Source organism: Neobacillus sp. B4I6 (assembly GCF_050434045.1).
Taxonomy (GTDB): Bacteria; Bacillota; Bacilli; order Bacillales; family Cytobacillaceae; genus Neobacillus.
Genome location: NZ_JBNPWB010000002.1, coordinates 4,267,529 through 4,325,199, shown reverse-complemented (window position 1 = coordinate 4,325,199; position 57,671 = coordinate 4,267,529). Strand labels below are relative to the sequence as shown.

At 39.2% G+C, this 57,671-nt stretch carries 49 protein-coding genes and 4 pseudogenes (2 of these 53 running past the window's edge); 42 read left to right on the top strand and 11 right to left on the bottom strand.

The annotated features are described in order from the left end of the window. The 4 genes from QF028_RS23625 to QF028_RS23610 all read left to right on the top strand — a co-directional run. A protein-coding gene (locus QF028_RS23625) for a hypothetical protein (RefSeq protein ID WP_429469442.1) crosses the window boundary here: on the top strand, positions 1 to 115 show its 3' portion. 875 nt of this gene lie to the left of the window's left edge; only the last 115 of its 990 coding nucleotides appear in the window; its start codon lies beyond the left edge, outside the window; it ends in the stop codon at positions 113 to 115. 101 nt (positions 116 to 216) lie between these two features. Then, positions 217 to 1,107, top strand: coding sequence for an alpha/beta fold hydrolase (locus QF028_RS23620; RefSeq protein ID WP_429469440.1), 891 nt, complete (start codon positions 217 to 219; stop codon positions 1,105 to 1,107). A gap of 99 nt (positions 1,108 to 1,206) precedes the next feature. Further along, entirely contained in the window at positions 1,207 to 1,998 is a 792-nt protein-coding gene (locus QF028_RS23615) for a 2-keto-4-pentenoate hydratase (RefSeq protein WP_429469438.1), read from the top strand. A 112-nt stretch (positions 1,999 to 2,110) separates the two neighbouring features. Further along, entirely contained in the window at positions 2,111 to 3,412 is a 1,302-nt protein-coding gene (locus QF028_RS23610) for an MFS transporter (RefSeq protein WP_429469436.1), read from the top strand. Between the two features lie 49 nt (positions 3,413 to 3,461). Here QF028_RS23610 and QF028_RS23605 read toward each other — a convergent pair whose 3' ends face one another. Next, positions 3,462 to 4,661: a CynX/NimT family MFS transporter gene (locus tag QF028_RS23605; protein WP_429469434.1), complete on the bottom strand. Its 1,200-nt coding sequence runs from the start codon at positions 4,659 to 4,661 to the stop codon at positions 3,462 to 3,464. A 212-nt stretch (positions 4,662 to 4,873) separates the two neighbouring features. Between QF028_RS23605 and QF028_RS23600 the strand changes: the two genes are divergently transcribed. Then, positions 4,874 to 5,098 carry an IS200/IS605 family accessory protein TnpB-related protein gene (locus QF028_RS23600; RefSeq protein ID WP_429469432.1) on the top strand — a complete coding sequence of 75 codons (225 nt, stop codon included), beginning with the start codon at positions 4,874 to 4,876 and terminating at the stop codon, positions 5,096 to 5,098. 23 nt (positions 5,099 to 5,121) lie between these two features. On the opposite strand, the gene QF028_RS23595 is transcribed toward QF028_RS23600, so the two are convergent. Together QF028_RS23595 and QF028_RS23590 are read right to left on the bottom strand one after the other, a co-directional pair. Beyond that, positions 5,122 to 5,448, bottom strand: a complete 327-nt coding sequence (locus QF028_RS23595; protein ID WP_410889523.1) for a hypothetical protein — start codon at positions 5,446 to 5,448, stop codon at positions 5,122 to 5,124. 340 nt (positions 5,449 to 5,788) lie between these two features. Then, complete coding sequence (locus QF028_RS23590) at positions 5,789 to 6,553, bottom strand: hypothetical protein (protein ID WP_429469430.1); 765 nt, start codon at positions 6,551 to 6,553, stop codon at positions 5,789 to 5,791. A gap of 261 nt (positions 6,554 to 6,814) precedes the next feature. On the opposite strand from QF028_RS23590, the gene QF028_RS23585 reads away from it, so the two are divergent. The 8 genes from QF028_RS23585 to QF028_RS23550 all read left to right on the top strand — a co-directional run bounded on the left by QF028_RS23585 (position 6,815) and on the right by QF028_RS23550 (position 15,713). Further along, positions 6,815 to 7,240, top strand: a complete 426-nt coding sequence (locus tag QF028_RS23585; RefSeq protein WP_215007091.1) for a DMT family transporter — start codon at positions 6,815 to 6,817, stop codon at positions 7,238 to 7,240. A 48-nt stretch (positions 7,241 to 7,288) separates the two neighbouring features. After that, positions 7,289 to 7,984: a Crp/Fnr family transcriptional regulator gene (locus QF028_RS23580; protein WP_429469428.1), complete on the top strand. Its 696-nt coding sequence runs from the start codon at positions 7,289 to 7,291 to the stop codon at positions 7,982 to 7,984. A 34-nt stretch (positions 7,985 to 8,018) separates the two neighbouring features. Beyond that, positions 8,019 to 8,528 (top strand): DMT family transporter, encoded by a 510-nt coding sequence (locus QF028_RS23575; protein WP_215007087.1) that lies wholly within the window; start codon positions 8,019 to 8,021, stop codon positions 8,526 to 8,528. A gap of 330 nt (positions 8,529 to 8,858) precedes the next feature. Beyond that, the gene (locus QF028_RS23570; RefSeq protein ID WP_429469426.1) at positions 8,859 to 10,139 is read left to right on the top strand and encodes a cation:dicarboxylate symporter family transporter; all 1,281 of its coding nucleotides are present in this window, start codon (positions 8,859 to 8,861) and stop codon (positions 10,137 to 10,139) included. Positions 10,140 to 10,165: 26 nt separating this feature from the next. Next, the gene (gene aspA / locus QF028_RS23565) at positions 10,166 to 11,602 is read left to right on the top strand and encodes an aspartate ammonia-lyase (protein WP_429469423.1); all 1,437 of its coding nucleotides are present in this window, start codon (positions 10,166 to 10,168) and stop codon (positions 11,600 to 11,602) included. A 141-nt stretch (positions 11,603 to 11,743) separates the two neighbouring features. Then, positions 11,744 to 13,057 (top strand): sensor histidine kinase, encoded by a 1,314-nt coding sequence (locus tag QF028_RS23560; protein ID WP_429469421.1) that lies wholly within the window; start codon positions 11,744 to 11,746, stop codon positions 13,055 to 13,057. Between the two features lie 5 nt (positions 13,058 to 13,062). Continuing rightward, positions 13,063 to 13,992 carry a response regulator gene (locus QF028_RS23555; RefSeq protein WP_429469419.1) on the top strand — a complete coding sequence of 310 codons (930 nt, stop codon included), beginning with the start codon at positions 13,063 to 13,065 and terminating at the stop codon, positions 13,990 to 13,992. A 371-nt stretch (positions 13,993 to 14,363) separates the two neighbouring features. Next, the gene (locus tag QF028_RS23550) at positions 14,364 to 15,713 is read left to right on the top strand and encodes an NAD-dependent malic enzyme (protein WP_429469417.1); all 1,350 of its coding nucleotides are present in this window, start codon (positions 14,364 to 14,366) and stop codon (positions 15,711 to 15,713) included. A 209-nt stretch (positions 15,714 to 15,922) separates the two neighbouring features. Here the strand turns inward: QF028_RS23550 and guaC are convergent, their stop codons facing one another. After that, positions 15,923 to 16,906 (bottom strand): GMP reductase, encoded by a 984-nt coding sequence (gene guaC / locus QF028_RS23545; RefSeq protein WP_429469414.1) that lies wholly within the window; start codon positions 16,904 to 16,906, stop codon positions 15,923 to 15,925. A 284-nt stretch (positions 16,907 to 17,190) separates the two neighbouring features. Here guaC and QF028_RS23540 point away from each other — a divergent pair, with 284 nt between their 5' ends. The 19 genes and pseudogenes from QF028_RS23540 (at position 17,191) to QF028_RS23450 (ending at position 35,689) form a co-directional block, all read left to right on the top strand. Beyond that, entirely contained in the window at positions 17,191 to 18,654 is a 1,464-nt protein-coding gene (locus QF028_RS23540) for a sensor histidine kinase (protein ID WP_429469411.1), read from the top strand. Then, the gene (locus QF028_RS23535) at positions 18,651 to 19,343 is read left to right on the top strand and encodes a response regulator transcription factor (protein WP_215007068.1); all 693 of its coding nucleotides are present in this window, start codon (positions 18,651 to 18,653) and stop codon (positions 19,341 to 19,343) included. Before QF028_RS23540 ends, QF028_RS23535 begins: the two co-directional genes overlap by 4 nt. A 15-nt stretch (positions 19,344 to 19,358) precedes the next feature. After that, positions 19,359 to 19,880: a hypothetical protein gene (locus QF028_RS23530; RefSeq protein ID WP_429469408.1), complete on the top strand. Its 522-nt coding sequence runs from the start codon at positions 19,359 to 19,361 to the stop codon at positions 19,878 to 19,880. Between the two features lie 94 nt (positions 19,881 to 19,974). After that, positions 19,975 to 20,610, top strand: a complete 636-nt coding sequence (locus QF028_RS23525) for a DUF2306 domain-containing protein (RefSeq protein ID WP_429469406.1) — start codon at positions 19,975 to 19,977, stop codon at positions 20,608 to 20,610. Positions 20,611 to 20,730: 120 nt separating this feature from the next. Further along, positions 20,731 to 21,771, top strand: a complete 1,041-nt coding sequence (locus tag QF028_RS23520; RefSeq protein WP_429469404.1) for a DUF1835 domain-containing protein — start codon at positions 20,731 to 20,733, stop codon at positions 21,769 to 21,771. 218 nt (positions 21,772 to 21,989) lie between these two features. After that, positions 21,990 to 22,804, top strand: a pseudogene (ssuC, locus tag QF028_RS23515) (aliphatic sulfonate ABC transporter permease SsuC). A 250-nt stretch (positions 22,805 to 23,054) separates the two neighbouring features. Continuing rightward, positions 23,055 to 23,538: pseudogene (locus tag QF028_RS23510) on the top strand (ATP-binding cassette domain-containing protein); the annotation flags it as partial. Further along, positions 23,537 to 24,479, top strand: a pseudogene (locus QF028_RS23505) (FAD-binding protein); the annotation flags it as partial. The pseudogenes QF028_RS23510 and QF028_RS23505, both read left to right, overlap by 2 nt. Positions 24,480 to 24,481: 2 nt before the next feature. Beyond that, positions 24,482 to 24,601, top strand: a pseudogene (locus QF028_RS23500) (MFS transporter); the annotation flags it as partial. A gap of 720 nt (positions 24,602 to 25,321) precedes the next feature. Next, complete coding sequence (locus tag QF028_RS23495; protein WP_429469402.1) at positions 25,322 to 27,232, top strand: sigma 54-interacting transcriptional regulator; 1,911 nt, start codon at positions 25,322 to 25,324, stop codon at positions 27,230 to 27,232. A gap of 281 nt (positions 27,233 to 27,513) precedes the next feature. Continuing rightward, positions 27,514 to 28,407, top strand: a complete 894-nt coding sequence (gene dapA, locus QF028_RS23490; RefSeq protein ID WP_429469399.1) for a 4-hydroxy-tetrahydrodipicolinate synthase — start codon at positions 27,514 to 27,516, stop codon at positions 28,405 to 28,407. A gap of 445 nt (positions 28,408 to 28,852) precedes the next feature. Continuing rightward, a complete protein-coding gene (locus QF028_RS23485; protein ID WP_429469396.1) occupies positions 28,853 to 29,752 on the top strand; it encodes a fumarylacetoacetate hydrolase family protein in 900 nt (299 codons plus the stop codon). A gap of 54 nt (positions 29,753 to 29,806) precedes the next feature. Beyond that, positions 29,807 to 30,106, top strand: coding sequence for a UxaA family hydrolase (locus QF028_RS23480; protein ID WP_429469394.1), 300 nt, complete (start codon positions 29,807 to 29,809; stop codon positions 30,104 to 30,106). Next, positions 30,102 to 31,268, top strand: coding sequence for a UxaA family hydrolase (locus QF028_RS23475; RefSeq protein ID WP_429472490.1), 1,167 nt, complete (start codon positions 30,102 to 30,104; stop codon positions 31,266 to 31,268). The genes QF028_RS23480 and QF028_RS23475 overlap by 5 nt, the downstream gene beginning before the upstream one ends. A gap of 23 nt (positions 31,269 to 31,291) precedes the next feature. After that, positions 31,292 to 32,758: an alpha-ketoglutaric semialdehyde dehydrogenase GucD gene (gucD, locus tag QF028_RS23470; RefSeq protein ID WP_429472488.1), complete on the top strand. Its 1,467-nt coding sequence runs from the start codon at positions 31,292 to 31,294 to the stop codon at positions 32,756 to 32,758. Between the two features lie 246 nt (positions 32,759 to 33,004). After that, a complete protein-coding gene (locus QF028_RS23465; protein WP_429469392.1) occupies positions 33,005 to 34,327 on the top strand; it encodes an MFS transporter in 1,323 nt (440 codons plus the stop codon). A 122-nt stretch (positions 34,328 to 34,449) separates the two neighbouring features. After that, positions 34,450 to 34,584 carry a DUF3658 domain-containing protein gene (locus QF028_RS23460; protein ID WP_429469390.1) on the top strand — a complete coding sequence of 45 codons (135 nt, stop codon included), beginning with the start codon at positions 34,450 to 34,452 and terminating at the stop codon, positions 34,582 to 34,584. 284 nt (positions 34,585 to 34,868) lie between these two features. Beyond that, on the top strand, positions 34,869 to 35,069 hold the full coding sequence (locus tag QF028_RS23455) for a Fur-regulated basic protein FbpA (protein ID WP_429469387.1): 201 nt from the start codon (positions 34,869 to 34,871) through the stop codon (positions 35,067 to 35,069). Positions 35,070 to 35,404: 335 nt separating this feature from the next. Further along, on the top strand, positions 35,405 to 35,689 hold the full coding sequence (locus tag QF028_RS23450) for a hypothetical protein (RefSeq protein WP_429469386.1): 285 nt from the start codon (positions 35,405 to 35,407) through the stop codon (positions 35,687 to 35,689). 45 nt (positions 35,690 to 35,734) lie between these two features. Here the strand turns inward: QF028_RS23450 and QF028_RS23445 are convergent, their stop codons facing one another. After that, a complete protein-coding gene (locus QF028_RS23445; RefSeq protein WP_429469384.1) occupies positions 35,735 to 37,267 on the bottom strand; it encodes a multicopper oxidase family protein in 1,533 nt (510 codons plus the stop codon). A 279-nt stretch (positions 37,268 to 37,546) separates the two neighbouring features. On the opposite strand from QF028_RS23445, the gene QF028_RS23440 reads away from it, so the two are divergent. After that, positions 37,547 to 37,849: a hypothetical protein gene (locus QF028_RS23440; RefSeq protein ID WP_429469382.1), complete on the top strand. Its 303-nt coding sequence runs from the start codon at positions 37,547 to 37,549 to the stop codon at positions 37,847 to 37,849. Between the two features lie 206 nt (positions 37,850 to 38,055). Here QF028_RS23440 and QF028_RS23435 read toward each other — a convergent pair whose 3' ends face one another. Continuing rightward, positions 38,056 to 38,967, bottom strand: coding sequence for an EamA family transporter (locus tag QF028_RS23435; RefSeq protein WP_429469379.1), 912 nt, complete (start codon positions 38,965 to 38,967; stop codon positions 38,056 to 38,058). A 225-nt stretch (positions 38,968 to 39,192) separates the two neighbouring features. After that, positions 39,193 to 40,095 carry a DMT family transporter gene (locus QF028_RS23430; protein WP_429469377.1) on the bottom strand — a complete coding sequence of 301 codons (903 nt, stop codon included), beginning with the start codon at positions 40,093 to 40,095 and terminating at the stop codon, positions 39,193 to 39,195. 169 nt (positions 40,096 to 40,264) lie between these two features. On the opposite strand from QF028_RS23430, the gene QF028_RS23425 reads away from it, so the two are divergent. The 4 genes from QF028_RS23425 (at position 40,265) to QF028_RS23410 (ending at position 45,441) form a co-directional block, all read left to right on the top strand. After that, positions 40,265 to 41,167 carry a VanW family protein gene (locus QF028_RS23425; protein WP_429469375.1) on the top strand — a complete coding sequence of 301 codons (903 nt, stop codon included), beginning with the start codon at positions 40,265 to 40,267 and terminating at the stop codon, positions 41,165 to 41,167. Between the two features lie 401 nt (positions 41,168 to 41,568). Then, complete coding sequence (locus QF028_RS23420; RefSeq protein WP_429469372.1) at positions 41,569 to 43,110, top strand: spore germination protein; 1,542 nt, start codon at positions 41,569 to 41,571, stop codon at positions 43,108 to 43,110. A gap of 8 nt (positions 43,111 to 43,118) precedes the next feature. Continuing rightward, entirely contained in the window at positions 43,119 to 44,228 is a 1,110-nt protein-coding gene (locus tag QF028_RS23415; protein WP_429469369.1) for a GerAB/ArcD/ProY family transporter, read from the top strand. Continuing rightward, on the top strand, positions 44,203 to 45,441 hold the full coding sequence (locus QF028_RS23410) for a Ger(x)C family spore germination protein (protein WP_429469367.1): 1,239 nt from the start codon (positions 44,203 to 44,205) through the stop codon (positions 45,439 to 45,441). Before QF028_RS23415 ends, QF028_RS23410 begins: the two co-directional genes overlap by 26 nt. A 230-nt stretch (positions 45,442 to 45,671) precedes the next feature. Here QF028_RS23410 and QF028_RS23405 read toward each other — a convergent pair whose 3' ends face one another. From QF028_RS23405 to xylA, 4 genes are all read right to left on the bottom strand, one after another. Continuing rightward, positions 45,672 to 46,703 carry an aldose epimerase family protein gene (locus QF028_RS23405; protein WP_429472486.1) on the bottom strand — a complete coding sequence of 344 codons (1,032 nt, stop codon included), beginning with the start codon at positions 46,701 to 46,703 and terminating at the stop codon, positions 45,672 to 45,674. 12 nt (positions 46,704 to 46,715) lie between these two features. After that, on the bottom strand, positions 46,716 to 48,218 hold the full coding sequence (xylB, locus tag QF028_RS23400) for a xylulokinase (protein WP_429469364.1): 1,503 nt from the start codon (positions 48,216 to 48,218) through the stop codon (positions 46,716 to 46,718). A gap of 154 nt (positions 48,219 to 48,372) precedes the next feature. Beyond that, a complete protein-coding gene (gene xylE / locus QF028_RS23395; protein ID WP_429472484.1) occupies positions 48,373 to 49,761 on the bottom strand; it encodes a D-xylose transporter XylE in 1,389 nt (462 codons plus the stop codon). A 343-nt stretch (positions 49,762 to 50,104) separates the two neighbouring features. Further along, positions 50,105 to 51,436 carry a xylose isomerase gene (gene xylA, locus QF028_RS23390; protein ID WP_429469361.1) on the bottom strand — a complete coding sequence of 444 codons (1,332 nt, stop codon included), beginning with the start codon at positions 51,434 to 51,436 and terminating at the stop codon, positions 50,105 to 50,107. Between the two features lie 246 nt (positions 51,437 to 51,682). Here xylA and xylR point away from each other — a divergent pair, with 246 nt between their 5' ends. From xylR to QF028_RS23365, 5 genes are all read left to right on the top strand, one after another. Next, positions 51,683 to 52,840: a transcriptional repressor XylR gene (gene xylR / locus QF028_RS23385; RefSeq protein ID WP_429469358.1), complete on the top strand. Its 1,158-nt coding sequence runs from the start codon at positions 51,683 to 51,685 to the stop codon at positions 52,838 to 52,840. A 42-nt stretch (positions 52,841 to 52,882) separates the two neighbouring features. Continuing rightward, positions 52,883 to 53,854: a 2-hydroxyacid dehydrogenase gene (locus tag QF028_RS23380; RefSeq protein ID WP_429469356.1), complete on the top strand. Its 972-nt coding sequence runs from the start codon at positions 52,883 to 52,885 to the stop codon at positions 53,852 to 53,854. A 311-nt stretch (positions 53,855 to 54,165) separates the two neighbouring features. Then, entirely contained in the window at positions 54,166 to 54,882 is a 717-nt protein-coding gene (locus QF028_RS23375; RefSeq protein ID WP_429472482.1) for a CAP domain-containing protein, read from the top strand. 832 nt (positions 54,883 to 55,714) lie between these two features. Then, complete coding sequence (locus QF028_RS23370) at positions 55,715 to 56,257, top strand: hypothetical protein (RefSeq protein ID WP_429469353.1); 543 nt, start codon at positions 55,715 to 55,717, stop codon at positions 56,255 to 56,257. Then, positions 56,257 to 57,671: the 5' portion of a GMC family oxidoreductase N-terminal domain-containing protein gene (locus tag QF028_RS23365; protein ID WP_429469350.1), read on the top strand. 289 nt of this gene lie beyond the right edge of the window; the window shows 1,415 of its 1,704 coding nt (coding positions 1-1,415); its start codon is at positions 56,257 to 56,259; the stop codon falls past the right edge of the window. The genes QF028_RS23370 and QF028_RS23365 overlap by 1 nt, the downstream gene beginning before the upstream one ends.

Genomic DNA, 57,671 nt, shown 5'->3' with positions numbered 1-57,671 from the left:
CTATGAGCCAATTCCGGAATGGGTAACAGGTATGGCGATCGTTCAGTTTAGTCAGCCGGTTGACCAAAATCATCCTGAAAAGGCATCTGAAAACAAAGTAAGCATTTTAGGTTAGCAGCGGGAACCACTCTCGAAATTGAAAGGTTCAACAACATCAGTGATGGAAAAGGTAGAACACCACTATGTAACTATTATTTTTAAAAAGGGGAGATTTAAATGACAATCTGGACAGACTTAGCTGATTTGGAATATAAACTCTATTATGTTAATGCAAACGATATTAAAACGAGAGTACTAGAAGCTGGAACAGGAGAGCCTTTGATTTTGCTTCATGGTACGGGTGGCCATATTGAGGCTTATGCCCGAAATATCCGAGGCTTAAGTGAACATTTCCGTGTGATTTGCATCGATATGGTAGGACATGGCTACACCGCTAAACCAGATCGCCCATACGGAATTGATTATTATAGCGAGCATTTATTGGGTGTTATCCAAGCATTAGGGTTATCAAAGGTATATCTTTCAGGTGAATCATTAGGAGGCTGGGTCGCTGCCTGGTTTGCGGCTGAACATCCAGAGTATGTGAAAGCAATGGTGTTAAATACGCCAGGGAACGTTAATAACAAACCTGAAGTTATGCAAAAGCTGAAGGACTCCACGTTAAAAGCGGTTCTTGAAGCCAACTATGAAAATGTAAAAACAAGACTTCAGTGGTTAATGTATGATAAGAGCCAAGTAAACGATGAACTAATTGAATCTCGTTACAAAATCTATACACAGCCATCTTATCAAGAGGCCGTTCATCATATCGTCTGCCTGCAGGATATTGAAGTTAGAAAGCTGTACAGCTGGGACCCATCTTGGTGCGGTAAAATCAATGTTCCGACATTGTTAGCATGGACAGACCATGATCCAACTTCAACCGTTGAAGAAGCCAAACCAATTCAGGATATGATTCCAAATAGTGAGTTGGTTGTCATCAAAGATGCCGGACACTGGCCGCAATGGGAGAAACCTGAAGAGTTTAACACTGTATTAATAGACTTCTTATTGAAAAATGGAAAAGAAGTTGCTAATCAAAACGACGCATCCTTGGTAACAAAATAATAAGACTAACTTTGAGAGCACTATTGATTGATTCATAGGTTAACATGGTATTGAATCTATGAAATAGTGCTTTATTTTTTTACAAAAGGAGTTTTTACTATGAGCAATCAAGTCATTCATCGTGTTCAACATGTATATGAGCTTTTGCAGCAGGCAGAAGCTGCTAAGAAATCCATTACACCACTTACTGATTTGTATCAAGAATTATCCATTAATGAGGCGTATCAGGTCCAACTTCTCGCAATTAATGAGAAGGTTGGAGATGGCCAGCGTATTGTTGGGAAAAAAATTGGGTTAACCTCTGTTGCCATGCAGCAGCTGTTAGGTGTGGATCAACCAGATTACGGTCACCTATTGGATTCTATGGAAATAAGTAATAACGGGATCATCAGCTTAGATGCCATGTTCCAGCCAAAGGTAGAAGGCGAGATTGCCTTTGTTCTCAGCAAGGATTTGAAAGGTCCATCTGTGACCATCGAGGATGTCCTTGATGCGACAGAGTATATAGCCCCAGCCTTAGAAATCGTCGACAGCCGGATAACCGACTGGAAGATTACCTTAGCAGACACGATTGCCGATAATGCATCAAGCGGATTGTTTGTCATTGGTGATGAGCGATTCTCGTTAACGGTTATCGACTTACCATCGATTGAAATGAAATTGTTTAAAAATGGTGTACTGATCAATACAGGATATGGTTCAGATGTACTAGGCCATCCTGCCAAATGTGTGGCCTGGCTGGCAAATAAGTTATCCGAATACAATGTTGTTTTGAAAGCGGGAGAAGTGATTTTATCAGGGGCATTATCAGCAGCAGTAGTGGCCGAAAAAGGGGATCGGTTCACTGCCGGATTTTCACATATTGGTAAGGTGGAAGTTACATTTAAGTAATGACCTAAAAGGACTTTTTCATTGATGGTGTGGAAAGGTCTTGAAGTCAAACTGGTATCATTCCATGAAAACGAACGAGGGGAAAAGGGAGAAATTTCAAGGAGGTTCTTATATGGAGCAAAAGAAAAGTGCAGTATCAAAAAAAACATGGGTGATCATCTTCCTGTTATTTTTATTAACGGTCATTAGTAATGCAGATAAGGCGATTATTGGGTTTGCCTCAGTATCAATCATTAAGGAATTAGGATTATCTCCAGAGCAATGGGGAGTTGTCGGGAGTATTTTCTTCTTACTATATTCGCTTTCAGCTGTTTTAGGCGGCAGTCTTGCGGATAAAATTGGAGCGAAAAAAGTCATTGCCGGTATGGTCGCAATTTGGTCCATCGTTCAATTCTCAACGATCTTTGTCAGCAGTTTTACTTATTTATTGGTAACTAGAATCATTTTAGGGGCTGGGGAAGGACCTTCCTACGCTTTAGCGATGACAGCCGCCTCAAAGTATCTTCCAAAGGAAAAATTGGGGATTGGTTTAACATTGGTTTCAGTTGGCGGACCGCTTGGTGTCGCCATTTCAGCACCGGTCTTAATGCATCTCATTTTGAGTTATGGATGGCGCTCGGCGTTTATCTCAACTGGAGTAGTAGGCTTTATTTGGATTATCGTGTGGTTATGGATCGCAAAGGATAAAGCGGTTACAGATACTGAGCTTGTTGCAACAAAAGGCAGTACGAAGTTATCCACTATTCAAAACGAAACAAAATTCACCTCTGCCTTGTTTTCGAAAAATTTCATCTTAGTTGCCTTATGTGGTTTTGCCACTTATTGGTCCTTTACGATTGGGCTGAACTGGCTTCCCAATTATTTAGAAAATGTCCGCCACCTCAGCGAAGGTACTTTAAAAATGGTCGTAGCATTGCCTTGGATTATGATTACCCTTTCGCAAATTACCTTTTCAACCATTTCTGACCGACTGTATCATAAGACGAAAAATATGGTAAAGGGACGGATTTTTGTCCTTGGACCAGTAATGTTAGCGGGAGCCGTCAGCTATTTTTTCGGGGCATTGGTCAGCTCTAATCTTCTTGCCATTGTATTATTATCACTTGGGTTAACATTTGGATGTATTACCTTGGTTATGGGACCAGCGATTCTAGTAGATTTGGTTGCACCTAAACATCAAGGTAAAATTCAAGGGTGGTTTATGGCGCTTACTTCATTGGGTGGGATTGTCGGACCCTATGTAACAGGTTATTTCATTGAACATTCAGTAAGTCCAGCCGCTGGATTCCAGTATGCGTTCCAGTTATGCGGGGTAATCCTTCTTGTTTTCGGTGGACTAGTTTGGCTGGCCGTCCGTCCTAAAGAGATTGAAAATTCAGATCTATCAAATGCAAATACATCAAATGTCATGTAAAAATAGTAATCAGCATAAAAAGCGAACAGTGCCTGGCACTGTTCGCTTTTTATACGTATCGATTGCGACCAGCTAACATCCCAAATACCAAAACCACTAAAGAAATAATGATGAGTGCACTAAGTGGAACTGTCCATAAATGGGTCTGATCAAATAAATATCCAATAAAAAAGGGGCCCGCTGCTGCAAGGATATATCCAGTTGATTGTGCCATTCCAGATAACTCTGCAGCCTGACTGGCATTCTTAGTGCGAAGTCCGATAAAGGTTAGTGACAATGGAAAGATTCCTCCCAAAGCCATCCCAATGAAAATAATGCTGGCAATTAAAATGGGATAGGATGAGCTCAACAGTAAACCTCCATAACCAATTATAGAGCATAGGCTTAACAGGAATGCGATCCATTTTTGTGATTGGAAACGTCCTGCAATGACAGGAATGAAGAAACTGAAAGGTAGTCCGACTATTTGGGTGATTGAAAGCAGCCACCCTGCTTTCTCCATACTCATTCCGTGACTATGCAGGATTTCTGGTAACCAAGAAATCGTTACATAAAATAAAAAAGACTGAAACCCCATAAAAATGGCGATTTGCCAAGCAAGTGGTGAACGCCAGATTTGATTAGATTTAGAACCAATCCTTTTTATATCTGTTTGACTTCCATGATTATATTTGAAAAGAAAGGCCCACACCAAGATAGCTAGCACGACCGGAATACCCCAAACAATTAAAGCTCCCTGCCAGCCCAGGTGCATTCCGTCTGCTAAAGGAACACTAACTCCTGACGCTAATGAGGCAAACAATCCCATTGAGGTAGAATAAACACTTGTCATAAGACCGAAGTGCTGTGGGAATTTGTCCTTTGCAATGGCTGGTAAAAGAACATTGCCAACGGCTATACCCACTCCAATAAAAAGAGTCCCAGTAAAAAGGAAAAACGTCATTGGGATGGATCTTAGACCTATACCGATTAATAGAGTGAACAAACCTATAAGCAAAGTCACCTCATTTGTTAATCGATTGGCGAGCTTTGGCACGATGGGTGACATGATGGAAAAAACAAGTAATGGCAAACTCATTAATAAACCTGTACTCCAATGTGCTAGTCCTACATCTTCCTGAATCATTCCAACCAGTGGCCCTAATGAAGTGATCGCGGGGCGCAAATTAAATGCTACAAGTATAATCCCTGTAACGAGCCAAAATATATAGGTCGATTTCGTTTGAGTATATGATTTTAGTAACTCCACTAATAGAACCTCCCACTCTTAAAACAAACTTTTTAAAGTATACCATAGTGAACAGAGAAGGAGTTAAATGTAACAGCGCTACTTCCATATTTTTCAGAAGAAGGACCCCAATTTTACAATCTGGCTAAAAAGGAAGAAAAGAAGGAAGGAAGGAAGGGAAGTTTCACACGACAAGATTAATTTCATTAGACCGAAAAACAAACAATCGAGTCATGGATTTTTTACATAAGGCTAATGCAATAGTGGTGGGGATTGCTCAAGAAAGAACCATTGATACAATCATCAATGGAAAAAATGAGGGTTGGAAGATGGAGGTTGATATGCAAGAGACCACTAAACAAGCCTTCATACAAATCCCATCTGCCACTTTCATAGAAATGATTCGATACAAAGCAGAACGACATGGAATTCAAGTCATTGTCCGAGAAGAAAGCTAGAGAAAAGTTTAGAGGCAAGCACCTTACAAGTTCTTACCTATTAAAACCTCATCCAGAGAAATGACTCTATGATTTAACTCTTCATTCGAATCTAAAACTCCTATTACAATTTGATTGTCTTCTGTTATTGTGGCATATCTGAAATGTTTATCCCCATTAATGGGTAAAGCAGTTACCTGTTTTGCCTCCATCTTGGCAAAGACATTTTCTGTGTACTCAAGTGGTAGAAAATCATCTAATCCTTCTGTTGGTTGACCAACCCATTTAAACAGGAAATCTTTGATTGCAAATTGTTCAATCATCGATAAATTTTTCTTGAATGTTAGCTTATCCACAGTTACTGTTTTCACTTTAATCACTCCTCAAATAGTAAGTAAAGTTTATACTTTCAAATGCCTAACATCAACTGTATTACAGTGACAGAATATTTACATTTTGATTTCGGGTTATTTCAAATAAGGAATGTATATTAATCATTTTTTTAATAATTGCCACTGGATTGCCTTGATGAAGTTCATATTTGCTATAGTTAGTTTCAAATTAAGCTAACAATATATTTTTCTTCCATTTTTAAAATATAAAAAGCCGAAAAAATACAAGTTTTTATTCACCACTTGTACATTTTCGGCTTATTTTCATTTAATAAATATACTGCCATAACCAGCATTTTTTAATTACCTATAATAAATATTATGCTGATTGCTTTTGGTTTCTTCTTGCGCGACTTTCCTTTTTATTTGATTTTGATTTTCCTCTTGATTTTGACACTCTAAATAATAGTACAAATCCCGCACTCAACATTAAAGCCCATACAAGTGCGAATTTATTACCACTTAAATAGATACCTATACTAGGTATCAACAGAAGTACGATGCTTTTCAGGTAATAATTTACTTTAGGACTAATGACGATCAAAACTGATATCATAACAAGCAACGAAGTTTTGATATTATTCCCCATAAAAGAGTGATTAGTGTAATTTACGTAAAAGTAATACCCAAACGATCCTAAAATTGCTAATAAGGAAAGATAAAATCTCATAAACGAACTTTTATAAAATAGAATCCAAACGGCAATAAAATTAATGCCTGCACATATTCCTAGTACAAATAATGTATGATAAAACGTAAAATTACCAATAGGATTTTTCATAAAATTCCAAATGAAATTGAAGTTGTAACAAACAGCTGCTACTACAAATATCTTAAAGACTAGTTTTAATGAGATCATCCTTCCTTTCTTTTTCTTATTTGAGGATCTGGATCTGGATGGCGAATCTACTCTCGCTTCGCCATCTTCATCTACCTTTTTCTTTTTCCATCCCATAATCCATTGTTTAAATCCTCTTTCTTCCGGTTCCTCTTCTGCTTTTTGTCTAGTAGCGTAATCTCTTTCTTTATATTCTTCATCATCAACTTTTTCTAATTGTTGGTTCGAATTTGAATGGAAATCCAATGTCTATTCACCTCAAAAATATTTTTTAATTATTATAAACTTATTTTAGATATAAGTCGTAATTTCTAAGCTCCTTTTTTAATTGAACGTTCCCTTAAGTGTACCACTATTAATTTAGTTTATCAGATCCACTTTTTTCTACGGCTTACAAAAGGGTACATTAATAAAAAAATGAAAATGAGTTGAGGACATATGTCCTATCCAAACTACTTGAATATATCCTTTAATATAGATAAGAAATCTAAATTAGGGGAGAAAAGTATGAAGGGGATTATCTTTGCATTTTTAGGCGGGGCCTTTATTACCCTGCAAGGGATTGCCAATACACGGATTAGTGAAGACATTGGCACGTGGCAAGCAGCAACTATTACCCAGTTTACTGGTTTTATAATGGCTCTCATTATTTTCATGATCGTTCGAGACGGTAAAGGGCAAGGCTTCAAACAAGTGAAGCCGTTATATTTGATTGGGGGCGCCTTTGCAGCGATTGTTATTTTCAGTAATGTCACCTCTATTCAGAGAATCGGTGTGACCCTAAGTATATCGGCGATCCTGATAGCACAGCTTACGCTGACATTTATCATAGACAGTAACGGATGGTTTGGTCTGGAAAAGCAGAAGATGAAGCTGCCACAGTTTATCGGTATTGGGATGATGATCATTGGTGTGGTGATACTAAGGACTTAATAAGTGTCTTTTGGAATGTAGAAGGTGAAAGGCGGAGGGTGAATAAGAGTGAAAGAACTGAATGATCAGGAGCAATTGGACGCGTATATCCAGACATATCAACTAGAATCGATCTTTCATGAACCATTAATTCCCCATTTGTCGCTGTACAGCTTTGAGCAAGGCGAGCTCATTTGTTCCCAGGGTGAAGCATCACAGTATTTGTATGTACTAGTAAAAGGGAAGGTTAAAATCTACACCAGCTCGCCAGAAGGTAATACACTCATTCTTTCTTTTAAGAAGCCGCTTGAAGTGATCGGCGATATTGAGTATGTACGGGGCATTGAAATTATTAACACAGTTGAGGCGGTATCGCCTGTTTGGATGATTGGCATTCACCATCGCTGGTTAAAGAAATATGGAAGTGACCATGCACCGCTCCTGCAATTTTTATTGGATATTATTACGAGGAAATTCCATCTGAAAAACAATTCAATGAGCTTTAATATCATGTATCCCGTTGAGGTGCGCTTGGCTAGTTATCTATTGTCTGTTTCCTTTGATGAATCCGATTCACTTAATAAAAACCAACTTAGCATCAGTATCAAGGATGCAGCTAATTTAATTGGCACGAGCTATCGTCATTTAAATCGGGTCATCACGCAATTATGTGCGGAAGGTCTGATTGAGCGTAATCGAGGTTCCATCCTTGTTAAAGACAGGAATGGATTAAGGGAACTCGCAGGGGATAACATCTACGAATAACTTTGAAAAATATCAACACAGGGGAGAGAAGAGTATGATTCTAGGATTATTATTTGCGATTATTGCCGGTGCGCTGGTAGCTTTGCAAAATATTTTTAACAGTAAGGTCAATGAACGGGCGGGATCTTGGGCAACGACTACTTTAGTATTAGGAATGGGTTTCCTTGCTTCATTGACGTTTGGGCTCCTCTTTGAAGGGGGAAAGTTATTTCACTTGCAAAATATGCAGACTTGGTACTGGTTCAGCGGTCTGATCGGAGTGGGAGTGGTTGTTTGTCTCGTTCAAGGGATCAAGCGGCTGGGACCAACCTATGCCATCGCTATCGCACTGACATCACAGCTCGTGGTTGCTCTATTAGGGGACACATTAGGATGGCTAGGTCTGAATAAAGTTCCATTTACGTTCAATCAATTGATCGGTGTGCTGGTTATCGTTGGTGGGATTATTGTCTTTAAATTTGGCGGAAGCGGTGAGGGTCATAAGGTACCAAAACTCACTTGGCCATTTGCGAAAGGGAATAAAATATCTGAACTTCAAAAGTAATTAAAGAGGGGTACAACAAAACAAACGTTTGAAACAAACCAAAGAAAGAATGAACTTGCAGATAGATCAATTCCATTTGCGAAATGCCCAAAATAAGCCGTTCCTGTACAAGACATAAATCTTGTACAGGAACGGCTTATTTTGTTTGAACATACCATCTCCAAAAAAAGCAAGAAAATATTAATTATTAAAAAAATATTTTTTTATTTTAGACTTTTTGTAGTTTTTTGTGTAATCAAGTAGGTTTGCTAATAGAGTAAAAACATAACCTGCAAAGTGTTCTGATTAAGATACAAAACATGCTTACAACAAATAAGGGGGAGTTTTTCTATGAAAAGATTTGGGTTGGCTACACAAATATTTATTGCACTTATACTCGGGATTATCGTTGGTGTCATTTTTTACGGTAACGAGACAGCGATATCCATTTTAGCTCCTATGGGGGACATTTTTATCCATCTGATTAAGATGATTGTAGTGCCAATTGTCATCGCGGCATTAATCGTATCAATAGCCGGTGTGGGCGACATCAAAAAATTAGGAAAGTTAGGCGGAAAAACTCTACTTTATTTTGAAAGCGTTACAACTTTGGCTATTGCGATTGGATTATTGGCGGCAAATCTATTTCAGCCTGGAGCAGGTGTAGATACGAGCAGTCTTAAGGCAAATGACATTTCAAAGTATGAAGAAACAATGAAAACGACTGGAACTCCGAGTGTAGCAGATACGATTGTACATCTTGTTCCGACAAACGTATTTGAATCTATCACTAAAGGTGATTTACTTCCAATTATTTTCTTTATTGTTTTCTTAGGATTGGGAATTGCAGCAATTGGAGAAAAAGGAAAGCCTGTTCTGACATTTTTTGAAGGTATATTAGAAGCGATGTTTTGGGTAACGAATCTTATTATGAAATTTGCCCCTGTTGGAGTATTTGCACTCATTGGGGTGAACGTTGCAAAATTTGGCGCTGCCTCGTTACTTCCTTTGGGAAAACTGGTGCTGGCTGTTTATGTAACAATGATATTTTTTGTGCTCGTGGTTCTTGGCGTCATTGCGAAAATCTCTGGTACCAGCATTTTTCTTCTCATGAAGGTATTAAAAGACGAGCTTATTCTGGCGTTTACAACCGCAAGCTCTGAAGCTGTTTTACCAAGACTTATGGATAAGATGGAGAAATTGGGCTGCCCAAAAGCAATCACTTCATTTGTAATCCCGACTGGCTATACCTTTAACTTGGATGGCTCATCCATCTATCAGGCTCTTGCTTCACTTTTCGTAGCACAAATGTATGGGATTCATTTATCCATCATGCAGCAAATTACGTTGCTGCTTGTGTTAATGCTTACATCAAAAGGAATGGCTGGTGTTCCTGGTGCGTCGTTTGTGGTCCTTTTAACCACACTTGGTACAATGGGAATTCCTTTAGAAGGCGTTGCTTTCATTGCAGGTATTGATCGTATTCTGGATATGATTAGGACTGCAGTTAACGTACTGGGAAATTCATTGGCGACAATCGTGATGTCAAAATGGGAAGGGCAATTTGACCAAGAAAAAGCAAATCAATATGTGGACTCCTTTAAAGAGTCTAAAGAGTCAAATGTAGCATAATTTTATTGAGCATAGGAGGGAGTACCATGTCAGCTACCAAGGAAAGTACTCAAGTACGAATAGAAAAGGACTTTTTAGGATCAAAAGAAATCCCGGCAGATGCTTATTACGGCATACAAACTCTAAGGGCAGTTGAAAATTTCCCGATTACAGGCTATCGTGTTCACGAACAGTTAATTAAAGCGTTGGCAATTGTCAAAAAAGGCGCTGCTTTAGCCAATATGGATTCAACACGGTTATATGAAGGAATCGGCAAGGTCATTGTTCAGGCTGCAGAGGAAATAATAGTTGGTAAGTGGCATGAACAATTTATCGTGGACCCCATTCAAGGTGGCGCAGGAACATCCATGAATATGAATATGAATGAAATCATTGCTAACCGTGCACTTGAATTACTTGGGAAAGAAAAAGGCGAGTACAAGCATGTGAGTCCGAATAGTCATGTGAATATGTCTCAATCTACAAATGATGCGTTTCCGACCGCGATCCATATTGCTACACTTCAGTTAATGGAAAAGCTATTGGATACGATGCATCAAATGCTGGCCGTTTTCAAACAGAAAGCGCAGCAATTTGATCATGTAATTAAAATGGGACGAACCCATCTTCAGGATGCCGTGCCAATCCGTCTTGGCCAGGAGTTTGAAGCCTACAGCCGTGTCCTAGAGCGCGATATAAAACGGATCCAGCAATCATGTCAGCACTTATATGAAATCAATATGGGGGCAACGGCAGTGGGTACAGGTTTAAATGCAGATCCCCGTTATATCGAAAATGTGGTTAAGCATATAGCCGCTATTTCCGAATTGCCGCTTTTTGGGGCTGAACATCTTGTCGATGCCACTCAAAATACGGATGCTTACACGGAGGTATCGGCCGCACTGAAAGTATGTATGATGAACATGTCCAAAATCGCCAATGATTTAAGGTTAATGGCATCAGGTCCCCGTGCAGGACTTGGGGAAATCACCTTACCAGCTCGTCAGCCTGGTTCATCTATTATGCCGGGGAAGGTGAACCCGGTCATGGCGGAGCTGATCAACCAGGTTGCCTTTCAAGTTATTGGCAATGATCATACCATTTGCCTGGCTTCCGAAGCAGGGCAGCTTGAATTAAATGTAATGGAACCTGTGCTTGTCTTTAACTTGCTTGAATCAATCAGCATCATGAACAATGCATTCCGTACGTTTACGGATTACTGCTTGGCAGGGATTGAAGCAAATACGGAACAGTTAAAAGAATATGTTCAAAAAAGTGTGGGAGTCATTACCGCTGTTAATCCCCATATTGGATATGAAGTAGCAGCGCGTATTGCAAGAGAGGCGATTTTAACAGGTAAACCAGTACGTGAATTATGCTTGCAATATGATGTATTGACAGAGGAAGAGCTTGATCTGATTTTAAACCCTTACGAAATGACAAACCCAGGCATTTCCGGAGCATCGCTTTTGGACAGAGGATAAACTGTATCTTTTAACAACGAAGTTGTCTTTTGTTTTTCAGCATTGTATACTTTTCTAAACCTCATAACGAATTCAATATAGGTGGTATTTGCCTGTGTTGGATTCGTTATTTATGTTTATATCTGTTTAAAATCTTAGGAAGTGAAACGTTTGAAAATTAATCAATTGTTTGAGAGGAATTTATATACTTTCATTTTTGTTATCGTTGCTGTTCCGTTAGCGGGAGAGCTAAAATTTTATCCTTTTCATGATACCTTCCGTGTTAGTTTGGGTACGCCCATTATATTCTTTTCACTATTATTTTTGCGGGGCATTTCACCTATTTTACTAGGTATTGGCACAGCGCTGTCTATTTTTTCCTTTCGGGTAGGATTGGACTGGCTTACACAGGATCATTTCGATTTGTTCGCTTCCGTACAAACACGCTATCCTTCCTCCCTTTATTATTTTGCGTTCGTGTTCCTGTTTTACTTATTAAAAATAAATCAGTTCCACAACCGTCCTTGGATTATAGGAGTATTAGGCATTACCATTGAAATCATAGCCAGTTTAACGGAACTGATGTTTCGGCATGTGGCTGTTGGAGACTATTTGACTTTGTCAAAACTAGCCCAGATCTTTATCATAGCCATTTTCCGAAGCTTTTTTGTGCTTTCCTTCTTTAGTATGATGAAGTTATATGAAGGAAAAATAAGAGAGAGGCAAATTCGTCAAAAGAATCAGTATTTATTAATGTTGTTATCCAATTTGTATGTGGAATCCGTTCAGCTAAAAAAAGTATTGCAAAACGCGGAAAATACTACAATTACATCGTACGATTTATATCGGGACTTAAATAATCATATGAAACAAACAGGAATTTCCTTGGAGGAATTTAGCAAAAGGGCTTTACGGATTGCTGGAGAAGTACATGATATAAAAAAAGACAATCAACGGATTTTTGCAGGACTATTCAAGTTGATTGAAGATGAAAAGTTTTCAGATTACATGGATATACATGAACTTGTCCTGATCATTATGAGAACAAATGAAAAATACGCAAGCTCATTAGGAAAGAAGATTGAATTTCGCTATAAAATTAATGGTGAACATCCGGAATATCATGCCTATCTCGTTTTATCGCTGATCAATAATTTAGTGGCAAATGCGGTAGAAGCTATTAAGGAGAAAGGAACAATAGCTATTTATTTAAAGCTGGTAAATCAGTTTGTATGGTTTCAAGTAGAGGATAATGGTCCCGGAGTTCCCGAAAAGTATAAAAGCTTGATTTTTAAACCAGGGTATACTTTAAAATTTGATCAGGCAGGCACGCCATCAACAGGAATTGGTCTTTCCTATGTACAAGAAATTACCGAAGAACTTGGGGGATGTGTTGATCTCCAAAATACTGTAGAAAATTCGGGAGCACTTTTTACCATAAAAATTCCGATATATAGCCTAGTTGAAAGAGGGTAAACTTTATGAATTTTTATATCGTTGATGATGATGAGGTGCATCGTTCCATGCTGGCACAAATAATCGAGGATGAGGATTTGGGAGATATTATCGGAGAAGCCGAAGATGGCTTCATGCTCGAAAAAAACTTAATGATCCTTAAGTATGTGGATATTCTATTTATCGATTTGTTAATGCCTGTTTGTGATGGACTTGAAACCATTCGCCGCTTAAAAGGGGAATTCTCAGGTAAAATTATTATGATTTCACAAGTGGAATCAAAAGAATTAATAGGTGAAGCCTATACCCTTGGTGTTGAGTATTATATTTCAAAACCAATTAATCGCATTGAAGTGTTAAGCGTTATTCGAAAAGTAATGGAGCGAATCCAGTTAGAAAAGTCGATTTCAGAGATTCAAAAATCATTAAATACCGTGTTTAATTTACAGCAGCCAAAACAGGAAACGGCAAATGTATTGAAGAAAACTAGTATTGTAACAGCTGGAGAGTTTCTCTTATCTGAATTAGGTATCTTAGGTGAAAGCGGCAGCAAAGATTTACTGGATATCCTCCAATATTTAGATCAATATGAACAATATCATACGTTCGAACAATTTCCTCCGCTTAAAGAGATTTTTGTGCAAATTACTTTAAAAAAGCTTGGGACGCCCGCGGCACAAATTGATATCCAGCGGGAAGTAAAAGCCTCTGAACAACGGGTACGAAGAGCGATTTACCAATCGTTAAATCATTTAGCTTCGCTCGGTTTATCAGATTTCTCCAACGCTAAGTTCGAAAATTATGCTTCTAAGTTTTTTGATTTTACGATTGTACGCAAGAAGATGACAGAATTACAAAAGAATCCTAAAGCTACTGCTTCCAGTACACGAATTAATACGAAAAAATTTATTCAAGTTCTTTATTTCGAATCGAAGAGGCTCATTCAAGAGGATTAATTAGCAGAACTCTAAAATGGCCTTTTTTTCTTTTTTATGTGCTTCTGGCTATAGATGAAGGCACCCCAAATTGGAACTTTAAATTATTAACAAATAAAGGTTACCTCTTCCTCCTGCTTACCTGTCATATGTAGAGTGATTCCCAGTTAAATTTATAATATATCAAATATTCGGTAATGAGTATAAATTACCTTTGTTAGTTTTTGTAGTATTTTGTCGTTCGATGTATATCAACTCTTATATTACGAATAGGGAATCATTTATTTAAATGGTCAAAAGAAATTGTATAAAATGTTAACGATCAAAGAGGAAAATGGGAGTCACTTCTTCCCTTGCCCATTCATAGACAAGTAGTTTTGGAGGAATTAGATATGATTAGCAAACAAATTATTCGAACGTTGATGGTAGAAACACCTTCCTTCCCCGGTAATCTCGGGAAAGTAGCAACGACAATTGGTCTTACAGGTGGGGATATAGGGGAAATAGAAACGGTAAAGGTAGGTCCAAATTACACAATACGTAATATTACTGTTCAGGTCGATCATGAGGAGCAGATAGAAGAATTGGCAGACGCTCTCTCCCGGTTAGACGGGGGAATTCGTCTTCATGCTGTTTCAGATGAAGTCCTTCATGCACATGAAGGAGGGAAAATTCATATGAAAAGTAAAGTGAATCTTCAAACATTAGCTGATTTAAGAAGAGTTTATACACCAGGTGTGGCCGATGTTTGCCGAATTATCGAGGCAGAACCGGATAAAGCAAAAATTTATACGAGTATTGGTAATTCGGTAGCGATCGTTACTGACGGAACCGCGATTCTTGGCCTGGGAGACATCGGCCCTGTTGCCGGAATGCCAGTTATGGAGGGGAAGGCTGTTCTCTTCGACCAATTAGCCGGTATTAATGGGATTCCGATTCTTCTTAATACGAAAGACCCGGATGAGATTGTACGGACAGTGAAAAATATTTCTCCGGGTTATAGTGGTATTTTACTCGAAGATATAGGTTCTCCACACTGTTTCGAGGTCGAAGAACGACTTAAGAAGGAGCTGGATATTCCGGTAATGCATGATGATCAGCATGGAACGGCTGTCGTTACCCTGGCTGCCACGATATCAGCGTGTAAAAGTGCCGGTATTGACTTGAAAAATGCACAAGTTGGCCAGATTGGCCTTGGAGCAGCAGGGTTGGCGATTTCTCGAATGCTTATGGCATACGGAGTAAAGGCTGTATTTGGATCAGATTTATCTCCGGATGCGAAGGCGAGGTTAGAGAACTATGGCGGTCATCCAGTTGATAGCATTGAACTATTATTGAGGAACTGTGATATCGTTATCGCCACTACAGGTGTTCCTGGACTGATTCAACAGCAATGGGTACGCCCAGGGCAGGTGATTTTAGCATTATCAAACCCTAAACCGGAAATCGAACCGGAATTAGCCCTGCAGGCGGGAGCTGCATATGCGGCAGATGGCCGCTCTGTTAACAATGTTCTTGGATTTCCTGGTATTTTTCGAGGAGCTTTAAACGCGCAAACTAGTGAAATCACCCATCCTATGCTAGTCGCTGCCGCTGAAGCGATCGCAGCATGTACTAAACTTGGAGATTTGGTTCCGCATCCTTTAGATTTACATGTTCATGAAATGGTGACCGAAGCGGTTGAAAGAGCGGCTGTTCAATCTAATAGGAAAGCAGACGGAGCGGAATACCTGCCAAATTAGGATAAGAGGAAGTCGATCAAAACTAGTTCAATATCATCAAAATTCACTTGCTAAGCGGAAACTATTCAGCCATTGCCCAAAGGGTTCATTGGGAAGGTGAGCTATTTTTCGTAATTCAATGAAATTGTTTAACAACAGATGAAGGACGCTTATGGCGTCCCTTTTCCATTTAAAACCACTAATTGTTTATACAAAACTCTTCAAACCCTTTAATAGACCTTATCCCCATTAAAGATTGAATTCTTAACAACCACATAATCTACATTACGGATGGCTGCTAACTTATTTCCTCCTGCGTAAGAAATAGAGGATTGAAGGTCTTGCTCCATTTCTATCAACGTTTCTTTTAAAGAGCCTTTGTACTCAACAAACATTTTTTTGCCTTCTACATTTTTCTTTTCCCCTTTTTGAAATTCCGATGCTGATCCAAAGTATTCTTTATAACACTTACCATCTTTCTCGATCGTTTCTCCTGGCGACTCTTCGTGTCCTGCAAACAATGAACCAATCATCACCATGGTTGCCCCAAATCTAATGGATTTGGCGATATCACCATGTGTGCGAATCCCTCCGTCAGCAATAATCGGCTTACTTGCTGCCTTTGCACACCAACGCAGCGCAGCTAACTGCCAGCCGCCTGTCCCAAATCCAGTCTTAATCTTGGTGATACATACCTTCCCAGGTCCAATCCCAACTTTAGTCGCATCCGCACCAGCGTGCTCTAATTCTCTGACTGCTTCTGGAGTTCCGACATTTCCAGCTATGACAAAACTGTTAGGTATGTACTTCTTAATATGCTGAATCATTTTAATTACCGCATTGGAATGACCATGTGCGATATCAATGGTTATGAATTCGGGTGAAATCTGTTCCTCGGCTAATTGTTTGATAAATTGGTACTCCTCCTCTTTAACTCCAACACTGATAGATGACAATAAACCTCGTGATTTCATATCTTTGATAAATGATAATCGCTTACCTGGCTCAAAACGATGCATGATATAAAAGTAACCATTTTCAGCTAAGTAAATGGCTATCTTTTCGTCAATAATCGTCTGCATATTTGCAGGAACCACCGGCAGCTTAAATGTATGCCCGCCAAAGGATACAGTTGTATCACACTCAGAGCGACTATTTACAACACTTTTTGCCGGGATCAATTGGATATCTTCGTAATCAAATACATTTTCCATAATTGTCCTCCTTGAAAACAAACAGTAATTAGCTTAAATGTTCACTCAATGCAAAGATAGGGTTATCGGTTTCAATTGGTCCTATACATTGAGCTAATTCAATGATAGTCCTTTTTGGAATCAAACTACACTGTTTAAATAATTTTTATACTTTTTTTAGGATTGGTTTAGAAGGGATTTATAATTCCCGGTTATGATAAATAACAGAAAGCGTTGGCTGGCCTAGTTTGGAGATATATCAGGGTTCATTCTGTTCGAAAAAAATGCGTTAAGGAGATTTGCTCATGTCGATCAAGACGAGACTACTACTATCCTATATGGCCATGACCTTCATTCCCATCGTGTTGTTCGCCTTAATTTCCACAACACTTGTTTCAGCTTTTTATAAGGATATGGCTGGAACCAGGGATGGTAGGGGAATGCCAGCCTTTTGGGAAACGGCCAATCAACGCAGAGACCTGATTGCCGGCGTGAAGTTTATGACAAAAAATGACCCAGACCGATTCAACGACAACGAGTTCTTGAAAAGCACGGACGAACAATTGAATCGTGTTCATTCAGGACTCGTGGTAATGAAAGATAATCGAACTGGCTTCACTTCCCCTTTCGTGAACAGCCTTGATCTAAATACTACTGAGATTAAGGAGATGCAAAGGGGACAGACTCATGGCCGATGGGGAAAAAGTCGTTTTTCAGTGGAAAAGTACGATATCACTCTTAGCGATGACACTACAGGTACAGTATATATATTTTCTGATTTATATCCTTTTTTCAAGGAAGCAAGAAAGTTTTTCCCGCTGCTGGTATTGTCGCTGCTACTTGTTATTGGCCTTACGAATGGTATTCTTACCTATTTAGTTTCCCGAAGTTTTATCAAACCTTTGTACACGCTAAAACATGCTGCAGAACAAATTAAAAAAGGGATCCTTGCTCATGAGGTGAAGTTGGACCGCAGAGATGAATTCGGAGAATTGGGGGCTTCCTTTGATGAAATGCGCGCCCGCTTGAACGAATCGATCCATCTTCAGCTACAGTATGAAGAGAACCGGAAAGAACTAATTTCAAACATTTCACATGATCTGAAAACGCCGATTACTGGAATTAAAGCGTGCGTTCAAGGCATTCAAGATGGAATCGCAGATACGGTTTCGAAAAGGGATAAATATATAAATATGATCGCGAAAAAAGCGGACGATATGGATCAATTGATAGAGGAATTGATGTTGTATTCTAAGCTTGATTTAAAACGACTGCCATTTGATTTGAAACCTCTGGACATTCGTGGGTATTTGCAGAATTATATAGAAGAATTACGTCTCGACCTGCGAATGGAGAATATTAAGATTACGTTCTCTTCCGTCAGCGACAGACCGGTTCTCGTTATGGGAGACCATGAAAAGATGAGCAGGGTAATGATGAATATAATCGACAACAGCTTAAAATATATGAACAACGAACAAAAGGAAATCAAGGTGGAATTGTTCGACGACGAGGCAAAAGCAACAGTACACATCCTGGATAACGGACCGGGAATTGACAGCGAGGAACTCCTCCATATTTTCAAACGTTTTTACCGGGCAGAACCTTCGAGAAATACAGAATCGGGAGGTACAGGCCTTGGTCTCGCTATTGTCAAACAGATGGTCGAAGGACAAGGTGGAACCGTTTGGGCTGAAAGTCAATTAGGGGAAGGGACCAGCATTTATTTTACACTACCAAAGATCAATCATAAGGGTGAGGACGAGTGAAACGAATTTTAATCATCGAGGACGATCAGGTTATTGTGGAAGTGGAAAAAGATTATTTAGAAGCAAGCGGCTATGAGGTAGATATCGCCATTAGCGGAGAGGTGGGTCTGAAAAAGGCCTTGGAAGAGGAATATGATTTGATCATTCTCGACCTCATGCTTCCAAATACAGATGGATTTGAAATCTGCAGGCACGTCCGACAAGCAAAAAACATCCCAATTTTAATGGTTTCCGCCAAGAGGGAAGAAATTGATAAAATACGCGGGCTTGGCCTCGGGGCAGATGATTATGTGACCAAGCCCTTCAGTGTCGGCGAGCTGGTGGCACGGGTCAAGGCACATCTGGCACGTTATGACCGGTTAATGACAGATAACTTCGCGAGACAAAAAGACGAAATAAGGATTCGAGGAATTCGTATTGATAAGTTATCTCGAAAAGTGTTCGTGAATGAAACCGAAATTCCGTTTACCTCAAAAGAGTTTGATTTATTACTATTTTTGGCCATCCATCCTAATCAGGTGTTCAGTAAAGACGAGCTGTTTGAAAAGATCTGGGGATTGGATTCCATCGGGGACAATGCCACGGTAACTGTTTTTATTGGAAAATTACGTGAAAAAATTGAAACGAACCCGTCAAAGCCACAATATATTGAGACGATTTGGGGTGTCGGGTATCGGTTTAATGTATAACAAGGGGGGAATCATATGAGGAAATTGAATCTTACCCAGAGAAGATGGCTGATTATCTTACATTTATTATTTGCTGCAATCATGTTCGGGGTGGCCATTGTTTTTTTAATTCTAAGTATAACTGCGGCTAACACAAACGATGCTGGTGTGCTCAAGGCATGTTATATAAGTATGCATATGCTAGCCCAGACATCGGTTCGTGCATCCACGATTGGCACGGTGGTAACGGGGATTTTGCTATCTGTGCTTACGCAATGGGGCTTGTTCAAATTTTACTGGATTATCGTCAAAGAAGGTTTGACGGTCCTCTCAATCTTATTAGGTCCTTTCGCAATGTATACCTTAACGCTAAAAGCAGTAACGTTGACAACTAGTGGAGGGCTAAACGCTCTTACGGATCCATCGTTCACAGTAAACAAGTGGCAGCTATGGATCGGAATTATCCTTCAGATTATTTCGCTTGGTGCGATGTTTGTAATTTCGGTATTTAAACCATGGGGACAGCGAAAACAGAAAAAAGCATCGAACCTTGCTTGAAGATGAAGGGGAGAAGAGACATGATTAAGAAATTAGGAAAGAAAAAAGGAAACAGCAGAAGAGATTCGGTTGAAGAGTCTGGAGTGTGTAAGTAGTGAAACCTAAAAAAAGTTGGTGGATTTTATTTATTATCTCATTAGGAGTCATCATTCCTTTTGTGGTTCCTTATTTAACATTAAATCCCGCCAATAGCCGAGTATCTATCACATCGTCTGGCATGCAATTTCCCTTATTAATTGCACATATTGTAACGGCATGTTTGGCACTACTATCCGGTTTTTTCCAATTCGTTGGACATTTTCGAATCAAAACACCAAAAGTCCATCGCTTTCTTGGCAGAGTGTATGTAGGCAGTGTCTTAATAAGCGGTGGGCTTGGTCTAGTATATGTTTCGTATATTGAAAATTTTTCGAAAGCCACTTCTTTTCTTGTATTGTCACTTATCTGGCTTTTTACCTGTTGGAAAGGATATCGTACGGCAGTAAGAAAACAAATTGCAGATCATCGCAAATGGATGATTCGAAGCTTTGGTGTCACGTTAGTGGCAGTAAGCGGCCGAATAGTGGTGCCAGTTTTGCTATTAACATATTACACCTTAAATAACTTCTCCCTTCCCGGAGGAAAAGAGAAAATGATTGAAGAAGTTCTGAATGTAAATATATGGGTCGGATTGATCATCAATTTCGTTGTCGTTGAGTGGTCAATCCTTCGTAAAGGCATAGAGGAGTAAAGGTGTCAGGCACCATGTGAAAAATTCACATGGTGCCTGACACCTAAAAAGAGTTTTTAGAAGTTTGATTGAAATATATAGAAGGGGGAGGATATCCTCAAATAAAAAGGAGTGGAGTTCATGGAATCGAGAGAGAATTTTCCATATATTTATTTTTTCACGGAACCAAATATCGTTTTTGTTTATAAAATTGAAGGGGAAGATTATTTAACCGCCTCCCAATTGTCACAGCAAGGGGAATGGGAAACGTTTGAGCTTCGTCATACGGATGAATTTGAGAACTTTAATCACGAAGCGAATATTCCTCTTATTGGCAGAGGTTATTTTCTCCGCCAGGACGATATCAACTTTATGGCTGGAAAAATTAATCGACTTATTCAAAGTCAGCGAAAAAGAAAATCCTTTTCATATGAGGAAAAGGGAGCGGTCCATCTTGTTTCTTCCGAATCAACCGCTGGTGCATTAAGATATGGGTTAGATCGGCCAAAGACAGTGATTGCTTTCCACGATTTTTTTTCCATTGGACCAGTATGGAAGATGGATCAAAAGATAGGCCAAGACTCTCGTCATGAATGGTTGAACGAGAATGTTAATGTTGAGCAGGATGAGTATGAATTCGAAAATAATTTTTCTAAGACGCTGTTAGAAATAGAGGATATTCCCGAGTTTGTGCCTATTTATAATTGGACGGCTAATAATGGCAACGAACAAACAGGGCTCCGATTTATTCTTCATTTATTAAAAGAGAAAGATAATGATATTTTTTTGATTAATACGACTGAACATTATCATCAAAGGATCGACCCCATGATTGAGAAGCTCTACTCCAGTATGCTTCATCCCGATCAGTTAAAATTTCTACTAGAACAAGTACAATCAGCAAATCCGTTGTCGTATCAGGACCGAATCCAGCTTCAAAGAGAATGGGAAGATCTGGCGCAATCGAAAGATGTCCTTCGTCTATGGAAGAATGGCCGAGTTACCAGTGTGACTGAAGATTACTTTGACGACCTCATCCTAAAGACAATTGACCATTTGCATAAGGAGCATCAAAATAAAGACTTTATTAGGACTGGAAAAGTGATTGCTGAAACGATGCATCAAATGGATGAACTGGTGGGTGACTTTTATATAGAATACCGAATTCGGCTATCTTATTAAGTAATCAGATGGGTATTGTCAGAATTAACAAACAACGAATCAAAATGGAACATTTGCACCTGTTAATAAAAGTATAATATTACCAGACAACTGGAGACACAAATTAAAGTGTCTCCTTTTTGTTTTTAAAGATTAATTCACTAGTCGACTATTCGGATAGAGACTTCTCGCACCATGAGAAGTCTCTTATTTTATCCAGATTAAAGGAGCTGATTCAAATGAGACGATTAAGAGATTCAATTGGTCAACAATGGTCAACATGGGTGGTTCCGATTCTTATCCTAGTTCTCTGGCAAGTGTTAGGACAAATCGGTTTAATTGGTCAGGATATTTTGCCCACACCACTCGAGGTATTACAGGCATTCATTCAATTAAGTAAGGAGGGGGTTTATGGGAAAACATGGGGGTCAGTGCTAAAAGGGCATTTATTGGCTTTCTAATTGGCGGCAGCATTGGTTTTATCTTTGGCATTGCGAATGGGTTATCAAGAACTTCAGAAAAACTATTAGATAGTTCGATTCAAATGGTGAGAACCATTCCTCATCTAGCCCTCATTCCTATTGTTATTTTGTGGTTTGGGATTGGCGAGTCATCCAAATTGTTCCTTGTCGCACTTGGTGTCGCATTTCCAATCTTCCTTAACACCTTTCACGGAATCAGGTCGGTTGATAAGGGACTAATTATAATGGGAAAAGTTTACGGCCTCCAATCCCTCCATTTAATTATGATGGTGATTCTTCCAGGTGCGTTGCCATCAATCTTGGTAGGTCTCCGCTATGCACTAGGGATTATGTGGTTGTCACTCATTGTGGCTGAAACGATATCAGCTGACTCAGGGATTGGCTATATGGCTATGAATGCAAGAGAGTTTATGCATATGGATATCGTTGTTGTCAGCATTTTACTCTATGCATTACTTGGAAAGCTTTCTGATTCGGCTGCTAAGTTTTTGGAGAAGCAGTGGCTGCAATGGCACCCCAATTATAACCACGTGAAAAATCGGAAACGTTATATTTTTATCGCTTACTTCTAAAAGATTGTTGCTTTTAAAATTCGCTCATTGAAACCCAAAATTCGCTCATTGAAGTCAATAATTCGCTCATTAAAACCCAAGATTCGCTCATAAAACTCAAAAAATCGCTCATTGAAGGGAAAAGTCGATAAACAAATCATAAATATTAAAAAAACAGAGTGTAATTTTACACAAAATATGATTCTCCTTGAGTTAGAACAACATTTTTTTCGAGAACAAAGATTTTTATAGAAAGCGAGAGTGAAAAAGTATGGCAAGGAACCAAAAGGGATTGAAGCTGGAACTTACGAAAGTGGAAAAATCATTTGGTAAAAACAAGGTGTTGAAGGGGGTGAATCTTTCTATCAAACCAGGCGAGTTTGGCCATCGTAGGAAGAAGCGGCTGCGGGAAAAGCACATTGCTAAGACTGATCGCTGGACTAGAATCTGTCAGTAATGGGGTTGTTCAAGCAGATGAAGAAATAGTGAAACGAAATCATATTGATTCAAGAATCATGTTTCAGGATGCACGCTTACTGCCTTGGAAGAAGGTTTTGACTATTGTTCAGATTGGGACGAAAACCCGGTCCAAGGATGAAGCTAAAGCAGCTCTGTCTTTAATAGGACTTGAAAATCGTGCCGACGAATGGCCAATTGTTCTCTCTGGAGGACAACGGCAGCGAATCGCGTTAGCCCGTGCATTAGCAGGCGAACCACGCTTACTGCTGCTTGATGAACCACTCGGAGCCCTAGACGGCGCCATCGGGGACTGGAGTTTGGTATGTGAATCCAATCCCGGAGGAGCAAGAACGAGCGATGAAAAGCAGAGAAGCGCTCGGCGGGTATTTGCAGGATCGTAAATGGATGAAAAACGTATTGAATCGAACGCATAGCAATGTCAATGAGCTAGATACGTGGGGATATCCTTTTCCACTAGATGATGGCGGCAATAAACATCTTAAAAGTTTGCAGGGACCAGAATATATGCGGTTAATGCGGAAGCGGGTAAAAATGGCAGGGGTTAAAATTTGGGATCATAGCCCGGCACTGGAACTTCTAGCAGATGAACACGGTGTTGGCGAAGCAGCAGGGATTTTTACTGAAACGGGGGAACGCTGGAAAGTAAAGGCCGGAGCCGTTGTCATTGCTTCTGGGGGTTGTGCCTTTCTCAGCAGAGCATTGGGTACCAATGTTTTAACGGGTGACGGCTATTTACTCGCGGCAGAAGCTGGTGCCAACCTGTCTGGCATGGAATTTTCAAATACCTATGCCATTGCTCCAGCATTTTCCTCGGTAACGAAAACAGCATTTTATACATGGGCTTCCTTTTATTATCAAGATGGTTCGATTATCGAAGGTGCAGGTTCACAACGAGGTCGGTCGGTGATCGCAAAAACGCTGCAAACACAGCCAGTGTATGCAAGGCTGGATAAAGCGGATGAAGAAATGCAGATATGGATGCGTCAAGCACAATCGAATTTCTTCCTTCCCTTTGACCGGTTGAGTATTAATCCGTTTACGGACCGGTTTCCAGTGACCTTGAGATTAGAAGGAACAGTTCGAGGAACGGGTGGCATTCATCTTATCAATGAAAATTGTGAAACAAAAGTTCCCGGGGTTATATGCAGCTGGGGATGCTGCTACACGAGAATTTATTTGCGGAGGTAGTCATAATACAGCCTGGGCGATATCATCAGAGCAGGGTTGATAGTGAGTCTCTTTGCTCTTCCTGTTGCTAAATCTGGTCCGATTTTGCCGTTATTGTTCTCTGGTATAAATCGTAAGAAGGTGTTGTTACTTGCACTTGGTGTTTTCGTTTGCTTCGATGCAATGCCTAAAACTCACAAGTAAATTAATACATTCACTTTGTTTTTACTGTAAGTATATTTGCAGGAAGCATTATTGATAGTGATGTTGCTAATTCAAATGCTAGTTTCTACTAATAATATACATTGTAGGTCAGTTTTAAGGTAAAAAGGAAGGGGATTCGGTGAGCTATTGGGTCAGGGGTCCCAGCCAATTACGGATGCTACAGATCGTACCGGTTGATGCCTGAAGGGCAGCAAGCTCAAAATATGCTATAATGAAGTAGTAACAAATGTATGTGTACTGCTTATTTCAAGAGAAATATTTTCACCAAATAAAAATGTTTCAAATGTAAAAGATATCTTCATTTCCGGAGACTTATTGAGACATACATAAACTAGTAGTAGTCGAAGATGAAATTTAATTATTGAGAAAGGCTTGTCTTGTAAGATTACTAAGGTTTAAGAGTTAGATTCCCCTTTTCCATTTCCCGTTTGCACAATTTTAGACTTGAATATATCTAGAGACTAACATTACAATACTTAAAAGTTTAAAAATAGTAACAATGATTAATAATTATTCTTTAGATTTATTGATTAATAAGTCTCCTCATATACTCTCTAGAGTGAAGGAGTTTGACAAAGCGGAAGGTTTAATTGGATCCCTAGTGTTTGGAGATTTACAACGGAAGTTAATTTTGGAGACAATTTTTTTAATAGAGGTGTCTACACAATGAACGATATACTCATCATTGCCCCCTATGAAACCTTGGTACAGCAGGCCGAAAGAATGATTGAAAGTAGTAATATACCTTATACCATTATTCCAGGCAATCTCAAGGAGAATCTTGACGAAATCAGAACTTGTATCAATCATGGTGCAAAGATCCTTATTTCTCGTGGGGGAACAGCCCAAGCTTTACGTAATGCATTCGATTTACCAGTGATTGAAATACCCGTAACGTCTGTCGACATTTTAATGGCATTAAGTAAAGCAAGTGAGAAAGGTTTCAAAAAAATCGCCTTTATCACAACTTTAAATATTTTATTTCAAGCTCAGCATTTTAAGAACATTATGGACATAGATTTGCAATTCATGCCCTGTGAAGATGTTAACGAAATACCAGCGAAAGTGAAACATCTTATCGAAGACGAAGGCATAGAAGCAGTGGTGGGCGATGTAGTAGCCACACAACAGGCGGTGGACCACGGAATCTATGGATGTATTTTAGAATCGGGTGCTATGTCCCTTCAAATTGCCCTAAATGAAGCGTTAACGATTTTAAAATCTATAGAAAAAGAGAAAGCCCGTTTAAAACAACTTGAAGCGATTCTTAATTTTACCACAGAGGCAGTTCTTACAATTGATAATAACGAGAAAGTTATCGTATATAATGAATCAGCTGAGAGAATATTTGGCGTACCAATAAACCAGGTGTTGGGGAAAAAGTTAACTGAGTGTTTACCCGAAAGTCAATTGAATAGAGTCTTATCCATACATGACGAAGAAAAAAATATCCTTCTTAAGATTGGTGGGAAAAAGATTGTTTGTAACCGGGTTCCTATTATCATTCATGGTAGGTTTCATGGTGCTGTAGCTATTTTCCAAGAAATCGGTGAAATTCAAAATTTAGAAATGAACATCAGGACCAGGCTTAATGAAAAAGGATTAGTGGCTAAGCAAACCTTCAACCATATTCAAGGTAGTAGTCCAGAAATGCTCCAATGTATATATCGAGCGAGGCAGTATGCTAAATCTAACGGTACCGTTTTGATTTATGGTGAGACGGGGACAGGAAAGGAGATCTTTGCTCAGAGTATACATAATGAGAGCAAGCGGGCTAAGGGACCATTTGTTTCCGTTAACTGTGCTGCATTGAGTGAAAATCTTCTTGAAAGTGAACTTTTTGGCTATGTTGAGGGTACTTTTACAGGAGCTCTTAAAGGTGGTAAGATGGGACTTTTTGAACTAGCCCATGGTGGGACGTTATTTCTTGATGAATTAGGGGAAATCTCCCTAAATTTTCAAGCAAAACTCCTAAGGGTATTGCAAGAAAAGGAAGTCCGTCGTGTCGGTGGCGATCGGGTGACACCAATAGATGTTCGAATAATCTGCGCTACGAACCGGGATCTGCGTGAAGAGGTTCGTTTGGGACGGTTCCGCGAAGATCTTTATTACCGGTTGAGTGTATTGGAGTTACAATTAATTTCACTTAGGCAACGAAAAGACGACATAGTCCCCATGGCTATATCCTTTTTCAAGAATGAATGTATAAAAGAGCAAAAAGTTTTGTTTTATACACAGGATCAACTCTTTGATTGTCTAAAGAGTTACGAATGGTTCGGTAATGCACGGGAATTGCAAAACTTCATCGAGAAGTTAGTGATTAGTGTAGAGGAGGGTGAAGAGTTAACACAGTTCAAGATCTATGAGTTGTTGGCCGAGAAGAAAGGGAGACTTGACGCTAGAAGTGGTCAAAATCAAGACCAGTTACATGTTACCTTTTCAAATCAATTCGAGGAAATGGAAAATCAGCTCTGGAAGCAACTTCTTGAACGTTACCATGGTAACAAGGATAGACTTTGTAAGGATTTTGGTATAAGTAAAACTACCCTTTGGCGTAAGCTGAATTTTCATAAATGAACCTGTATTATTTCATATTTGTAAAAACAATTTCCAAATATGAAAAATAAAGATTAAATAATCTGTTATAACTAGCTTCTTGTTCTTTAATGAATAGGAGCTATTTTTTTTGAGCATGGCAACACTAGAATTCAATTGTTTAGGTGTTTTTAAAAAAAAATTTTTGTGATCTGCGTTTTTTTGGCACGAAATTTGCATTTTTAATTAGTGAGCGCGGCAATGAAATATCTATTTAAAATTGAGTATCTAGTAAGCAAGGTAAATTTAAGAGGAGGGCTAAAATGTTTAAAGGAGTTTTTTCACCCGTTATTACTATCCTGGACCAAACAGGGAAGATTGATTTTCATGGTATGCATGAACATATTGACTATTTGATTAATAATGGTATCGATGGTCTGTTATTTCTTGGCAGCATGGGGGAGTTTTTCGCATTTACAGAGGAAGAGAAAAAGAAGCTTATTACATTTGCAATTGAAACGGTGAATCACAGGGTACCGGTTTTAATAGGGACAGGAGGAACTTCCGTCGAAGAAGTAGTTAAATTAACTCAGTTTACTGAGGTTCAAGGCGCGGATGCCGCGGTCGTTATCTCACCATACTATTTCAAGCTCGATGATGAAAACCTATATAATTATTATGCAGCCGTTGCACAGTCTACGAAGCTTCCGATTGTGATTTACAATTTCCCTGAGAGGACGAATGTTAATATAAGTCCAGAGTTAGTTCTAATGCTGGTCCAGGATTTTCCAAATATTGTGGCCATTAAGGATACAGTGGATAACATTTCACACACTCGTCAGTTGATTCAGGGTGTAAAATCTGCGGTTAAAGACTTCAGTGTTTTCTCTGGCTTTGACGAATATTTAGTTCCGAACTTAATGGCTGGTGGCGACGGGGTTCTGTGCGGACTCACAAATGTAGTACCGGAGCTTTTCTGTAAACTTTTTAAAGCCTACCAGGGTGGGGATTTCTCCACGGTCGTTACGAGTCAGCAAAAAATTAGCGAACTTATGAGTATTTATGATGCTTCACAACCTTTTGTTGCAGCAATGAAGACGGCGGTTATGCTTACAGGAAGAACGATGATACCGATGGTCAAAGCCCCAGGGACTATGTTGGATGAGCAAGGAAAGGAAAAAGTAAGGAGTATTTTGGTTAAAGCCAATGTTGTATAATTGGGTGTATAGTGCATACTTTACGGTTCAGCAAATTCTCGGCGTCATGAAAGAATAGTAAAGAAAGCAAAATACATATCCAAAAGGGATGATTTTATTAACAAGGGCGGTGAAGTACCCGCCCTTGTTTTTTTTGTACCTTGGAGATACTAAGTTTTTTTGTGTGATTTCATATTTGAAATATGAATTTCAAATATGAAAGATAAAAAGTAAATAAGTAACTAATATAAATGGTTTATTGTTCTTCAATGAATAGGAGCTATTTTTTTGAAGCCTGACAAATTCAAGGTTGATAGGCTATTTGGTGTTTTTTTTAAAAAAATTATAACATCTTTCTTTTTTGGCACGAAATTTGCATTTTAATTTAGTAAGCGCGCCAGAAAAAATAAATGGGAGAGAAACAACAATTTAACAGGAATTATTCTAAATATAAAAGGAGGACTATATGCGTATTATTTGTTATTTAAATGAAAAGTCAGTACCGGTTCTAGCTGCTTTAACTAATGAAGGACTCATCTATTCACTGCCGCAAAAAGACTTCTTGGAGTTAGCACAGCAAGCCAAAGATCAAAGTATTTCTCTTCTTCACTTTGTTGAAAGCGCTATCTCTGAATTAGATCCAATTCCAAAACCTCTAGAGCAGCTATCATTGCTCGTTCCGATTGAAGCCCCTGAAGTGTGGGCGGCCGGTGTCACATATGAAAAAAGCAGAGATGCTAGAAACTACGAGACTACGGATCAAATAATTGGTTCAGCAACTTTCTATGACAAGGTCTATGATGCCAAACGCCCCGAAATTTTTCTTAAATCCACTGCTGCAAGAACAGTGGGTCCAAATGATAAGGTATTTCTTCGAAACGATTCTAAATGGCAAATCCCTGAGCCGGAGTTAGGGCTTGTCATCGATAGCAGAGGAGAAATTTTAGGATATACGATTGGAAATGACATGAGCTGCCGTGATATTGAGGGGGAAAATCCACTTTATTTGCCTCAAGCAAAAATCTGGAGAAATTCTTGCTCTATTGGCCCTGCCATTCTGCTAAGTGAAGCGGTTAAAAATCCTTATCAGTTTGAAATTACATGCAGAATCTATAGAAATGGAGAAATTGTGGTAGAAGGAAGAGCTAATACCCGCCAATTAAAGCGGAAATTTGATGAGCTTGTTTCTTATCTTTTGAAAGACAATCAGATTTTTAATGGCACTGTTTTACTGACAGGTACATGTATTGTTCCCCCAAATGAATTTACCTTAGCGGATGGAGACCAAATAGAAATTGAAATCTCTGATATCGGGGTTTTACAAAATACTGCTCGTCTCGCAAAAGCAGTGGTACCCAATTTGTAAGCAGTTCGCTAACCATTTTTAAAAGGAAAATCAATATAGTAGAGGTGATTTTAGATGAGTACATCTTTTAAAGCGGTGATGATGAAGCCAAATGATAAAGTGGCTGTGGCTTTAGAGAGTGTTCCAGAAGGTAGTTACGTCAAGGTCACATGCCAGGGGAAGAGCTTTGATATTGAAATAAAAGAAAAAATTGAGTTCGGGCATAAATTCGCTGTCAAGCCGATCTCAAAAGGGGAGGATATTCTTAAATATGGCGCGGTAATCGGTTCGGCCACAACAGATATTAGTACGGGAGAACACGTTCATATTCATAATCTGGAAGGAAAAAGAGGGCGGGGGGATAAAGTTGATTAATGGAAAAAAGTTTTGGGGATATAGGCGTCCAAACGGTCAAGTTGGAGTGAGAAATCACGTATTAATTTTGCCTACGATTACTTGTGCTACTCAGGCAGCTAAACAAATTACGGAATTGGTGCAAGGCACGGTCTCTTTCATTCATCAGCATGGATGTGCACAAGTAGGTGTCGATTATGATCAAACATTTCGTACTTATGTAGGAATGGGCGCCAATCCGAATGTTTATGGAGTGGTTGTTCTAGGGCTTGGCTGCGAAACTCATCAAGCACGCAGTGTTGCGGGAGAGCTAGCTAAGACAGGAAAGCCTGTTGAAGTGGTTTCCATTCAGGACCACAGTGGAACACTTGGTGCTATTGCTGAAGGATCAAGAATAGCCGCGAAAATGGTACAGGCGGCTTCCTCTCAAATGAAGGAACTCTGTGATTTCAGTGAGCTAATTATCGGAACAGAATGCGGCGGTTCGGATGCATGTTCTGGTTTATCAGCCAATCCAGCCGTAGGTGTTGTTAGCGACATGCTTGTCGATCATGGAGGTACTGCGATTTTAGCTGAAACCACAGAGCTAATTGGTGCGGAACATCTTTTGGCAGAGCGTGCAGTAGATAACCGGACAGCCAAGCGTGTATATGAAGTAATCGGAGCTATGGAAAACCGGGCCATCAAGATGGGAGTAGATATCCGTACAGGGAATCCAAGCCCTGGAAATATCAAGGGAGGGTTGAGTTCTCTCGAAGAAAAATCATTAGGTGCTTCTAATAAGTCCGGTAGCAGACCTTTACAAGAAGTGATCGATTATGCTCAGGTCCCATCCAAAAAAGGTCTGGTTTGGATGGATACACCGGGGCATGATATTGAGCAGCTAACGGGGATGGTGGCCGGTGGAGCCCAAATCGTTTTGTTTACTACAGGAAGAGGCACACCTACCGGATCACCTATTGCACCTGTTATCAAGATTGCCACTAACACAGGAATTTTTGAAAGAATGGGAGATAATATCGATTTGAACGCCGGAACCATTATCGAAGGCAAAGAATCGATTGAGTCGGTCGGGCAACATATTTTTGATGAAATCGAGCTTGTTGCGTCTGGCAAGCTGACGAAAGCGGAAATTCTGAAACAGCATGATTTCGGTATTTGGCGTATTGGCCCTACATTTTAAGAATATAGAAAGGAGTTTTAATGATGACGACTGCAGCGCAGGTAAAAAACCATCTTAACTATATTAACGGAGAATGGGTATCATCCATCAGAAAAAAAGTGGAGGCAGCCATTAATCCTGCCAATAAAAATGAAATTGTGGGCTACATTCAGAGCTCGACAGGGGAAGATGTTGACAGGGCAGTGGCAGCAGCTAAAAAAGCGCAAAAAGAATGGCGCCGTCTTTCAGGAGCAGAACGGGGTGATTATCTCTATAAAATAGCCAATAAACTAGAAAGGCGTCTTGAAGAGGTTGCCGAAACGATGACAAGAGAGATGGGTAAAACGTTCTCTGAAGCCAAAGGTGAGACAATTCGCGGGATCGCCATTCTCCGTTACTATGCTGGTGAAGGTATGCGCAAAGCTGGTGATGTGATACCATCCACTGACAGCAAAGCATTAATGTTTACGACGCGCGTTCCGCTTGGAGTCGTCGGTGTTATTTCCCCTTGGAACTTTCCCGTTGCCATCCCGATCTGGAAGATGGCACCTGCCTTGATTTATGGGAATACCGTGGTGATTAAACCGGCACAGGAAGCAACTGTTACAGCTGCAAAGATTATGGAGTGTATGGATGAGGCCGGCATCCCGGCTGGTGTAGTCAATATGGTTACTGGGGCTGGATCCGAAGTCGGTACAGCAATCGTCAACCATTCGGACGTAAACGGCATTACGTTTACAGGCTCCAATGGCACTGGGAAACAAATTGGCCAGGCAGCTCTGGCTCGTGGAGCAAAATATCAGTTGGAAATGGGCGGAAAAAATCCTGTCATTATAGCGGCAGATGCTGATTTAGATCTTGCGGTAGAAGGAACAATCAGCGGCGGCCTCCGTTCGACAGGTCAAAAATGCACCGCTACAAGCCGGGTATTCGTTCAGTCAGAAGTATATGATGCATTTAAAGAGAAACTGCTTGAACAGGTGAAAGGGATTACAATTGGAAACGGCATGGAAGGCTCGACATGGATGGGACCATGTGCCAGTGAGAATCAGTTGAATACCGTACTTTCGTATATTGAAAAAGGGAAAGCTGAAGGGGCAAGATTGATTCACGGCGGCGAACGGTACACGGAAAACGGAAGCGAAAACGGCTTTTTTGTTCAACCGACCATATTTGAAGATGTTACGAATAGGATGGTCATTGCCCAGGAGGAAATCTTCGGTCCTGTGCTGGCTCTTATCAAAGTGGATACAATCGAAGAAGCTTTGGCGCAGGCTAATGATGTCGAGTTTGGGCTTAGTGCCTCGATTTATACAAGAGACATCGGTACCATGATGTCTTTCATCAACGACGTAGATGCCGGACTTGTACGTATTAATGCTGAAACCGCCGGTGTTGAATTACAGGCACCATTCGGTGGCATGAAACAGTCCAGCTCACATTCCCGCGAGCAGGGGCAGGCAGCGATTGAATTCTTTACTGCGATCAAAACCGTATTTGTAAAAGCATAGACAGATAGATTCATAAGATTGTTCCCTAAAATCTTTTTAAGATTTTAGGGGCGGTATTAGTCAAAAACGAACGTTATTAATGATCCTGTTTTAAGGATTGGAAATAAAGCAGAAGAATGTAAGACTCCTCTTTAGCTATGCACAATGATTATCGTAGCCTTTGATTAACTAACAAATGAATTATCTAAATTGTTATAATATTCTTATCGTTAATTGGAAACGATTTCAATAATAGGAGGTTATTAAATGAGCGAAATAAACCAAAAGAGAACTAATGTTCGATGGAAGATTTCTATATTCATGTGGGCGGCGATAGCCATTAATTATTTGGACCGCACTGTCCTCTCTGCTACCACTCCGACTATAATGAAGGAATTTGGACTAAATGCGGCACAAATGGGGATTGTCATGTCAGCTTTCTTTTGGACTTATGCGTTATTTCAGATTCCTGCTGGATGGTTGGCAGATAAAGTTGGACAGCGCTTTTCTCTTGCTTTAAGCGTTGCCTGGTGGTCCATTGCCACCGCATTGACGGCTTTTAGCCAAGGAATGAAATCCCTCCTAATCTTTCGTACCCTATTGGGAATGGGTGAGGCAGGAGCCTACCCAAGCAGTGCTGGTGTGACGGCAAAATGGTTCCCTGATAGAGAACGGACAAGAGTTTCTGCTATTTTTGACAGCGGTTCTAAAGTGGGTACGGCTATAGCTATGCCGTTTGTTGTTTGGTTAATGACTGCCTTTGGCTGGAAAGTTCCGTTTATCGTATCTGGTCTATTAGGATTGGTTTGGGTAACGATTTGGTGGGCATATTATCGTGATCCGGAAAAGCATATGTATGTAAACAAAGAAGAACTAACCTATATTCGTGATGGGCAGGTCAAAAAGGAAGGTCTTGAAAATGCACAGCCAATGAAATGGTATCAACTTCTTAAATATCGTAATATTTTAGCAATGTGTGTTGGGTTTTTCATGTTAAACTATGCCATTTATTTCTTTATCACTTGGTTCCCGACCTATCTTGTACAAGAACGCGGCTTCCAATTGATAAAAATGGGCTGGGTATCGATGATTCCTCCTCTATTTGGTTTAGTAGCTGAACTCTTTGCGGGGTGGTTTTCCGACCGTCTGTACGCAAAGGGATATTCGTTAACCTTTGTTCGTAAATTGAACCTAGGTGGAGGTATGCTATTGGCAACTGCGATTGCTTTTGCAGGACTGGTTAATTCACCTGCTCTTTCAATTGCCCTACTTTCCATTTCCTATGGCGGTTTAACGACTGCTGCTTGTGCTATTTGGTCCCTTCCTGGAGACGTAGCCCCTCTTAATATGACTTCAGTCGTTGGAGGACTTCAAAACTGTGTTTCAAATATGGGTGGTATTTTGGGTCCGATTGTAACCGGTTTTATCATTTCTACTACTCACTCATTCACCCCGGCACTCATAGTGTCAGGAGCCGCTACCTTAATCGGTGCTTTAACTTATATTTTTTGGCTTGGAAAAGTTGAACCGATCGTTCCAAAAACAAACAGTATTCTTGGAAAAATAGATGACCACTCTATGAGCCTATGAGAATCTTGCAAGATCATTAAATACCACTAATAGAATAATATTAAAATAGCTATCGGGTAAAATAGATAAGGAAGATAGGATCCTTCTCCTATCTTCCTTTTTTTTCCTTAGGTTTAGTATAAATGGAAGAAATGGTTGGTGACTTTTATCTAGAATATCGAATCCGGCATTTAATTTATAGCGGATTCCTTGAATTAAAACGGATACCAAGATCGATACGGTTTTACAGTGTAAAATTACGAGAAAAATTGACCTGAAATAAAATTGTAAATTTTCCAATTATTGATTGACAGGGTAAATCCAAGGATGTTAATATTTTATAAGTAATCAGATAAGTATTATCGGAATTAAGAATAGGGAATCAAGCAAGGTCACCTTTTTAAGAAATGATCTCAATCTTACGAATATAATTTTGTTTATAAAAATTCATACACTAGTCGACTATTCGGATAGAGACTTCTCGCACCCATGAGAAGTCTCTTTTTTTATCTATTTTAAAGGAGCTGATTCTAATGAGACGATTAATAAAGGAGAGGATTTCATGGAAAATATACTTCGGAATGCTGTGGAACAAAGAAGAAAAACATTAATTAACATTCTGCTTACCTTTAAAATCTTTGATAGTGAGGAACAGCTTTTGAAGTTATCTTTAACAGAGTTAGAAAATGAATACAAAAGATTAAAGTCGAATTGTCATCCTCATAGTGATACGGGCTCGATTCATTGGAAAAATAAAATATGAACTTATGGCGGACAGTGACATTCACTGTTCGCCTATTTACTTACTTTTATTAAAATTTGTAAATCTTGTTTGTTTGTGAAACTAAGCCAGTTATTTGCTAAGCATTCCACCAGCCTAGGAAATGGCTATCATTTTTTCAATAATCTCTGCATATTTACAGGCACCAAAGGAAACTTTATAGCTTCTAAGGATACGGTTATATCACACGCAGATACTGAATCCAAACATACGAAATGTGCTAACGATAGGTAGTTACGAGGCATTGAAATGAAAGTGTATGATTTGTTAGAATAATTTAGAACTTTATAAACCTATTTTTAAAAGGAGATACACCGATGATAAACGAAGATTATGAATTAAATTTAGTAAATAAAGCGATTGAGAATGCTCCTGCTTGGTTAAATGATGACCTTGAAGGGATAGCAAAAAAGGAGAAAATCAAACTCAGAATAAGCTTTGTGATTTCCGAACTTTATTCGAGATATACATTCAGCTATCGGCATATTACAGCATCTATGAATCATAGTTCAGAATGGTCCACTACTGCCCGAGAAAGATTGAACTTCATTGATAACAATATTGACTTGATTCAGTATATGATCAAGCGAATGGAAGAATAAATTAGGAAATTGATATAAAATGTATTTTTGACAGAGCACCGTCTATCATCGGATCACAATAAACGGTCTCATCATCTCATAATCCTCGTGCTCCAAGATATGACAGTGCCATACATACAACCCTGTAAAAGGACCAAACTTCATGATAATTCGAGTAACTTGGTTAGGATTAGCTCGAACGGTATCCTTCCAGCCTCGTTCTTGTGGTTCGGGAGGGATCGCCGGACCCGTATAATCGATGATTTTCTCCTTTTTATACTTTTCTACATCAAAATCTCTACGGTCTAAGATTTGAAAATCAACTAAGTGGAGATGAATTGGGTGGGAATCCTTCGTTAAGCCAATAATATACCATATTTCAGTGGAGCCCAATTTTGGATTTTCAGTGATCGGGGCATCCCACTGTTTATTATCCAACAGCATCCATTCCCGACCGTACGGATCCATATTGTCATTTAAAGTTAAGTATCGTGAATTCGAAGCTGACTGTTCATTCATTTTGAGAATATGCATCATATACGCCGGAATAACACTCGTATCGATACTGGCCAAGGGAAGAGTCACTCGAAACTGCATCACTGTGCCTGTATTATTATCCGGTGGATTTCCGGTTGGAAAAGGAGCAGGAGCATCGTTTTGCATGATAATATTTTTACCCTCTAGATTGGTAAAATCAATGATCACATCTGCTCGTTCTGCAGGTGCTAACATGATTTCTTTTACACCGATCGGGTGCTGCATCAGTCCTCCATCGGTCCCAATTTGATAGATAAGTTGTCCCGAATCAAGTTTAATCCGAAAGAAACGAGAGTTGGCTGCGTTTAGAAGCCTCAATCGGTATTTACGCGGTTCCACTTTTAAATAGGGATATACTTTGCCATTCACCAAGACAGTATCCCCAAAAAATTCTGGAACGATCGATGTTTCTAATTCGGGGACGGGTTTTTCTGGCTGTTTCGGGTAATAAAGTGAACCATCTTTATGAAAAGTCTTGTCTTGTATAATAAGCGGAATCTCATATTTCCCACTTGGTAAATTCAATAACCGTTCGCGTTGATCTCTGATCAGAAAAAATCCGGCCAATCCAGCATATACATTAAGCCTCGTGATACCAAGGGTATGGTCATGATACCAGAGGGTGCAAGCTTGTTCGCAATTATCATATCGATAGACTTGTTTACTAAAATAGGGACCGACTTGTTTGAATCCGTTTGTAAACCAAGCCTCCGGGTAGCCGTCACTTTCCCATTCCACACAAGCACCGTGAACGTGTACCACCGTTCGTACTTCCGGTACATCCAAATGGGCACCGTGCACCGTATGGTCTACGGGTAAGAGATGCTTGTCTGGAAGATTGTTGATCCATCTGATATACACTTTTTCTCCGCTTTCAACGTCAATCGTAGGTCCTGGATAGCTGCCTTCATACCCCCAAACGGTTGTATCATTTAATTCACGATGGAGTGATTGTTTAAATTCCGTCATATTCACTTCGTAATAAGTATTAATCTGATCCTTCCATCGAGGTTTTAAAATCGGGGGGATAGGGAGTTCGTCTACAAATTTAGAGAGAATCATAGTTCCGCTCCTTTATAACCAGCTAAAAATTATTACCTTCTATTTAAAAGGTTATAAATAGTACAAGTCCTTTATGACAATTTCAAGGGGTTAGTCTCTCGACAATAATCCGCTATACCCTTGGATAAAATAATAATATTATAACATTGAAAAGGAGCATCCAAATCCACCTTCAATGTTGTTTTGATATATACGATTATTTCAGCTGTTGCTGTAATAACCCACGACAAGATTATCGATTATTCATTCCTATCTCCACAAGGCAGGGAATATAGCCTTGTGGAGATTGTTAAGATTAATACAGGAGTGTACGGTAAGGGGCGTCCTTCTCTGTTTAAACACTCAAAGGGTGATTTCTTTTACATAATTGAACTAAATGATGGTACAAAGATTGATTTGACTCAAGTGGGTGGAGTAAAAAATGATGAAGATGAGCGTTTTGTCATTGAAAAACTTGATATTCAATTTGTAAACATGGGTATCCCGAAAGAATCAAGTATGAAAAACTTCGAATACAGTAAGAAAGGCTTAGCTAAGGTCTATACTGATAAAATACGGAACATATTGGAAAATATGAAATAAAATAAAGATCAAGGATTCGCTCATTGAAACACCATATTCGCCCATAAAGGTTCAAAATTCGCCCATAAAAACCCGGAATTCGCCCATAAATCTCAAAAATTCGCCCATAGAAAGAATAGTAGGCAATAATTATGGCGAACAGTGCTTAGCACTGTTCGCCAGTTTTATTTTGAATTTGTTAGGCGGGGAATCCCACCCCGACAATTTTAAGTCAAAGATTCACTTTCTAAAGAGACTGATTCCACTTTAGTTGTGGGCATTTTAACATTACCCGCCACAATGCCGCCTAAAATAAGGACCACTCCGCTCCATTGTGATAAGCTTACGTTTTCGGCTAAGACGAGCGATGACAAGATAACCGCAACCGGAAGTTCTGAGGCTGTTAATATCGTTCCAAGTCCTGGGCCGATATGCTTCATTCCAATAGAAAATAAGAGCGGTGGCAAGGCTACGCCAAATAGTCCAAGGAACAATCCATACGGTGCTACTCCCATTAAAACTGGTAAGTGGAATAAATCCGTTGGCGTGAAGAATAAAAAAACAGTGATCAATCCGCCAGTGGAAAGTAGAGCACTTTTCTGCACGGGTGGTGTATCTTTTTCCACGGAGCCGCTAAGAAAGATGAGAGCGGTATACGTTAAAGCGGAAAGCAGACCCCAAACTATCCCCTGCCATGATATTTGAACGCCGCCTTCTGTAATAATGCCGGCTGCTAAAATGGAGCCAATGATTAAAATACCAATCGAAACCATTTTCCCGGTGCTTGGTGTTTTTTTATAAACCATCCACTCAATTAAAGAGCCAATCCATACAAATTGAAATAAAAAGATGATCGCAAGTGAAGCATCCAGGGTTTGCAATGACTGATAATAAAATACACCTGTTAAACCAACTGGAATTCCTGATAAAAGTAATTTACCTATTTGAGGTAGAGTAAGTTTTTTCTTTTTCGAAAAAAGAGCGACCCCCCAGATTAGCAAGGTCCCAAGTAAGTATTGACTTCCTGTTACCTGTGTCACGGTGAAACCAGCCGAGTAAGCAAGCTTTACAAAGGTCGATAATACTCCGTAACTGCAGCCCCCTAAAAAAACAATTAGTGCATATTGCCAAGTTTTCATTTTCCTACTCCTTTCATTCCATAAAAAAAGCCACACAGCTCTCATATGAAAGCTGTGTGGCGAAAATAGAGATATCTCTAGAAAAGTCCACAAACAAATGAATTTTGTTATTTAATTTGACTTTGTTACTTTAAAACAAATGAAAATGAATGTCAATGAAAATTTCTCCCAAAATAGAGTGTCCTTATTGAACCGCTCTATTTCCCAGATGGGATCAAACTTCCATTACGGTGTAGTAGTGGGAGTTTGCCCTTTTTTGGCAACCTTTATTTCGAGTTTTTCACTTAAGAAAGTGGAGCCCAGAACCAGGCCGCCGCCAATCATTTGAATCCATGTCATGCCCTCGCTTAAGAAAATTGAGGCAATGATCACAGCTGAAATCGGATCAATGTAGCTAAGAACAGCAATTGTTTGCCCCTTGAGTTCTTGGAGAGAAGTAAAGTATAAAAAATAAGCAAAACCCGTATGCACAATACCAAGGATCAAGATAAAAATAATCGAAGTTGGGTTTAAACGACCCAAGTCTAGATTGCCCTGCCACAGTACATAGGGAAACAGAACCAAGGCGCCTGCCATTAATTGCACTAACGTGATTTCGAAACCAGATAAATTTTTGATGAATTTGTTCATTAAGACTACACTTGCATAAAATGCGGCCGCTAAAAGGCCATAGAAAATACCGAGGGTGTTGTTCTGCGAACCGCTTGTACCGCCAGCTCCAGGATTAACGATTAAAAATAGACCAATCATTGCCATTACGATGCAAATAACCTTCACACTTGTTAGTTTTTCTTTCAGTAACCATGGTGCTAGGATCATCACAAATATCGGTGCAAAGTAATAGCTAATGGTGGCATTAGATATCGTTGTATACCGATAAGCCTCAAATAAAAAAATCCAATTAAGGCCAATCGCAGCCCCCGATAATAGAAGAAGAAGCGCATTTTCTTTTAACACTTGATAAGATGGCTTATGTTTGACAAGGAAACTAGCAAGAAGAAGGAATAGACTTCCGATGACCCCTCTTAAAAACGCTATTTCACTTGAAGACAGCTCAATCTTTTTTACAAAAACCCCGATGCTTCCAAAAATGAGCATCGTTAGGATGAGTCTCATTTTCCCTTTCATGTTGATCCCCCCTAGTTCTTTATCTAAATACCAAATGACTGATCGTTCAACTGCTGTTGCAGCAGGATCACCTTAAAATCATACCTTACTTTGTTATAAACTTGAATAACGTAAATTGTATGAAATGGATGATTTCAATTCATATTAAACGAAAGGAGGCATTCTGGAAATGAATTTTACATGGTTATTTGGGCTATTTTTTTTATCTCAACAAGTGAATATGCCAGACAGTTTATTAATCACTAACAACGGGCACCCTTTATCGGTTGTTAATTGTACTGATTTATCGATGAACTTACCTGGAGTTCCTATTATTAATACAGAAAAGTTAAAAAAATGTATGGATCAAATTGACAAACATGTTTCTAAAATGCCTAAAAATGCAATGAAAGATGAGTCCGGAAAAATTATACCCGAACATGTTGGTTATCGCTTATATCGTCAGAGGTTCACAGAAAAAGTTTTTTCTTATTATTTTAACAATGGTTCATCTAAAATAGAGGTCCCCTTACTTGCCATTTATCCTAGAGTTGACAGTGAATTACTTGGAAATATTCAAAATGAAAAAATCGGAAAATATGTAACATCCTTCAACGCGTCTAACAGAGGACGAACCCATAACATTTATCTTGCAACCGAGGCTATTAATAATTTTGTTCTCTTCCCAGGTGAAATATTTTCCTTTAATAAAGTTGTTGGAAAAAGAACAGCAGGAAAAGGATACTTGCCTGCACCAGTGATCCTAAGAGGAGAATTAGCAAAAGATATTGGCGGTGGAATCTGTCAGGTATCATCTACCCTATTTAATGCAGTAGATAATGCCGGATTAGAAGTTACTCAGCGTTCCTCACACAGCAGAAAGGTAACATACATTCCACCTGGGCGGGATGCCACCGTTAGTTGGAATGGACCAGATTTTGTTTTTAAAAATAAATACAATCAACCAATTCTAATACAATCAAAAACGGTAGGAAACAAATTAACCATCGAGATATATTCTTCAGATGTCATTAACTATACTCCTAAAAAAGTGCCACACCTTCCTTATGATCAAAATCACCTACCCAAGTAAGGTTATGGGGTAATATAAATAGTATTAAACGAAAGCTGCCTGTCTCTTGATCTTGAGTGATAGGCAGTTATTTTTTGCGACAGGGTGGGTGAATACTATAGGGTAAAATTCCTTTCAGCTTAAAAAGGAGACGTAAAGATTATGAAGAAGTGTAATAGTGGAGCCATTTTGACAGTAGCTATCTTGTCTATCATGAGTGGATCTCAGGAAAGTATGAAATCAAAAGGTTGGCAGAATTCTCATCGGTCATTTCAAAAATATCTCTAAATCGAAAAATCAAACTAGACCCTCCTATTTTACCTTCTGAACAAATGTGAAAATAAAGTAAGGTTGTTCTTATCTTTCGTACATAAAGACCCCTAGAACTGGAAAACTAAATAAAAATTGGGGGTGGTTTCATAATGAGAAAAAGGGTCATAAAGTCACTTTTCAAGACATTTAATACGGAACCACAATTTCAGGAAAAATCCAATGCACAGGAGATTGATTTAAAAAAACAAGATATCAGCAGTAATTATGATCAAAATTTAGCGACATTTAAGTCCATTTTCAGTGTTCCTAAAAATACGGATGTCAAGGTACGGGAGTTTACCATTCGTGCCTTAAATCGCCGTGCCTTTATCATTTTCATAAGTACAATGGTCGACTTAGAGCATATTAAAGAAAGCATATTGGAAAAATTATTGGGAAACGAGCAACCTTCAGTAAAGATTCCAGATATTATTTCATACCCAATGGCAAAGGCGTCCACCAATATAGAAGAAATTACTGAATTCATTTGTGGTGGAATCACAGCACTCTTTGTGGAAGGTGATTCTCAATGCTATTTATTTGAAACCACGAAAACTCGAGGCCGTTCCATTGGAAAATCAGATAATGAAGTGATTGTAAAAGGAGCAAAAGAAGCTTTTAACGAAAAGGTAGTTGACAATATTGCCTTAATCCGTAAAAAAATTAAAAATGAAAATCTTATCGTGGAAACTAAGATAATTACAAAGCGATCAAGAAACGATGTGTTTCTTGTCTATCAAAAGGACCTGGCAAATGATGAACTCCTTCAAACCATAAAAGATAAGTTATCTTCGCTCGAAACCGATAGTATTCTCGATTTAAGTATTTTAGAGCAATACCTAGAGGAACGACCGAGGTCCTTATTTCCAACGATATTATATACGGAACGACCTGACCGGGCAGCTTCATTCATTGAAGAAGGTCACGTTATTTTGTTAATGTCAAATTCACCAAGCTGTCTTGTACTGCCTTGTACCTTTTGGGCATTGTTCCATTCACCGGAAGATCATTACCTACGTACACCATATGGTAACTTTATCAGGATTTTGCGATTTCAAGCTTTATTTGTCGCCGTTTTTGCCTCTCCTATTTATATTGCGATTACAAATTATCATGTAGGGATGATCCCGCCTGATTTATTAATGGCCATTGCTGGAACTAGGGAACGAGTCCCTTTTCCATCTGTTATTGAAATTTTAATGATGGAAATTGCTTTTGAACTTATTCGAGAGGCCGGATTACGTGTGCCATCCCCAATTGGCCCAACGATTGGGATTGTCGGTGCATTAATTTTAGGCCAAGCCGCTGTTCAAGCCAATATTATTAGTCCAATTGTTATCATAGTTATTGCCTTAAGTGGCTTAAGCTCTTTTATTATCAGTGATGTGAGCATGAATTTTGCTATCCGGATCACTCGCTTTTTGTTTATCTTTGCAGCTGGCTTTCTCGGTATTTATGGAGCCACTTCTTTATTTATCCTTGGACTCTTTTATTTAGTTTCCTTAAAATCATTTGGCACTCCTTACTTTGCACCCATGACGCCACATTCCTCCTCGTCAAAGGACTTACTTATCCGTCATGTTCCCTTTAAAGAAAGGTTTCGCCCAGGGTATGTAAAACCAAAGGATATGGTCAAACAAAGAAAGGGATAAAAAATCATATGAAGCAGCAACCTGGAAAGCTTGGTATTCGTGAATATGTGTCCATCGCTATTTTAATGGTGGGTGCGAAAGTAAGTGAAGACACACCTGCTAAACTGTATAATCAGGTCCAAAACGCAGCATGGATGATCCCAATCATAGCAGCAGGAATCTCTTTTATCCTGCTCTTTTTATTAATAAAAACTATGTCATTGTTTCAAGACAAAAATCTATTTTCGGTTATTCAAAAATTACTCGGACGATATATTGGGTTTTTTGTTTGCCTTCTGATATTGGTCATCAACTCATTTTCGATTTCGTTCGATTCAAGAACATATACAAATATCATTAAGACGTTTTATTTTCCAACAACACCAAATGTAATTATCTATGCCCTGTTAATGGCTGTTAGTACCTATGGGGCGAAAAAAGGAATTCAGCATATCGGTTCGGTTGCCTATCTTATCATTTTTTATGCAGTACTTTCCTTGTATCTTGCCTTATTTTTAAGTACTCAAGAAAGCAGTATTCAATCCCTTCTCCCAATTTGGGGTTCTGGAAAACTGGAAATTTTGAAGCAAGGCACACTTAATCTATCCCTTTTTTCTGAACTTCTTCTGTTTGCCATGATTACACCTTACATCAAATCAAGCAAAGAATTTCGAAAAGGAATATGGATTGCCTTAGTTTATGTCTGCTTCCAATTGAGTGTTGCTATTATGGTTTACATCTGTTTGTTAGATACATCCTTACAAGGAATTGGTTATCCATTCCATACAGCCATTCGTTTTATTTCACTGGGAACTTTTATTCCGAATATCGAAATCGTCTTTTTCGTCATATGGTTACTGGCGGCATTTATTCGTTTCACAGCATTTTTGTACATCAATGCCCTTATGTTTGGTCATCTCTTTAAAATTAAAGACTTTGAATTCCTGATTCCATCACTTGCGACGCTTTATTTATTGATTGGATCCATTCCGGAATCAGCTATTGAGGTCATTCTAGGTATTAAACCGATTATTTCATATGCTTCTGGATCTGCGTTTATCACCATTCCAATCATTTTATGGTTGGTCGCATTGGTAAAAGGAGAATTTAAGCATGCAAAAAACAGCAACAGTATGTAAATTATTATTGCTTCTAGTCATTGTTAGCACATTAACAGGCTGTTGGGATCGTGAGGAACTTGAAGATAAAGCCTATGTGATCGGACTAGGATTAGATCACTCCAAACAAGACGGAAAAATCAAAGTCACCATGTTACTTGCCAATCCCGAAGTAGGGACTATGCAAGGGGGCGGCGGTTCAACAGAAAAGCCGCGAGAAATTGTCTCGTTTGATGCCAATGATTTCATTGCGGCAAAAGCGACAGGCAATGCCATCATCTCCCGTGATATTAGCTATGAACTATTAAAGATTATTGTGGTATCCGAGGAATTTGCAAAAGACAAAAATTTTATTACAATCTTTTACGACGTCGTAAAAGATAAAGAGATTCGCTTGAGTAGTTATTTAGCAGTATCGAAAGAAAAGGCAAGTGAGTTTTTTGTAAATAATCGACCAAAAATGGAAACAAGGCCACATAAGTACTTTCAATTCATGGTCAATCACGGGATTGAAAATGGTTTCATTCCAGATTCTACTCTATTCCGCTTTGTTACCACATTGGAAAGAGAGACTGACCTCTTTTTGGCGATGTACACAACAGCTGAAAGGGCAAAGAATCCTAAAATAAAAAGCGAAGATGAATACATCGCAGGGCAATTGAATGCAACAGGCGAGCTTGATGATACACAATTTATTGGGTCCGCAGTCTTCAGGAATGGCGTGATGATAGGGAAATTAAACGGTCAAGAAACACGCATGATTAATATTCTTGATGACACAACGAATATTAAAGATATATTGATGGATATACCAGATCCTTTTTCAAATAATCATAAACAGTTCGCAGCAAGAGTCTTAAAAACAAAAAGTAATAAAGTAAAAATGAACGTGAAGGGCGTTAGGCTAAAGATTGACATAATGATACCATTAAAGATTGAAATTATATCAAACCCATCAATGACCAACTATATCGAGAAAAAAAACCAGCAAATAATCAAAAAACAAATAGCACATCATTTCAAAAAAGTAAATGAAAGGTTATTAAAAAAAACCCAGACTAAATTAAAAGGTGCACCATTCCCCTTATCCATGTATGCTCGAAGGTATTTTGGAACCATTCAGGAATTTAAGAAATTCAATTGGCGAAAATCGTACCTAAATGCGGACATAAGGGTGCACCCGAGTATTGAAATTATTGATTATGGGAAACAAGCAAAACCAACGAAAAGGTAGGGAATGAGGATGAGCCTATTTATTTACGTTAGTCTTTTTAGTATTACTATATATACTATGGGATTTGCTGTCTCACTATGGAAGGGAAAACAAAAGATGAGTGCAGTGGCCGTTTTTTTCCTCACCATTTGCATTATCATCCTGCCTTTCTTCTCGATATTATAAAAGGCGGACAGTGTCAGGCACTGTCCGCCTTTTAATTGGCGGTTGGGGCTGGCACCGCTGTGTTCCTAATGAAAAATGTATTTTGTCTTGGATGTGTAAACTTGATCTTTTTCTACTATTAAGGAAGGGAAATTGTGGTCACCGGGTGGTTTCTGTGTTTCAAGACATAAGCCTAAATGCTTTTCCGCTTGTTTTCCTCTGATCGAAAAATCATTCCCTAACATATTGCCAGTATAAAAGACAACAGCGGGCTCATCTGTCTCAATTTCTAGTTTCCGTCCGCTTTCCCGATCATATAAACTGATTTGCTTATGATTCTGAGCACTAAGGAGGAAGGGGTGGTCAAACCCGCCACCAACTATATCCGTTTGCGGATGGTCAGATTCAATTCCTTGAGCTACCTTTTGACCTTCTCTAAAATCAAATACTGTCCCATCCACAGGGATAACCTTGCCAGTTGGAAGAAGAGAGGCATCTAGTTCTAAGAATGCATCGCTTTTTAACTTTAACTCATGATCAAGAATGGTTCTTTTTAAATTCCCGCTTAAATTAAAATAAGAATGATTAGTTAAATTGACGATTGTTTTCTTATCAGAAACCGCCTTGTAGGTAATCAATAACTCATTATCCACGTTGAACGTATAGATGACGGTAACATGAAGATTGCCTGGAAAGCCTTCTTCCATATCAGGGCTTGTATAGGAAAAGATGATATTCACTTCATTTTCTTTGTTCTCAACAGTAGAATCCCAAATAACGTTATGAAAACCATTCGGTCCGCCATGAAGATTGTTTTCTCCATCATTTTTGGACAAGTTATAGCACTCTCCATCTATTTCGAAGGACGCCTTTTTCATCCGGCCGGCATTCCTGCCAATCACACAACCGAAAAAAGGGGAGTGATCGATATACTCTTGCAAAGTGTCAAAACCTAACACAACATTTTCTATATTCCCGTTACGGTCTGGAACATTGATTTTTGTAATCGTACATCCATATTCCATACAGGTAAATTCCATCCCATTCCCATTTGTAACGGTATAGGATTTCACTTTTTTTCCATGCAAAGTGCCAAAAATAGTTTCAGTTAGCTTCATCATAATCCCTCTTTAATTCCCTTTTCGAAGATCAAATAATTGATGATTCATCGCAACAGTATGCGGATAAACATCTTTGTACACTTGATAGAAATCCTTATAGCGCTGAACGTTTTCTGGTTTTGGCTCATATACCTTATCAGCTTTAATGAAGACCTCTGCACATTCTTGAAGAGAGGAGAACCAATTCAATCCAGCTGCCGCAATCATCGCGGCCCCCATACCTGGGCCTTGTTCGTTTTGTAGCTTCCCGACTCTTGCGTTAAAGATATCAGCTTGTATTTGCAGCCATAATTCACTCTTCGCACCGCCGCCTATAGAAATAACGGTATCAATGGTCTTGCCATAATTGCGGAAGATTTCGACACTCTCATTAATCGAGAAAACAATCCCTTCGATGACCGCTCGAGTAAAGTCACCTTTGTTGTGGGAGCCGTCAATTCCAGTAAAAGTTCCTCTTATTTTTGCATCCGCATAGGGTGTGCGTTCACCTACTAAGAATGGAGTAAAGACTAGACCGTTTGCACCGATTGTGGATTGTGCGGCCTCGTCTAGTAGACTGTCGAATGATTGATCCTTGGCAAAGGTTTCCTTAAACCATGTCAAGCTATAGCCAGCTGCAAGCGTGACACCCATGGTATAGTAGGAGTCTTTTTGCCCATGATTGAAAAGATGAACTTTACCGCCGTAATTTTTGCTTTTATCGTTCTCATATGAAAGGAACACACCTGATGTTCCGATACTGCAAAGGGCCGTTCCCTCGGATAAAATCCCTGCTCCAATCGCACCGCAAGCATTGTCCGCCCCACCTGCAAACACTTTAGTCGATGAAGATAAACCAGTAAGCACCGCAATCTCTGGCAAGAGCGTTCCGACGAAGTCTTCAGTTTCCACTAATGGAGGACATATGGCAGCAGAGATTTCAAATGTGCGAAGAATATCGGCACTCCATGATTTGTTGACGACATCTAACATCAGCGTACCTGCTGCATCTGAGTAATCCATGTTTATTTTTCCAGTTAGACGAAAGCGGAGATAATCTTTTGGAAGAAGAAAAACACTTGTTTTTTGCAGATTTTCGGGTTCATTCTCTTTTACCCAAAGAATTTTTGGAAAAGTAAAGCCCTCAAGAGCAGGGTTTTTGGTAATTTCAAGGAGCTTGCCGCCTAGTTGCTGATCCATTTTCTTGCATTGCGGGGTGGTTCTTGTGTCGTTCCATAGAATCGCATTTCTGATTACTTGATGATTTTTGTCCAGCAAGACCAACCCATGCATTTGTCCGGAAAAACTAAGACCCTCAATATCGTCGGGCTGTATGTTTGATGCAGTTACTAACTGCTGTAATGCTGTAATTGTTTGTTCTACCCAATCTTCGGGATTTTGTTCACTATATCCTGGCTGCTGCTGGATTAACGGGTAGTCTTTTGAAACCGAATAATTGACGGTGCCTTCTTGGTCAACGAGAAGCACTTTCACAGAGCTAGTCCCTAAATCTACACCGATTACATATTTCATGTTGATCTCCTCACTTTTTATAGAGTTGTATATTAGTAAACTTACTTTGATGTTGAAAAAGTCCTCTTGAGGACAAAATTACTAACTTTTTCCATATTGTTAAAAATAAACGCTACCCTCCATGTTTGTTATAAAGGATAGCGACCTATATTTATCATGCGGTTTTTTTCCAACTTCCTTCCATTTCCTCTAATGTCTTGCCTTTGGTTTCAGGTACAAACTTCCAAACAAAAATGGCAGAAAGAACACTCATTAATCCGTAAAACCCATAGGTTACAGCGCCACTATATTCCATCATCATTGGATACGTGGAGGAAATAAGATAGTTTGCTGCCCATTGCGCCGCAACCGCAATTGCAACAGCGCGCCCACGGATATTATTCGGAAAAATTTCAGAAATCAATACCCAGCAGATTGGACCCCATGACATCATAAAGGAAGCAGTATAAACGATAATGAAGATTAAAGTACTTACTCCGATGACATCAAAATAAGCCAAACTAGAAACACCAAACATACCGATAGCCATACCAACGGAACCTATGATTAATAATGGTTTACGGCCCCATTTATCTACAGTCATAATCGCTACAAGGGTAAAAACAACGTTGATTAATCCCATAACTGTTGTTTGTAACATCGAAGCATCTTTTCCTGCTCCCATGCTTTCAAAAATCCTTGGTGCATAATACAAGGCAACATTGATTCCAACAAACTGTTGAAACACAGAAAGTAAGATTCCAATAACGATAACGGCTTTTCCGTAAGTAAATAGTTTCTCTGAAGAAGCATCAACCGTTTGTTTGATTTGTTGCAAAATCGTTTTTGCTGCTGATGATCCATTAATTTTTGCGAGAATCGCAAGTGCTTTATCATCTTGATTTTTCAAGGATAAATAGCGAGGTGTTTCAGGAACCATCAGTAAGAATAACCCAAACATTAGAGCTGGTACACCACACGATGCAAACATGTATCTCCAGCCAATATCATTTACCCATGCTTGACTTTCGCCGCTCGAAATCGAGAAGTTAACGAAATAAGCAACAAGCATACCAAGGATGATCATAAATTGGTTAAAGGAAACCAACCGGCCGCGGATATTTGCAGGGGCTATTTCCCCAATATACATCGGGCAAACGGCTGAAGCCAATCCAACACCAATTCCACCTAATATCCGATAAAGGTTAAAGGCAATTAACAATCCGATGGTTGGTTCCCCTTTGGTGAAAAATAAAAATTCAGGATAGGCAGCCCCTAGTGACGAAACTAGGAAAAAGATCGAAGCAATAATGAGAGAATTCTTTCGGCCGAATTTCGAGGCAAAAAGTCCTGAAATGAAACCGCCGATAATACAACCAATCAGTGCACTTGAAATCGTTGCCCCATGAATAAATGCCCCTAGTTTCAGACTATCAATCAGATAAATTTTTATTGATTCCTCCGCACCAGAAATAACGGCTGTATCATATCCGAAAAGCAAGCCGCCAATGGCAGCTACCAGGGTAATTCCAAAAAGATAAAGCGAGTTCTTTTTTTGCTCCATCGTAATGTTTAAAGACAGTTTCATTTTAGGAAAATAAGATTCTACCATTCTTTAATAATAACAGCGCTTTCAAGTTGTTTAATATATAGGCTCTGTTAAACTAGGCTGTTGATTTCCGCTCCAATCAACTTGCTAAAAAAATCAACAATGACCTTTAATACAGCCAATATATAAAGTAGATAAAAGCTCAACACCTAAAATCTGTCTTTATCCTCCTTTTATTTTGGATGAAATGAAAAACTAGGAAATTACTTCAGTTAAATGGTTTTCAAAAAAATGGACCCGCAACAACATTGGCTTTCTTCAGTTGACGGGTCCATTTAGAAGGACAAGACTTAATTTTTTAAACTTCTAAAAGATATTGGTTTAAAACAGCTTTTAAGCGTTCCGTTTTACCAGAAACATTTTTAATTGTGTCATTGTTAAGGGCATATGTCTCAAGTGTGTGGAAGTTGGCTCTGCCTTGAACAATATCCAGGCCAATTCCTTTCGTAAAGCTGCTATAACGTGCGGCAATAACATCTTCAAAAACGCGATCTTCAATTAATTTATTAGCTACTTTCAAACCTCTTGCAAAGGCATCCATTCCAGCTACATGCGCATGGACTAGATCTTCAACTTCAAAGGATGTTCTTCTTACCTTGGCATCAAAGTTTAACCCGCCGCGACCAAGACCACCATTTTGCAGAATTTCATACATTGCTAGGGTTGTAGAATATAAATCTGTTGGGAATTCATCGGTATCCCAGCCAAGTAAAGGATTTCCTTGGTTTGCATCTACAGAACCTAGTAGTCCGCTTGTTCTTGCCACACGTAATTCATGCTCAAATGTATGTCCAGCAAGTGTTGCGTGGTTTGCTTCCAGGTTTAATTTAAAGTAATTCTCTAAGCCGTATTGTCTTAAGAAGGCAATCGTTGTTGCTGCATCTGTATCATATTGGTGGGTGGTAGGCTCTTTTGGTTTTGGCTCAATTAAGAATTGACCTGTAAAGCCGATTTCCTTCGCATAATCAACGGCCATATGCAAGAATCTTGCTAAGTTATCAAGCTCAAGTTTTAAGTCTGTATTTAATAATGTTTCATAACCTTCACGTCCGCCCCAGAATACATAGTTTTCTGCGCCAAGTAGTTTTGCAGTTTCTAAGCCTTTCTTCACTTGTGCTGCTGCATAGGCAAATACGTCAGCATTACAAGAAGTGGCAGCACCATGCACGAAACGTGGATTAGTAAACATGTTAGCTGTATTCCACAATAGTTTTGTATTACTAGTTTTCATGTAATCTTTAATCATTTCCACAATGATATCTAAATTTTTATTTGTTTCACTTAAGGTTCTGCCTTCCGGTGCAACATCGCGATCATGGAAAGCGAAAAATGGTACGCCAAGCTTTTCAAATAGTTCAAATGAAGCTTCTACTCTTGCTTTAGCTAAATCCATCCCAGTGAAGTGATTCCATGGTCTTTCCATTGTAGCGGCACCAAAAGGATCAGATCCATCCGCAGTAAAGGTGTGCCAGTAAGCAACTGAAAAACGTAAAATGTCCTTCATAGTTTTGCCGCCAATGACTTCCTCAGGGTTGTAATACTTGAATGCTAATGGATTTTTAGAATCCTTTCCTTCATAAGCCACCTTGTTTACGCTTCCAAAATAGGTATTCGTCTGTGTTTGAGCCATGTTTTTTCCCTCCTGAAATAAAATGAAATTCAAAACTATGTAGCTTCATTAGATGTATATTTGTGTTAGTTTGTTGTTTGGATAAACTAACTTGATTACATCTTATAAAAATTTAACGCTTTAATCAATAGTTTTTTTTGAAAATTTTATGTATATTTTCGCTAAAAATTGATTTATAATGGGAATATACTACTATAAAGTTATCGGAACTTAATTTGTGCATTATACAAATGGGGGTGCAAACTTGTGATTATTGCAGATCAAATGTTAGTCAAAAAAATGAATCAAAAGGTACTATTAAATGAAATCGTTTCCAATTCGCCTATTTCGAGGGCAAGATTATCTGAAATAACAGGTTTAAATAAATCGACTGTTTCTTCCCAAGTTAATACGCTAATGGAAAAGAATCTTATTTTTGAAATCGGACAGGGGCAATCTAGCGGTGGAAGAAAGCCTGTCATGCTCGTTTTTAATAAGAATGCTGGTTATTCCATTGGGATTGATATCGGTGTTGATTCTATAAATGGCATCTTAACGGATTTAAAAGGAAACATTGTCCTAGACCAATATCAGCATCTAGAAAATCCTTCTCTTGATAAGAACAAAGACGTTTTATTTTCAATGATTGAGGATCTCATCAAGCAAATGCCAGATTCCCCTTACGGATTGATTGGCATTGGTTTATGTATCCCAGGCCTTGTCAATACCGAGCAAAAGGTTATTTTCACTCCAAATATCGACTGGAATTATGAACTTGACTTAAAATCGCTCATTGAACAGGAATTTCAGGTACCAGTTTTTATTGAAAATGAAGCCAATGCAGGCGCATATGGAGAAAAAGTATTTGGGGCAGCTAAAAATTATGAAAACATAATCTACGTTAGCGTGGGTACTGGAATCGGGATCGGAATTGTTATTAATAATGATTTATATCGAGGCGTCAATGGTTTTGCTGGAGAAATGGGTCATCTGACTATCGATTTTAATGGGCTCAAATGCAGCTGTGGAAACCGAGGGTGCTGGGAATTATACGCCTCTGAAAAAGCATTACTACATACTTTTCAGAATAACGATACCATCACTTCCTATCAGGAACTAATTAATCTTGCAAACCAAAATGATCCGGATATATTAATGGCATTACAAAATTTCGGCTTCTACCTTGGGATTGGATTAACAAGTATCTTAAATACATTTAATCCGCAAGCGGTCATTATCCGAAACGACATTGTTGAAGCTCTGCCTATGGTGTTGAATTCGATTCGAAATTCTATTTTATCAAGAAGTAATGACAAACTTAATAACAGTCATGAGTTATTATTGTCTTCCTTAGGAAAAAATGCTCCCGCATTAGGGACATCCTCGATTGCTATTGAACATTTCTTAGAAAAGTTTACATCGTAAAATTGTATGGCAATTTCGCCAGGTGGAAAGGTGGAGCACGATTTGAAAAGAACAGTATATATTACAAGAAAGCTACCCGATGAAATGATCGATAAACTTTCAAATCATTTTCAGGTGAGAATGTGGCACGAGGAATATGTCCCTGTTCCAAGGGATGTTTTACTAAAAGAAATAGTAGATGTGGATGGGCTTATTTGTCTTCTAACAGAAAAGATAGATGAAGAGGTCCTAAGTAAAGCCAAACAGTTAAAGGTCATTAGTAACATAGCGGTAGGCTATAATAATATCGATATTGACTTTGCTGCAAAGAAGGGAATCGTCGTAACCAACACTCCTGGCGTGTTAACCGAAACGACAGCTGATTTAACGTTTGCGCTATTAATGGCGACAGCACGTAGAGTCGTGGAGTCATCTGAGTTCCTGCGTAGTGGTGAATGGGGAGCATGGTCCCTTATGCAGATGACTGGACAAGATATTTATAGTGCAACCTTAGGGATTATTGGATTAGGAAGAATTGGAGAAGCACTCGTCAAGCGGGCAAAGGGCTTTGATATGAATGTTCTCTATTATAATCGGACACGGAAACCAGAAAAAGAAGAAAAGCTGGGGATTCACTACAGGGAAATGAAGGATTTGTTGCAGCAATCTGATTTTGTCTGCCTTCTGCTGCCTTATAGCGCCGAGGTATACCACCTAATTGGAAAAGAAGAATTGTCCCTAATGAAAAGAAATGCCATCTTGATCAATACGGCTAGAGGTGGTCTTGTCGATGAGGATGCTTTATTTCAATCATTGAAGAATGGGGAAATTTGGGCTGCTGGGCTGGATGTGTTCGAACAGGAGCCAGTTCCAATTGATCATCCATTATTATCCCTGCCAAATGTGGTTACACTGCCTCACATTGGAAGTGCCAGTGTGAAAACAAGAATGAGTATGGCTCATTTAGCTGCCGATAATATGGTAAGTGTATTAACTGGTAATGAAGCAATTACCGCAGTGATTAGCCATAAATAATAAATGTAAAATACGATACTTGTCTGAAATATTTGTTAAAAAAGGCGGTTGTTTAAAGAGTTGTCAACTCTATTTCGCCTTATAATTATTGGTAATTTTTCCGATATCTAGTTAATAGTGAGAAGAAAATTCAATTTTTATAATGGACTCGAGAGACTTGGAGTATCAGGAGACTATTAGATTTGAAGCTGTCAAAAGAACCAATTGCATTTCATTTCTGTAAAATCCTTCCTCAAATATGACGAAAATCATATGTTACGATGAATTTGCGAAAGATCGGCAAATTGTCAAAACAGGAGGAAGAAACGATGATGAAGAAAAAAGCAATTCTAACTGTAGCAGCTGCGGCCGCGTTAATGATGTCAAATCCGGTATTAAATAAAGCTCATGCAGCTACTACTAGCCCTTCCGTGCAGGAAAAGGTATTTGTTTACCAAGGGACTAATATGAATGAGATTAATAGTGTAATCGAAAAATATCTTGCTAGTTTAGGATTCTCATTTTCACAAAATACAGTAAAGCAGCCTGTTCCGGCTCAACCAAATCAAACCGTACCAACACAGGAGCCTGCTCAAACGGCGACACCACAACCTGTGCAGCAACAACCGGTAACTGCGACACCACCAAGTTCAACACCAACTACAAGTTCGTTAAGTGCTTATGAGCAAAAAGTAGTTGACCTAACCAATCAAGAACGGGCAAAAAATGGTTTACCAGCACTTAAAGTGGATGGAACACTTGGCAAAATGGCCCATGAGAAGTCCCGTGATATGTCTGTAAATGGCTACTTCAGCCATACAAGCCCGACATACGGTTCACCGTTTGATATGATGAAAAAATACGGCATCGCCTACCGATATGCTGGTGAAAACATTGCGATGGGACAGCGAACTCCTGAAGAAGTAGTCAAGGCTTGGATGAATAGTGAAGGTCACCGTAAGAATATCCTTAGCCCGAACTACAACTATATCGGTGTTGGTTATGTATCACAAGGTAATTACTGGACACAGGAATTTATTGGTAAATAATGAGGGCTCGGGGACAATTTGTCCCTGAGCTTTTTGCAGTATTTATTTTGGTTACCACTACCTGTAGTGCTCAAAGCGATACCCCAAGCTGGATTCGCTCATTGAAACCTAAAATTCGCCCATAAAACCCAAAAATTCGCTCATAAAACTCAGAAATTCGCCCATTGAAGCGAAAAGTCGTTAAATAATCAAAAATATACAAATACGCAAGTGTAATTTTACACCAAATATCATTCTTAATGAGTTATACCAACGTTAATAATGGAAGCAGGCAATAAAAAACAGTACACCTCCTTCTTAAAGAGGTGCACTCCAGTTGGGTTTTCATATGTATCAAACAAGTGAGTCAAAGATTTACCTATTTAAGGGAGCTACTGTTTAACTAGTGCTCTTCCTAAGGTACCGGCTCCACCTACGCCAAATACCATGATAGCCACGCGTGCTATCCCCTCTAATATGTACTATAACGCTAAAATATTAATAAAATATGAACTAGATGTTAATCGTTCATTAATTTTAATAGAGGTATGAACATCAGCGCACATTTTTGCTATCTCGGTTAAGTTCTCTCCATTTTCACATGAAGGTATTGATTTGGATGGGTGGTTTTTTACCCCTAGTTAAACTTCCTGACATAGAAAAACGAACACACAAATATTATTAGGAAGTGTAAGTAATCATTCTTCAATCTTTTAAGAGGGGGGGGAAAATAACGGAACCGAGTGAAAGTGAGCAAACCATAAATCGTTATATTCGATCCACTTTCCAGTCACTAGTTCAAGCTATCATTCCACCCCATGTAAGATATAAAGATTCGTTAGGAACGTTTCAAATGGCCGGAGCACTGGAATTACATGTGTATGAATATGTCATTTGGATATTGGAGCATTCAATTGCTCTCCCGGTAAAAGCGCAACTAAATTTTGCTGAGAGTAGTTCGATGTCGAAAGCTACTGCTGAATTGCTGGACGTGGGTGCTGCTCAATTAATCCAGACGGGGCAGATTCTTTATCCTCTTAATATAAATACATTTCCTGGCGGTGGTGCATTCTCAGCACTTGCGCCGATCGACCGGTTAAGGGCTATTACCCTGATAGAACGGCTTGAAATTAATCTTGAAAACTTGAGTATTCCCTACAAAAATAATCCGAGACTTGTTCGAATTATGATGGATGCCCTAAATGAACTCCCTATGTTTGGACATTATTCGGAATGGACAGCTTATGGAACAACACGACTATTTTCTCCTGAGTACAGGAGAGTGGAATATTTTCCACATGGATGGTCCCAGACCCTATACCCAGGTCCGTCTTTTGGATATCGTGATTTTCGCGGATTCTTAGCAACCATTCAACACAAGAAGGTGAATGACTAATGGCCAATCAGGACGTGATTGTAATTGGTGCAGGCGGCGGGGGAGCCGTTATAGCAAAAGAGCTCGGAGAAATGGGATTAAAGGTATTGGTATTAGAAGCAGGCCCCTGGTACGGGAACAAAAAGTGGCCCAATCCAAATTCACAGCCTGGAGCCAAATCCAGTTCGACTACAAATGATTTGGATATCTTGCTATATAAACAATTGTTGAACAAGTATGAAATGAATATGAATGATTTAGTTTCAGGAAGATATCGGTGGGGCCCGGCGGATCGCAGTCGCCCCCAATGGTTTCGGAATGCTAACCAGAAGGGCATAATTTGGCAATGCTCCGGTGTTGGAGGGACCACCCAGACTTATACGGCTAATTGCCCCCGAGCATATCCAGCCGCAATAGATAATGTCTGGCCCATATCTTATCGGGAACTTATTCCATATTATGAAAAGGTTGAAGCGACATTACCGGTGAACTTTGCGGCTACTACGGCAAAGGAAGAATTATTTTATTATGGTGCGAAAAAGGCTGGGTGGAACTTGATTCCTACACTGGATGTGACCGTTCCAGGATATAGGCCGCAGCCTAATGCCATTTTGCCTCCCAATGATAATATCACAAATCCAAACCTCTCCGTAAAGCAACTATCCTGGATGGAAGGCTGCACTCTTTCGGGACATTGTATCAACGGTTGTCCGCATGGACCATCCGTAGATAAAATTGCAAAACGCTCCACAAATGTCAGTTATGTTCCGCTTGCTTTAAAGACAGGAAATGTCTGTATAAGACCAAATGCCTTTGCTATAAAAATATTAACAGAAAATAACGTTGGTAAAGGGTTGCATGCGGTTGGAGTAAAAATAAGGGACACCTGGACGGGGGAGCAGGAGGATCTATGGGCAGAAATCATAGTGATGGCGTCCGGATGCATTGAAACCCCAAGACTTTGGTTAAATTCAGGACTGCCTGACAATCCATGGGTAGGAAGAGGATTGGTTAATCATTATATGGACTGGATATCTGGGATATTCGATGAAAAGGATTTGATGCCAATATTGGGAACTTCAGAAATTAATCCCTTTGTGGGAAATACATGCGGAGCAAGGATGGACTACCCCGGACTTGGAGCGGTACAGTCGGTTGGGATGAGTCCGGGATTAACCGCTTCTTTTTATGGGGTGAGTGATTCTGGATACTCTTTCTTAAACCCGCCTAGTATGGACGATCCCTGGGATATTAAGGGGCGACTTTTCGGTAATGATTTAAAAGAAACAATGGACTCCTACCGAAGAACCTTAAATGTTTTAGTCAGTACCGATGATGAAGTGGAACAACGAAATGGAATTACTCTCGATCCGCTAATTAGTGATGAAAATGGACCTGTCCCTGTTGTGACGTATCAGCCTGCCCAACAATCCCG

Excerpts from the sequence above, each read along its gene's own strand:
- QF028_RS23620 (WP_429469440.1), top strand. The coding sequence starts at position 217 with ATGACAATCTGGACAGACTTAGCTGATTTGGAATATAAACTCTATTAT.
- QF028_RS23615 (WP_429469438.1), top strand. The coding sequence starts at position 1,207 with ATGAGCAATCAAGTCATTCATCGTGTTCAACATGTATATGAGCTTTTG.
- QF028_RS23610 (WP_429469436.1), top strand. The coding sequence starts at position 2,111 with ATGGAGCAAAAGAAAAGTGCAGTATCAAAAAAAACATGGGTGATCATC.
- QF028_RS23600 (WP_429469432.1), top strand. The coding sequence starts at position 4,874 with ATGGATTTTTTACATAAGGCTAATGCAATAGTGGTGGGGATTGCTCAA.
- QF028_RS23585 (WP_215007091.1), top strand. The coding sequence starts at position 6,815 with ATGAAGGGGATTATCTTTGCATTTTTAGGCGGGGCCTTTATTACCCTG.
- QF028_RS23575 (WP_215007087.1), top strand. The coding sequence starts at position 8,019 with ATGATTCTAGGATTATTATTTGCGATTATTGCCGGTGCGCTGGTAGCT.
- QF028_RS23570 (WP_429469426.1), top strand. The coding sequence starts at position 8,859 with ATGAAAAGATTTGGGTTGGCTACACAAATATTTATTGCACTTATACTC.
- aspA (WP_429469423.1), top strand. The coding sequence starts at position 10,166 with ATGTCAGCTACCAAGGAAAGTACTCAAGTACGAATAGAAAAGGACTTT.
- QF028_RS23555 (WP_429469419.1), top strand. The coding sequence starts at position 13,063 with ATGAATTTTTATATCGTTGATGATGATGAGGTGCATCGTTCCATGCTG.
- QF028_RS23550 (WP_429469417.1), top strand. The coding sequence starts at position 14,364 with ATGATTAGCAAACAAATTATTCGAACGTTGATGGTAGAAACACCTTCC.
- guaC (WP_429469414.1), bottom strand. The coding sequence starts at position 16,906 with ATGGAAAATGTATTTGATTACGAAGATATCCAATTGATCCCGGCAAAA.
- QF028_RS23540 (WP_429469411.1), top strand. The coding sequence starts at position 17,191 with ATGTCGATCAAGACGAGACTACTACTATCCTATATGGCCATGACCTTC.
- QF028_RS23530 (WP_429469408.1), top strand. The coding sequence starts at position 19,359 with ATGAGGAAATTGAATCTTACCCAGAGAAGATGGCTGATTATCTTACAT.
- QF028_RS23520 (WP_429469404.1), top strand. The coding sequence starts at position 20,731 with ATGGAATCGAGAGAGAATTTTCCATATATTTATTTTTTCACGGAACCA.
- QF028_RS23495 (WP_429469402.1), top strand. The coding sequence starts at position 25,322 with ATGAACGATATACTCATCATTGCCCCCTATGAAACCTTGGTACAGCAG.
- dapA (WP_429469399.1), top strand. The coding sequence starts at position 27,514 with ATGTTTAAAGGAGTTTTTTCACCCGTTATTACTATCCTGGACCAAACA.
- QF028_RS23485 (WP_429469396.1), top strand. The coding sequence starts at position 28,853 with ATGCGTATTATTTGTTATTTAAATGAAAAGTCAGTACCGGTTCTAGCT.
- QF028_RS23480 (WP_429469394.1), top strand. The coding sequence starts at position 29,807 with ATGAGTACATCTTTTAAAGCGGTGATGATGAAGCCAAATGATAAAGTG.
- gucD (WP_429472488.1), top strand. The coding sequence starts at position 31,292 with ATGACGACTGCAGCGCAGGTAAAAAACCATCTTAACTATATTAACGGA.
- QF028_RS23465 (WP_429469392.1), top strand. The coding sequence starts at position 33,005 with ATGAGCGAAATAAACCAAAAGAGAACTAATGTTCGATGGAAGATTTCT.
- QF028_RS23460 (WP_429469390.1), top strand. The coding sequence starts at position 34,450 with ATGGAAGAAATGGTTGGTGACTTTTATCTAGAATATCGAATCCGGCAT.
- QF028_RS23455 (WP_429469387.1), top strand. The coding sequence starts at position 34,869 with ATGGAAAATATACTTCGGAATGCTGTGGAACAAAGAAGAAAAACATTA.
- QF028_RS23450 (WP_429469386.1), top strand. The coding sequence starts at position 35,405 with ATGATAAACGAAGATTATGAATTAAATTTAGTAAATAAAGCGATTGAG.
- QF028_RS23445 (WP_429469384.1), bottom strand. The coding sequence starts at position 37,267 with ATGATTCTCTCTAAATTTGTAGACGAACTCCCTATCCCCCCGATTTTA.
- QF028_RS23435 (WP_429469379.1), bottom strand. The coding sequence starts at position 38,967 with ATGAAAACTTGGCAATATGCACTAATTGTTTTTTTAGGGGGCTGCAGT.
- QF028_RS23430 (WP_429469377.1), bottom strand. The coding sequence starts at position 40,095 with ATGAAAGGGAAAATGAGACTCATCCTAACGATGCTCATTTTTGGAAGC.
- QF028_RS23425 (WP_429469375.1), top strand. The coding sequence starts at position 40,265 with ATGAATTTTACATGGTTATTTGGGCTATTTTTTTTATCTCAACAAGTG.
- QF028_RS23420 (WP_429469372.1), top strand. The coding sequence starts at position 41,569 with ATGAGAAAAAGGGTCATAAAGTCACTTTTCAAGACATTTAATACGGAA.
- QF028_RS23415 (WP_429469369.1), top strand. The coding sequence starts at position 43,119 with ATGAAGCAGCAACCTGGAAAGCTTGGTATTCGTGAATATGTGTCCATC.
- QF028_RS23410 (WP_429469367.1), top strand. The coding sequence starts at position 44,203 with ATGCAAAAAACAGCAACAGTATGTAAATTATTATTGCTTCTAGTCATT.
- QF028_RS23405 (WP_429472486.1), bottom strand. The coding sequence starts at position 46,703 with ATGAAGCTAACTGAAACTATTTTTGGCACTTTGCATGGAAAAAAAGTG.
- xylB (WP_429469364.1), bottom strand. The coding sequence starts at position 48,218 with ATGAAATATGTAATCGGTGTAGATTTAGGGACTAGCTCTGTGAAAGTG.
- xylE (WP_429472484.1), bottom strand. The coding sequence starts at position 49,761 with ATGGAGCAAAAAAAGAACTCGCTTTATCTTTTTGGAATTACCCTGGTA.
- xylA (WP_429469361.1), bottom strand. The coding sequence starts at position 51,436 with ATGGCTCAAACACAGACGAATACCTATTTTGGAAGCGTAAACAAGGTG.
- QF028_RS23375 (WP_429472482.1), top strand. The coding sequence starts at position 54,166 with ATGAAGAAAAAAGCAATTCTAACTGTAGCAGCTGCGGCCGCGTTAATG.
- QF028_RS23370 (WP_429469353.1), top strand. The coding sequence starts at position 55,715 with ATGGCCGGAGCACTGGAATTACATGTGTATGAATATGTCATTTGGATA.